Here is a 57671-nt window from a genome sequence, read left to right as displayed (position 1 = left end):
CTGCATACGATTGTCGGGTTTATTTACGAAAGAGGCTTCGGCGGTACCGAGTACGGCGTTGCTTCGGCAGCAGCCTACGTATTGTTTGCGATCATTCTGTTCTTTACAGCACTGAATCTTAGAATTACCAAGATGAAAATATAACTGAAAGGAACATGTCATGAAAACATCGAGCATCTTTTCAAGAAAACCATCACTAATTGAAAGCGTTATCTTCTTGGCTCTGCTTGTCTTGAGCGGGATTATGATTTCTCCATTCCTATGGATGCTCAGCATCGGCCTCGAGCGTACGGCTAATTTGCAGCCACCTTTTCCGCCAACATTTTTTCCGAAGCAGCCCTCTTTTTTCAACTTTGAGCTAGTTATGGAAAATGCGACTCTGTTTTATTCCTATTTGAATTCGGGATTCGTAGCCGTCTGTGCCGTATGCCTTAGTGTATCCAGCTCGCTTCTGGCGGGTTACGCGTTCTCAAAAGGTCAATTTCGCGGCAAAAAAATATTGTTTATGATCGTGCTGGGGACGATGATGATTCCGATGGAAACCAGACTGATTCCCTTATTCACGATGTTCAATAAATTTGGCTTGATTAACACATACGTTCCGTTGATTGCACCAGCGATCCTGTATGGCTTCGGCATTTTGTTATCCAAACAGTATTTTGACCAGCTGCCAGACAGCTTGCGAGAGGCTGCACAGATTGACGGTTCGAGCGAAAAGAGAACTTTTTTCCAAATCTATTTGCCGCTTACTGGACCGATCACTGCGACATTGGCCATTCTGTCCTTTCTCGATAGCTGGAACGCCTTCCTTTGGCCGCTTGTTGTCATTAACGATCATGCACTAAGGACAATTCCGCTATTTCTCGCCAGCTTCTCGTTTGAAAACGGGACGCGTTTGGGCGGTTTAACCATGGCACTTGCGACAGCGAGTATTATACCGATCGTTGTTGTGTTTCTCTTTTTGCAAAAATATATCATCCGAAGCATCGCTTTAAGCGGACTGAAGGGAGAGTGAGCTGGAAGAACTATTGAAGGTAGAAGATGGTTATACAGGGTTCAATCGTTTGACAAAAAAACGTATCCTGAGAGGGTGTCATGTATGGTTAACAAGAGGACGAAAAAAGGTTTGGTGGCAGGTGTACTGCTGTCCGTATTCGCGATGCAGGTATTGGCAGGCTGCAGCAGCAAGACGGAAACGAAGCCCGTTCAGGCTAATGAATCGACAGCTAAGGTGTCGGATAAGAAATGGTCCGGTACACTGAAAGTACAGCTTATCGGGGATTTCAGCATAGAGGACAAAACAAATCCGATTTCCGGTAAAAAAGTCAAGGGTGTATCGGTACTGAAAAAAGAATTTGAACGGCTCTATCCAGGGGCTACGGTGGAATTCATACTGCTGGGCTGGGATGGCTACGTCCAAAAAACGGATGCGATGCTGAATTCGAAAGGTGCGGATGTGTTTCAGGTACCGGGAATCGCCAATCTGGCCAGTCAGGACTTATTAGAGCCTCTGGCGCCTTATATTGAAAAGGACAAATTTGATCTTGGTGTGTTTATCAACAATCAGGTTGAAGGCTGGAAGGCAATGGGTCCTAAAGATACGGAGCTGCAAATTTACGGACTTCCTTTTATCGGAGACACTAGGGTTATCGCCTACGACAAAAAGATGTTCAAGGATTGGGGCGTAGAGGAGCTTTCCAAAAATCCGACTCCTGAGGAAATCTTGGAGAAGGCTAAGAAAATGACAGGAACGAATCCAAAGACCGGGAAACAAAATTATGGTGCTTTTTACGCAGGCGCTGACGCCGCAGATTCGGTTATCAATGCAGCAGAAGCATACGGCGGTTCCTGGGGCAAAGGATTTTTATTCAAAGGCATGGAGGTCAACTTTAATTCTCCACAGATGCTCAAGGGTCTGAAGTGGTTGAGTGATTTGAATGCCTATGCGCCAAAAGGAGCACTGGTCAAACAGGGCGGCGAAAAGTGGGGAACGGCCAACAATGATATTGCCATTCATATTCGTGTACAGCCGATTTTTGTTGATACGATTTATGCCGCAGGGCTGCAGGATCAGTTTGGCGTTGCTCCATTGTTTGTTAATAAAGACAAGAATATGGGTGGAATGTTCGCAGGCAGCCCTTACTCAATCGCCAAAAGCAGCGCAAACAAGGAGCTGGCTTGGGAGTTTCTGAAATTTAGCGTGAGCGATTTCTTCCAGAAATATATGTGGGATGAGCAAAGCTCTCAGTTCCTTCCTGTTACGAAGTCGGCAATGAAGTGGGAACAAATTCAAAAAAATCCACATGCGATGATTGAGCTGGAATCGATGGGTAAGCTATGGGCGCCACGGTATCCGTACCGCTCCGGTCAACCTCGATATATTTTGTCAGAGTCAGTGGAAGAAGGATTGCTTGGGAAATCGACACTTGAAGCCGCATTAGAGAAAGCGCAAAAAGAATCGACAGCCTGGCTTGCAGCACAAAAATAAAGCACGAACAAAGGTGGAATTATGAATCTATTACTTGAAGTTGAGGAGAAACTGGCGATTGCCCAGACTCAGACCCATATCACTTATTCATTTGCCGTTTCCGATTCATGCCGCAAGCTGAACATAGATTTTAACTATTCTCCCAAAACGCTGGACAACGAAGTTTTATCCAAGGAGATCATCGAACATAGCTTGCGGAAATATAATGACGGTAACGATCCGATTATGGAGGAAAGCTGGACTAGATTTCTTCCATTGAAAAATTTAATTACAGTTTCGGTCGACGATCCGTTCGGTTTCAGAGGGGCATGTCACAGGCATGATTCAGAACATCATTTGTTTCTAGCTGTCGGTTCGGCTTCCCCAGGTCTTATGCCGGGACTATTGATTCAAGGGAATTGGTCAGTTACACTAAGCTTACACGCGATCGTCACCGAAGTGTGCAGCTTTGAGCTGCGGGTATGGGAAGGGGAGGATGCTTCATGAGACAATGGTTTCCTTATGAGCTGCACACCCATACGTTTCACAGTGATGGCGAGCATTCACTGCGCGAGCTTGCAAACAGCGCCAAGGAACTTGGTTTGTTCGGAATTGCAATGACCGATCACAACACGATGTCGCCTCTATTGGAGAGGGAGCAGATCCAGTCGGAAACGGAGCTGCAAATCATACGAGGTATGGAGTGGACCACGTTCTTCGGGCATATGCTGGCGATTGGCATCGTTGACTATGTAGATTGGAGAGATCTCGGCGTTAAAGATATTCATAGAGGAATTGAAAGAGTCCATCGTCAAGGCGGAGTCGTCGGCATTGCCCATCCGTTCCGGGTTGGAAGTCCTCTATGCACGGGCTGCTACTGGGAATATGAGATATCGGATTGGAAGGACATCGATTATATTGAGGTCTGGTCCTATACCTTTCCTTCGATTATGAACAGTAACCAAAGAGCTTTCCAGCTGTGGACAGACATGTTGAACCAAGGATATCGGATATCCGGGGTATGTGGACGGGACTGGCATGTATCCTCCAAGAAAGTAACGGAACCGATTGCTGTTACATATTTGGACTTGGCAAACAGCGGAACCTTGGGTCCAGAACAAACGGATTTGGAAAAGGCAGCTGTCGTTGCGCTCAGAAAAGGTTCAATCAGTGTAACGATGGGACCCTTGCTGCAATGTACGGTTCAACTAGACCCGTCAGATTCTGTATACGGTATCGGAGAAGAAGTAAGGGTGGACGGAACTGCAAACACAGCACAGGTGCAGATTGAGGTAGACTTTACCGCAAGGGAAGAGCATTGGCAGCTGGCTGACCAGGAGCTCAGAGTTGTACTTATGAGTAATAAAGGGCAGATTTCCGAGCTTAACGTATCACGGAACGCTCCAACAGCTTCCTGTTGGGTTGAGATTAAGGAGCTCATTTGGCTCCGGGCAGAGCTTCATGGAGCTTTTCATAACTGCATCACGATGATTGCTTTTACGAACCCGATCTATTTTGCACATCATAAATAATGGTTGGAGGGAATGAAGATGGAGGAACCATCGTTTCCAAAAATTGCTGCACATACCGGGTGCGGAAATGCGCCGGACAATACTATGGAGTCCTTTATGGAAGGAATTCAATCGGGTGCGGATATTGTAGAGGTCGATTTGCGTGTTGCAGGAGACGGTACTGTCATTTTACTTCATGACGATTCCCCCTATCTACGTGAATGTACCTATGAGCAGCTGAATCAATATGAAATCAGAACGAAGCTCAGCTCTGTGTATGAAAATTATGAAATTGTAAAGCTGGCGGATATCCTGCAAATTGCCAAGCTGCATGATGTCCAATTAAATTTGGATATTAAGACTGTGGATACGATTGAGCCTGTCATACAACTGGTGAGGGAATACAACATGGTTGATCGAGTTTATATTACAGGCTGCAGTGAGAATATTACTAACCGTTATCATGATATTCAGGTTGTGTTCAACACGCCAAAGAAATTTACTCCTGAAGAGAGTGACAACTATTCGTTATATGCGGTTAAAGTATGCGAGGAGGCCGTGCTCCGTTCTTATTATGGTTTGAATATGGATTATGCAACATGCCGTCAAGAAATCGTGGAGCTTGCTCATGCTTCTGGTCTTGCGGTATGGGTATACACTGTGAACGATTCGGAGGCCATGCAAAGCTTTATCCAGATGGGGGTAGATGCCATTACCACCAGAGAGGTCACCAAGCTGACAGAGCTGCAAAAGCAAGGTGAATCTAAACTATAGAATTGATAGGCTGCTGCCGTAAGTAAGGGTTGTGTTAGAGCGGCTGTGTGCTGTATGAAATATGTATCGTTGAAGTATGAGTTACGTACGGTTGAGGATTCAGTTATATTCAGGACTTATCGGTGATGTCACGCCGAAAGTCCTTTTTACTTTTCTACACGCTTGTTCACGTATGCAAGAAGCCTATAACCGGGTTAGCTGCCTATACAATTGATGTGAGTTTCCCTTGATCGTAACGATGAAGCAAACGGTAAGCCCATTTTTCCGCGCCACTGCACCATTAATTGCTGTACTTCATAAACTAACTTGACTGTATCCCTACACCTTGTAATGATACAAAAACCCAAGCAAGGAGGGGTGACACTTTGAAGGGCAGCGACCACAAAAGTAAGTTTTTGTTAACCAATCGTGAACGCGAAGTTTTCGAACTGTTAGTGCAGGACAAAACAACCAAGGATATCGCGCAGCAGCTGTTTATTAGCGAGAAAACGGTGCGTAATCATATATCCAATGTCATGCAAAAACTAAATGTAAAAGGTCGTTCACAAGCAGTAGTTGAGCTGATCAAGCTTGGGGAAATCACGATTTGATCGGTTTACCGTTTTCGATTCACACTGTCTGATCCTGTAAAGCCTTCTAATGCGCTTTTTCCTTTTGGGGAATAAGCCAGAGAGGGCTCTTTGGTTTTACATGGCCTTCGTGAGAACGACTTTTTATTTGTCTCATGAATGTGTAATGATTGAATGTACCCATTATGGGTCACAGAAAGAGAGACCTTTTTCAATTTATAGTTACCTTATTTTGGTTAATCATCAGATCTGTGAGGCAATGCTTAATTAAGAGGGGTCATGTTCAGAATATGCTCAGAATATGCTCAGAATCAGATGGTATAATATGTAGCAGGATACTGTTTTATTTATTCTTTCTCGACATGTAATTTAAATACGTTAGATTTTGGGAGTTATATATATCCGGTTTTTGTTATATTTCTGCTGAGGGTGTCGAGCCATGTAGTTTATTAAATAAATTTAATGAAATTTTTAGTGTTATGTATCCTTGCCAATATGTGATAAATGTTATAATTAAACAATCAAATATATGTTATTTTGTTGTTATAGATGTAAAAATATGAGAGAAGTAATCAAATACTAATTAATAACAAAGTAAGACTATTAATTAAGGAGAGCTTATGCAGATCAGTATTATTATATTGGCGCAGCAAGAAGAACTGTTAAAGCAATGTTTGTCCAGAATCCGTTTGTATACGGAAGGGTCCTATGAACTAATTGTGATCAACGATGGAGCCTCCGAGGAAATTACCCGGTGGGTGGGGTTGAGCAATGATATTAAGACCATTACGAATGCACAATTTGTTGGGGTAGCCAAGGGCTACAACCAAGGCGCAGCGATAGCAACCGGAGACAGGTTAGTGTTCATCCGTGATCATATGGCCGTTTCGGAGAGATGGTTGGCCAACCTTAATGCTTGCTTGGATAAGTATGGTGATAATGCGATTGCAGGTCCTGTGAGCAATGATATCAGTGGTACGCAAAGAGTATCATTTGATTGTGATAATATGGAGCAATTGAATAATGCCTCCAAAGGTTTGAGTATCATTAAAAAAGGTCGGTACCAAAGTGTAACCAGAATAATAAGCAATCTTTTTATTATAAATAATGAGTGTTTTCGTAAACTGGAGGGATTTGACGAACGATTTTTGCTTGAAAGCTATGAGGACGATGATTTTTGTTATCGAGCGCTTCAAGCAGGCTGCAGCTTGTATGTGACTGAAGATTGTTTTGTCCGTTATGTGGCACCACCCTCTTTATTTCCCGAAATACCCAACTGGTATTTTCTACAGCTGGAACATAACAAAGCAGTTGCAAGGGAGAAATGGGGATTTGACCTTACAGCAGCACTATTAAATTGGAAACAGCCTGTTACGGTTAGCTTATGTATGGTCGTTAAGAATAACGAAGCAACGTTAGAGGAATGCCTGTTAAGTGTTAGTAAATGGGTTGATGAAATTGTTATTGTCGATATCGGATCTACAGACCGTACCAAAGAGATTGCGTTAAAATTTACAGGCTTTGTTGTGGATTATGAAGGGACCCATGATCTGGTCAAAGCGAGAAACTTATGCTTCAGCTTGGCTACTCAGAAATACATACTATGGCTGGAAGCAGAAGATGTTGTACTTCCAAAGGATGCAGAGAAATTTAAATACATGTTGGCTCATATGGGTTGGAATACAGATTCCGTAGCGATGTATGACCATTACAGCTTTGGAGAGAACAGTAATATGGCACCTACCTCACGTACGAATCGTCTGGTTAAGCGTGAGCGAGATTATAAGTGGGTAGGCGCAGTCAATCAATATTTGGATATACAAGGAAACATTGTGCAAGCTGATATTTGCATTACACATAACAAAAAGTAGGGAAATTAAACGGCTGTCCCTCAGCCAGAACCAGTGATCAAGGTCTCACATTAATCCAGTACATTTACTTTTCAATATGGAGGCTGCAATGAAGACGAGTATTATATTGTTGGCTCAACATATTAGCATGGTTAAACAATGTCTTGCAAGCATTCGGCGATCTACCGCTGGCACCTACGAATTAATTGTGATCAATGATGGTGGCTCGGATGAAATTGACAGATTGCTGAGTATGGACAAAAAGGGCATGATAACGCTTACCTCTCAAGAGCGAATCGGTGTTGCTGCGGGTTATAACCTTGGAGCAGCCCAGGCGACAGGCGATTTGCTTGTGTTTCTGCGCGATCATATGACCCTGTCCAAGGGCTGGTTGAAGTCATTGACTAGCTGTTTGAAGCACTGCCCTGATGCAGCAATGGTTGGCCCTGTGAGTAATGGCGTCAGTGGAGCCCAGCATGTATCGATTCCCGTACCTATCAACAGCATCGAGCAGTTAAGTGTTATTGCTCGTGCATTCATTGCGGAGCATGCAGGCCAGACCCAAAGAGTGACACGGCTTCTTAGCCAAATGCTGGCTGTCCGTAAGAGTGCATACGACAAACTAGGCGGCTTTGATGAACGGTTCGGCTTGGAATCATTCGAGGATGATGATTTTTGTTATCGTGCCATGCAGGCTGGTTATGGTTTGTATATAGCCAAGGATTGCTTTGTCCGCTATCTTCAGCCTCCAGATTTGTTTCCGGATGATGCTTACTGGTACGGTAAGCTTCTTCATGCGAATAAAGTGAAAGCAGCTGAAAAATGGGGCTTGGACATTTCACAGGCTTTGCTTAGATGGAAGAATAAGATAACGGTAAGCCTTTGTATGATTGTCAAAAATGAAGAGCAAACTCTTGATCGTTGTTTGTCCAGCGTCAGTGATTTGGTTGATGAAATTATTATAGTGGATACGGGCTCGGATGACCAAACGAAGCAGATCGCACGAAAATACACAGACCGTGTATTTGAATTTGTTTGGGTTAACGATTTTTCCAAAGCACGAAATTATGCCTTCAGCCAAGCTACACAGGAATATATATTATGGCTGGACGCAGATGATGTGATTTTGCCTACGGATGCTGAGAAATTTAAAGAGCTTCTTGCCGGACTTGAATGGACTGTTGATTCCGTTTCCATGAACTATATTCTTGCTCGCGATGAATATGGAAATGTGATGACTAGCCTGCGTAGAAATCGTTTGGTCAAGCGCGAGAAACGTTTTCAATGGATCGGGTTTGTACACGAATATTTACAAGTAGCGGGAAACATACATTATGCAGATATTAATATTACCCATGACAGGCTGCACGGCAACTCCGATCGCAATTTGCATATTTATGAGAACCACGAAGCAACGGGGGAGTTGTTCTCGTCGCGTGATCTGTTCTATTACGGGAATGAGCTTGCTGACCACGGGCTGTGGGAGCGTGCGTTGGAGAAATATGATCAGTTCTTGCAGCGTCCTGACGGCTGGGTGGAGGACCGGATAAGAGCCTGCGGCCGTGCAGCAGATTGTGCAGCAGAGCTGGGGGGCATAAGTGAAGCAAAAGCCAAGGCACTGCAATCGTTTGTATACGCGTTACCGCGTGCGGAAATCTGCTGTCGGCTTGGACATCTTCATATAAAAGAAGAAAAATTTGAAGACGCCATATTTTGGTACAAGCTGGCGACGGAGCTCAAGAAACCGACGGATAGCTTTGCGATTTTGCAGCATTCCAACTGGACTTGGGTGCCACATTTACAGCTTTGTGTTTGCTACGACAGGCTGGGGCAGCGAGAACTGGCTTTCCGGCATAATGAAATTGCGGCTGGATTTGTTCCAAATGAGCCGAGCGTGGTCGGGAACCGTGCCTATTTCAAAGGCTTGGGTTTGGCATAGGAAGATTTCATATTGGAGAGGGGTGATTTGAGTTTTCTCTAATAGCAGTAGGCACCAAGTGGACGGATATTTCGCTGCTACGGCTGGAAAGTTGGTAGAGTTGATGTAAAGAGTAGGACAGTTTAAATGGTCCGGGAAACCTTTATCCCATTTGAACCGATTAATATTTAGAGGCTATTAACTATATTGGAGGATGAGAAATGAGTAATCACAAAGATGTTGAAAAATCAATCCGCAAAGCAATGAAGCAATACAAAAAGGAAAATAGGGACAAAAGCTTAAAACACAAAGTCGTACAGGTTTCGACAGTAGCTCTTGCAGGCAATCTGGTGGCAGGTGCCATTACGGATGTTCAGCTTATTGCAACAGGAATTGCCCATGCAGCAACCGCGGGTACGTCCTTTAATGATGTGGATACAAGTTCATGGTCTTACAAATATATAACGAAGGTTGCAGCTTTGGGATTTACAGTTGGCGATGATATTGGGAAATTCAATCCTGATAGCCCAGTGAGCCATCAAGAGGCTGTGTCAATGGCAATCCGTTTTCTAGGTATTGAGAACCCTTCAGTCCAGGCAGGAAACTTGACACTAACCACAGATGCTTGGGCGCGCGATTGGGTGCTGCTGGCTATCGATAAAGGTTTGATTGTACCTAGCGAAGAGAACGGAACGGCTAATGGATCGTGGGGGGCGGCAACTGCAACGCGCGAGTGGGTCACCAAGCTGCTTGTCCGCACATTAGGGAAACAATTTGATGCAACAGCCCTTTCCACTACCAAATCGATATTCGCAGATGATGCTAACATTTCGCCAGCTGTGCTTGGATATGTAAATGCTGGTGTAAAGTTGAACATTATTAATGGTTTTCCCGATAATACCTTCAAACCGAAGGACACACTTACTCGTGCCCAGGTAGCAACGATCCTAGCAAAGATGGAAATGCTTCTAGGGGACAAAACGGATCGTATCATGAAGGGGAATGTGGTCAGCTTATCCAGCAGCAGCATTAGCCTTGTAAACAAAAGTGGCGTGACCCAGCAGCTTACTCTGGATCCTAAAGCTGTAGTATTTGGCTCAAGTGGACCGGGTTCAACCATTAAGGCAGGGCAGGACGTTACGGTCGTATACAGTGGAACTACCGCTTATTTCGTAGAGGTGACGGAAGTTCCTTCGCCTCCCGGTTCAGTAGCTGTGCCAACGGAACCGGCTAAAAATGGAGAAGCAGGTCTTAAAGGCGACAAAGGCGATAAAGGTGATCCAGGCGAAAAGGGAGAAAAGGGAGAAAAGGGTGATACAGGGGCTTCTGGATCTTCAGGTTCAAGAGGAAGCGATGGAGCTGTTGGACCGACTGGGGCAACGGGAGCAGCTGGTGTTGATTTAGGAGGGATTGTCGCATATGATTCTGCAGCAGCTTCAGGCTATGCCGTAGGACAAACCGTATCATATCAAGGCAGCACGTACATTGTGAAAGCAGTGCCGACAGGTCTGCCCAACGTGGATACGGCAAGCTATACGTTGATAGCTTCGGCTGGCGCACAGGGAGACGCGGGAGCGACAGGAGCAACAGGCGCAACAGGAGCAACAGGAGCGACAGGAGCTGGAGTGACCGGGGCGACAGGAGCAACGGGAGCGGCCGGAGCAATGGGTGCAACAGGCCCAGGAGTGGGCGCAACAGGAGCCACAGGAGTAACGGGAGCTACAGGAGCCACAGGAGCCACAGGAGCCGGAGTGACCGGGGCGACAGGAGCAGTGGGTCCGACGGGCCCCGGAGTAGGTGCAACAGGAGCCACAGGAGCCACAGGAGCCACAGGTGCAGCCGGCGCAATCGGAGCTATAGGAGCAGATGGCGTAACCGGAGCTACAGGAGCAACCGGCGCTGGCGTAACCGGAGCCACAGGCGTGACCGGAGCTACAGGTGCATCCGGCATGACCGGAGCCACAGGTGCATTCGGCGTAACCGGAGCTACAGGAGCAGCGGGAGCTACAGGAGCAACTGGCGTAACTGGCGTAACTGGAGCCACAGGCGCTGGAGTGACTGGAGCTACAGGTGCAACAGGAGCTACAGGAGCCGCAGGAGCGGGAGCGATTATTCCTTACGCGTCTGGAAAGCCAGTATCATTAACAACAACGCTAGGTGGATTGCTTAACCAAAGCAGCCTTCTCGGGTTTGGAGGTTCTGTTAGTGGAGTAACTATTACTGGAGGAACTATTGATCTCACTGGCGGACCAGGAACCGATTTAAACTATTCCTTCTCGGCGCCTCGTACCGGAACTATTACATCCATTTCTGGTTATTTTAGTACTACTGCAGCACAATCTCTTGTGGGATCGACGATAACCATCACTGGACAATTGTTTGTATCAACGACACCAAACAATTCCTTTACTGCCGTGCCAGGCGCTACGGTTACCTTGGCCCCCCCTTTAACAGGTGTTCTAGCCATAGGTACTATTTCTAAGGGAACTACTACTGGATTATCGATCCCTGTAGCACCAGGAAGTCGTTACTTGATGGTGTATTCAGCTACAGTAACTGCAGGACTTGACACTGCACAAAATATTTCTGGATATGTCAGCGGCGGTCTTACTATTCAATAGCCGAAACCATAAAGTGCTGCCGGATGTAGAACATCATGCGGGATGTGCCGTTATTGTCCTATATCCGGCCTATATAGAACGCTGGATGGCCTAAGAAAGATGTCAAAATTATGGGGGATTGTATTATCGATGAAAAAACGCGCAACGCTTTTTGCACTTTTTGTTACATTTAATTTATTCACTCCTGTTTTATTCGTCACTCAAGCGGCAGAAAACACAAGCTTGAACGGGGGAACATCAGCGAATAACGCGGGTGCAGTTAGCTATAATGTATACAATGCTGCTGCAGGCAATAGCGGAGTAGTAAATAATGTTTATGTCCCTTCTTCTCCAGCGCCAACCCCTGTGCCGGTTGCGCCAATTACCCCCGTCGTTACCGTACCAGTAGTACCAGTAGTACCAGTAGTACCGGTCGTACCAATAGTCATTCCACCGGTTATTGATACAGTGCCTCCAAGCTCACCTGTCTTATCCTTAGCAAGCAGTACAGCAGACAGCGCAAGCCTTGCATGGTCCAAGGCAACGGATAACATAGCTGTAACGGAGTATCAACTGTATAAAGGTGCAGATTTGGTAACCAGTGTAACGTATGGAATATTGAATCATACTGTCACAGGGTTGCTTCCGGGAACACCGTATAGTTTCACGGTGAAAGCCAAGGACGCGGCAGGAAACGTATCAGCAGCAAGCAACGAGATAACAGTAAACAGCCTTGCAGCTTCACTATCCTTAAAATCCACAATCTCCATGGGGAATTTCAGTTCCTACCATACATTAGCAACTAAGAAAGATGGGACGGTATGGGCATGGGGGAATAACGAGAAGGGCACCTTGGGCGACAAAGCTACCCAAAATCGTTCGTTACCCAAGCAGGTAGCCGGCTTGACCTCGGTAAGCTCCGTATCCGCTGGGCAGAATCATTCCCTTGCTCTTCTACAAGATGGAACCGTGTGGGCATGGGGCAGCAATGAGGCTGGGCAATTAGGCGATGGAACGACCGAGAAGAAGCCTGTTCCAACAAAAATTTCAGCATTAAGCAATATCGTTTCGATAGAAGCGGGAGAGCAGCATTCCCTGGCTTTAAAAAGTGATGGAACCGTATGGGCATGGGGGAATAATGATTTCGGTCAACTGGGTGACGGGACGACCAAGAAACAGTTGTCACCCTTGCAAGTAGCCAATTTAAGCTCTGTTACATCGATCTCAGCAGGGGCATTCCACAATGTGGCAATTAAAAGCGATGGATCTGTATGGGCCTGGGGGCTTAATGCCTTTGGTCAATTGGGTGATGGAACGAAAGTAAACAAGCTAATGCCCCAGAAAATAACTGGTTTAAGTGGAATTGCAGCTGTATCCCGTGGTCAATACCATGTACTGGCTTTAAAAAATGATGGTACCGTATGGGCATGGGGATATAACGGTGAAGGAGAATTGGGCGATGGAACAACTACAGATCGTTTAATTCCTGTGTTGCTAACAGGCTTAGAGTCAATCACCAAAATAGCAAGTGGTTCCATTCACAGCATGGCTTTAAACAGTGATGGGACCTTGTGGGTGTGGGGCAATAATAAATTTGGACAACTCGGGGATGGAACTCGGGTATCCAAGGTGCTGCCAACTAAAGTTGGTGGGGATAGACAATTCGAATCGATCTCGGCTGGATATCTGAACAGCAGCGCTATAAGCCGTGAAGGCAAATATTTCACATGGGGTTACAATGGTCATGGACAATTGGGCAATGGTACGATCGTTGACACGACCAGTCCTGCTGAAATCAGTTTAGTGCTTCATCCTGAACCAGACACAGCTAAGTAATCTCGCTTTGAATATTGACCTGTAAGCTAAGCTTCGTATGTATGATCAGATAACACAGCAATCGGCTTACTCCAAATAAACTCTTAATCCCTTCAGTGATCTAAGGGATTAGGAGTTTATTTAATACTTAGGAGTAGATCCTTTTATTTATGTCCCCTGTGGGAACAATTGATAGCTAAGTTTATATGTATAGTTAGGCTTAAACCTGTTACATTTAAAAGGTACATTATGAGGCTAGATTTATAATTATTTGAATTGAAACAGATATCGCAAGGGAGAGAAGCCAACTATGCGTCAACAATTCAGAAATGCGAAATTTCTGTGCGTCATGTTCGCAATGCTTTTTATAGTGGAAGCTACGGTCATGTTTCCTAGAAACACCTATGCCAATAATAGTAGCGAATTAGCCATTCAATCATTATCTACCGGATACAGAGAATCGAAAGTAGTTAAACAGGACGGCACCGTGTGGGCATGGGGGGGCAATGAGGATGGCCGATTAGGCGATGGAACAACGGATAACAAGTTGTATCCTATGCAGTTGAAAGGTGTTACAGATACAGTGGAGGTAACGAGCGGTCAGTCCTTCACAGTAGCTCTGCATAAAGATGGTACGGTATGGTCATGGGGCTGGAATATATACGGACAATTGGGAGATGGAACTACGGAAAATAAATCAAGTCCCATACAAGTAAAAGGTCTATCGGATGTAACTGCTATTTCCAGCGGTGCTGCACACACCTTGGCTCTAAAAAGTGATGGTACCGTATGGGCGTGGGGCTGGAACCAATATGGTCAGTTAGGTGTGAATATAACCGACAGTAAGCTGATACCTGTGCAAGTGGAGGGTCTAACGGATGTAACTGCTATTTCGAGTGGTCTTAGTGACGGTGCAGCCGTTAGAAGAGATGGCACTGTATGGGTATGGGGAAATAACCGTTCTGCTGAATCGAGCATTGGTACATTGGGAAGCGAAGAATGGAAATCAGTTCCGGTGCAATTGAGTGGACTGACGAATGTTGTGGCAGTAGCTGAGGGGAAATATACAACAGCTGTCAAAAGGGATGGAACTGTATGGGCGTGGCGTTGGAATCAAAACGGGAAAAATGAGAACAAAACAGCTCCGTTTCAAGTAAAAGGCTTGAAGGATATTATTTCGGTTTCAGGTGGCAGAGGCCATAATCTGGCATTAAACAAGGATGGAACCGTATGGGCTTGGGGAGGCAACTTTACAGGCCAGTTGGGTGACGGGACTACTGATGAAAGAATAGATCCCATTCGGGTTAGCGATCTTACGGATATTATAGCCGTCACTGCCAGCTCCGCGGACCATAATCTTGCTTTAAGAAAAGATGGAACCGTATGGGCATGGGGGGCAAACGAGGCTGGTCAGTTGGGTGATGGGAGCATGGAGAGCCAACGTTATCCTGTTCAGGTCAACTTTGCCGGGGTTGATGGAAAGCCTGCTCTAATCGGAGGAGCGACATTTAATGATGTTACTGGGCACTGGGCAGAAAGCATGATTTCATGGGCATATGATAATAAGGTCGTCGATGGATACCAGGATGGCAGCTTTAAACCAGATAACAACGTATCGGAAGCGGAGTTTCTGGCGATTTTCCTGAAAATGTTTGGTGTTCAAGCTGCTGTTTCCAATAACCATTGGGCTGATGCCTTTTACACGTTTGGTGAAGCCCATCATTTTCCGATTCATGGAATCGGGAATGCTGTAGAATTAAGAAGTGCTTTTATCAATCGTGAGACAGTGGCAGGTATCATCGCAGCAGCAGATGGCACTCATTTGCTAAAGGACGAGGCCATTCAGTATCTATTGGATAAAGGTTATTCAAGCGGTAAAACGTCAGCTACCGTGGTTGGATACAAAGGAAGGGATCTACTTACCCGTGCGGAAGCGATTCAGTTCGTAAAAAATGTCAAGGACAAAGGAATGACATTGAAATGAACAAAGTTTTGATTGGCAGTCCTATCAGGCAGACTCCTGCTATTTTAGAGCAATTTCTGTTATCGCTTACTGGTTTGACAAAAAGCTCAACGACCGTTGACTATATATTTGTTGATGATAATGTCGACCCGTTGTCATCCGTGATGCTTAACGATTTCAGCGAGGCAAATGGACGAAGCGTTATTATACGACCTGCTATACAAACCAATGAGGAGTACAAACGCAGCGAGTTCACACACTACTGGAAAGAAAGTCAGATTTGGAAAGTCGCTGCTATGAAGGACGACATTATAGAACGAGCACGTAATGCCGAATATGATGGTTTGTTTCTAGTCGATTCCGATCTTGTGCTGCATCCGCGAACCTTGGAGCAGCTGATTCAAGCCGATAAACCGATTGTTTCCTGCATTTTCTGGACGAGCTGGCAGCCGGATACGCTTGAAATGCCACAGGTTTGGCTTCAGGACGAATATACCCAATACCGAAAGGATCGTAGAGAAGATGTGGATGGTCAGGAACAATTTCTGCGAATGAAGCGATTTTTTGCTCAACTGCGAATGCCGGGTTTATATGAAGTTGGGGGACTTGGTGCTTGTACATTGATAAATAAACAAGCACTTCAGGCAGGGGTAAGCTTTGCGGAAATTAAAAGCATTTCTTTTTGGGGCGAGGATCGACATTTTTGTATCCGTGCTGATGCTCTGGGCCTAGGGATGTTTGTGGAAACCACTTATCCTGCTTATCATATTTACCGCGATTCGGATTTAGCGGGTGTAGCAGCCTATAAGCAGCTTTGTCTGAAACCGGACCACTCATCGCTTTTTGCTGGTTCAATAAAGGAACTAAACGCTGAGCAGTTGTTTCACAATGCTACATGCATGCATAATTATCATTATGAGGAAGCAGCCCTTGAGTATTATTTGAGCTTTTTAGAAACTGGCGAAGGCGAACAAGAACAGCGTGTGGAGGCTATTGTGTATGCAGCAGACTGCTACAATTTATTGGGAAAGTCGGTGCAGTCGAAAAATCTTCTGGAAACCTATGTCAACCGGATTCCCTCTGCCGAAATATACTGCAAGCTGGCATTTATGATTATGAATTTGGAGCAATGGGAGGAAGCCATTCTTTTATATAAGCAAGCGATCAAATTGGCAAGACCGGCCGACCTGAGTGCATCTCCCGATCCAAGCGCTTGGACATGGCAGCCGCATTTGCAGCTTTGCGTTTGCTACGACCGTCTTGGCCAACATATACGCGCAATGGAGCATAATGAGATTGGATTGTCGTATGATCCCCATCACCCTAGCATGTTGCTGAATAAGCAGTATTTGACTGGGGTCCTTAATCAGTCGTAAGCATCATGATTTATGCATTAGCAGAAGTCACAGTGGCTATAACCATATATAAATAAGAGAAATGGGGAAAAACTTTGATCCATGCTGTAGATTGCATTTCCAGATTTATTACGTATGGGGATGCTAAGGAAACACATATTGTCTATGATTTGCCTGAAGCATGGTGGAGTCGGCATTATGAATATGTTTGGGCGGGTAGGTTCGCGACAAGCTCGGACGTTGTCCTTGATGTTGCCTGCGGTGTTTGTCATCCTTTTAAATTTTATCTCGGTACAATAGCCAAGGAGGTTTATGCCTGCGATAGCGACCCGCGAATCGTATCAAAAAATGAAATTATTCAAGATATTAAAGATTCGATTGGCGAGAAGGTCTACTCAGAATTCGATGATTCATTATTCGATAATGTTCAGTTGGCACTATGCGATATGACCCAGATGCCCTATGCCGACAATAGGTTTGACAAAGTGTACTGCATATCTGTGCTGGAACATGTGGACGAGCTTGTGCAATTAAAAGCTTTATTGGAGTTTTCAAGGGTACTTAAGGATGACGGGCTTATTGTGCTCACTGTGGATTACCCCAATGTACATATGGATAGTCTGATGGAGCTGATGAAGAAAGCCAATCTGAAGTTCTATGGAGACTATGATTTCTCGGTACCTGATAATGCCATTTCGACGACGATGTGGGGACCGGAATTGAAGTGTATCCGATTACTGCTATGTAAAATGGTTTAAAGCTATCCAATAAAACTTGCTTGCAGTGGTTTCAATAGTTTGTTGCTAATATAAAGACATGATTAGGCAGTATTTACAGCTTGACAACACAATATGGAGCCATCAGCAGTTCTTATCCAAATATCTGTAGATGGCTCCTCCTGGCTTCTCAATCTACCCATTCAATCAAATGCGGATTGCTATCGATGATAGATAGATATTGCTCCTTCAGTCCGTAAACTGCATCCGGATCGAGCAGCGTATATCGATTGAATTTTTGCAAACGATCTGCAACATTTGCCCAGCCAAAATGCTTCAGCCGCAAATTGGAAAGTTCATTGGGCTGCTGGTAAATGTTTTCCGGAAATCTCCCGCAATGCTGTGGCGTTTCTTTCCACACATAGGGGAAATCGGGATTGTAGCGGAGCAGGAACGGTCGGTAAAATAGATGCGCTTGCCAGTTGCTATCCTCCCTGTAGGCCGAATTCGTCCAAAAATCATACAACCGGAAGCTGATAACATGGGTGTTCGATTGATCGAGAAGCTGGCGGATCTCTGTGGTGAATCGATCCTCGAACCATTCGTCGGCATCAAGATTAAGAATCCATTGCGGATTGACGCTTAATGTTTCTTCCCATTGCTGCTTGCGCAACGTTATTTCGTTGCTGAACTTCGACACTTCATTTCTGATTAATTTAACGGGTATCCCGTCCAGAGCCTGTAAGCAAATGTCTATGGTATCGTCCGTGCTCCCGTCATCAATAATAACTGCATCGTCGATATACAGGCGATGTCGTTCCAGTGCCTGTTTTAAATAACGTCCGCTTTCGTTTTTTACTATCATTGACAACGTTATTCTGGTTTTCTGCCCAACTTGTGGTTGGTTAGGGATTTGTTGCTCGGCGTCAGTTTGTGCCGGTGTAACTGTATTGGTATTTGAAGAGGTTGGATCCAAGTGATTGGCCAAATACGCTCGGTTTGCCCGTACCCTGTTGTGATCCGGTATAAAAGCAGCTGCAATTTCATTGTATCGGTATGCTAGCTGGTATTGGCCAAGCTGGATATAACAAGCACACAACTGCAAGTAGGGTAGCCAGTTCCAGCATTCCTGCCTTACAATAACTTTAGGCTCCACGGGTTTAGTCAGCTCAGTAGCAATCTTGTACCACCAGGCAGCACTTGTAAAGTCATGTTCTTTCATATAAAGCATGCCAAGTCGACAGCAGTTTTCCGCACGCGGCAGCGCGTAAGAAAATGACTGCAAAACTTTGTTTTTCGCATCATGCATCCGGTTCAGATGGGAGTAGCAATCGGCCAAACGTCCGTAAATGGCAATACGATCCTCAATGCCGCCTTCTTCATGTCCCAGAAAACGCTCATAGTATTCAGCAGCCCGTTCCCATTGCCAATCATCGGCCAATTCATTGGCAAAACGATACAGATCGTGTGGAGTGAGAGCTTCACCCGACTCCACCATATGTTCAAACATAACCAAGCCTGGCGTTTTTATGGCATATTGTGCTTCTGCCAAATCAAATCCCCATTTGTTTAATGCCTTCATTCGGTTCATTACGATCTGCCGCTGATACCAGTCAGGATCCTCGGGAAACAGCTGTGGCGGATAGGTATAATGGACGAAGCAATCATAGGCAATATGCAGGGTGTAGCCTGCTTGAAGGGCACGGTAACACAGGTCATCGTCCTCGTAGGTTTCCAGGGCAAACCGCTCATCGAAGCCGCCCAAGCTGTCGAATGTATCCTTGCGCATCAGCAGAAGAAAACTAAGCAGTCGAGTGGCACGGCGTGCCGAGCTGTAGCCAAAGGATAGTAGATCTTGTGCTGAAGCAGCATCCATCGATAACGTCTCGCGGCTGGGGATAGGAGAATTTTGCAAGCCGCTGACCTTATTGCTAAGCGGTCCTACCATGGCAGCCTTGGGATTGGCTTGCATGCAATCAGTAAGAGCTTCAAGCCAATGCTTAGTAACTGTAACATGATCCCGGATGAAGACGATGCTTTCGCCTCGCGAATGAGAGGCTCCAAGATTGTAGCCGGCTGCAACGCCCAGCAGTTGTGCAGTGGACAGTAAGATCGCATCTGGGGCGTGCTGCTCCAGCCATTCGCTAATTTCCGGTGCGCCTCCATCATTAATGACGATCAACTCATAAGAGTCTGCTGTATGGAGCTGTATACTGGCTAGGCATTGCTTAAACAGCTGGAAATGCTGGGAAAGTAGTACAATGCTGATTGTCGTCATAACTTGTCTCCTATGGGTTAGTCAAATTGAGCACTGCAGTGCATGATGTTAATATAGCTTGACGACTGGAGATATCATCTTTATCATCGCAGTATATGTCATATTTTCGTGAAGAAGAGTCCATATTCCTGCAAGCACGCGGGAGTATTTGTCGGGAGGAGACTTTGTTTGCTGAACTACACAAGAATGGCTGCCTTTCTATTAACTATTACCATTACCTTAAGTATTATAGGATTTACCATTCCGAACGTACTCTCCAACGTGAAGCTGGGTCTCGATTTGAAGGGCGGCTTTGAAGTGTTATATGAAGCATCGTCCTTTGAGGAAAATGGAGCCATTACGCTGGATTCCTTAAGGCAAACGGCAAAAAGTTTGGAAAAACGCATTAATGCTTTAGGTACTACGGAACCGGAAATTTGGACGGAGGGATCCAATCGAATCCGGGTTCGGCTGGCAGGGGTAGCGGATGAGCAGAAGGTCAGAGAAATTCTCAAAAAGCCAGCTCAGCTGACTGTCCGAGGCCCGGACGGTGCGATCGAATTAAACGGCAGCGATTTTCTGGAGGGTGCGTCGAGCATCGTGTACGGGGAATTGCAAAAACCGCTTATACGTGTTGAGGTCAAGGATAAACAGAAGCTGTTAGAGATTTCAACCAGGCTGCTTCATCAAAAGATAACGTTTCAACTGGATGAAACGGTTCTGGTGGAGCCTGTCATACTAGTCGTTCTTACCGAGGGGATTTCAACCTTAACCGGTAATTACACTTACGACCAAGCCAAGGAAATTGTGGATACTATCAATCTTGGCGCGATTCCGCTAAAGCTTACAGAAAAATACGCACAATCTGTCGGAGCTTCATTGGGCCAGCTCTCACTTGAGCAGACTGTAATGGCGGGAGCTTATGCCTCCATTATTATTTTGTTATTTATGCTTGTTCTGTACCGTATCCCAGGATTTATTGCCAGCTTTACGCTAATTACGTATTCATGGCTGCTACTCGGGATCATGAATTGGCTGGGAGCGACGCTGACGTTGCCAGGAATTGCCGCTTTTGTACTCGGCATTGGGATGGCTGTAGATGCTAATGTTATTACCTATGAACGACTTAAGGATGAAATGCGCACGGGACTTAGCTTACTGTCGGCACTGCGCAAAGGCTATAAAAATTCTTTCCGTACGATTATGGATTCACATGTCACAACGATTATTGCCGCTGTTGTCTTATTTTATGTCGGAACAGGCGCGATTAAAGGCTTTGCGCTTACACTCGTGCTTAGTATTGGACTAAGTATCCTGACCAATGTTTACTTCTCTCAATGGCTGCTGAGAATGCTGGCCAAAACAGATGTTTTTAACAATCCGCTGTTTTTTGGGGTTTCGCGAAAACAGGTAGTTGCCATTGACAAGAATGAACCGATGCCACTTGTGCACAGGGCTTTTGACTTTGTTAAACATAGAAAACTGTATTTCTTTATTTCTATTCTAGTTACTGTCATTGGAATTGGCAGCTTGCTGGTGCATGGTTTAAACTACGGCGTAGATTTTAAGGCAGGTACAACCATAGACGTTGCCCTGGGCAAACCAATTGAAAAAAATAAAGCGGAAGAAATCGTTCGGAAAGCCGGATTTGATCCATCTGTTGTTACTGTAGGCGGAGGCCAGCAGGATCGGGTGACCGTGCGGTTTGATCGGGTGCTCAATGCGGATATTGGTGAATCCGACCGCATCCTGTCAGCTTTTGCTGGCGAATATGGAAACGGCATCGGTAAGGAGGAAAACACGGTTGATCCGGGCATCGCCAAGGAGTTGGCCTTTCAGGCTATCGTCGCTGTAGCTGTTGCCAGCATTGGCATTATGCTGTATGTCACCATACGGTTCGAATGGGGCTTTGCTGTCGCAGCTATCATCGCCCTGGTGCACGATGTTTTTTTCGTGATCAGCGTATTTTCCATCCTAAAGTTGGAAGTCAATCTGCCATTTATTGCCGCGATTCTGACGATTGTGGGCTACTCCATTAATGACACCGTCGTTATCTTTGACCGAATACGTGAAAATCTTCGATTTGCCCGAGCAAAAACCTGGGGGGATTTAACAAGCCTTGTGAATCTGAGTATCAATCAAACGCTGGTACGTTCCGTTAATACAGCTGTTACCGTCCTGATTGCTTCAATTGCTTTGTTGGTTTGGGGCAGTGATTCCATTAATCTGTTTTCCTTGGCAATGACGGTAGGTTTGGTTGTCGGAATGTATTCCTCGATTTACATCGCCAGTCAGGTATGGCTGACCCTGAAATTCAAATCGATACAGCGTCTGGAAAGGCGTGCCCTTTATTTGAAAAATAATCCGCCGCCGCCCCCATCCCCATTACCACCTGAAGAGGTATTTGAAAGCTACGAGCATACGTATGAAAAATAAAGAAGAATTATAGGAAAACGTATTTGTGTGTTGCCTATCATTGTATGAAACCGTCTTAGGGATAATTCCTGCTGGCGGTTTTGTTGTTTTTTAGGTAATTAATTTCAACATTTTATCGGTTAAAATTTCTATGATTTTACAAATTTTTCATATATAATTTATATATAACAAAAAAGGGAGTGTGTTCGTTGAAATCCAAACTTCGCATCATTTTACTAGGAACAGCTATTTTATTAACAACGCAAGGCAACGCATTGGCATCTGACCTGCAGCAAGTAAAGGTGGATTTAAATCTAGTCAAGATTAATGTTAATGATATCCTTATAAAAACAAACACGATTCTTTATGAAGGTACTGTATACATATCCATTAGAGACGTAGCATCAACACTCAAATTACCAGCCAATTACCATCAAAAAAACCAAACCGTTTATATTGGGCAGCTTGGAGAAATTTCAAATGCAGATCCTGAAGTTAAAATATGGGATGTAGTTACCCCTGCACTGCCAAGCAATGATCCTATCTCACCACAAAAAGTAGATACTATAAACGTTAATTTAAATGAGGTTAAAGTGAAAGTTAATGGTAAGGCATTGTCTGCTGATACAATTTTCTATAATGGCACTACCTACGTTTCTATGAGAGCTGTAGCTGAATCTCTTGGTCTGCCTGTTGAATATGATCAAAATAGCAGCATTGCCTATATAGGAAATCATAAAGCAGTTGTGCCGACTGCAGCAGAAGTTAAAAGCAAGCTTTATGACGTTCCAGCGGATGGTAAGATGAAGGGATGGCAAGTTCTTAAAGGGCATGAGTATGAAGCCGATATCAAAATATATTTTCAAACAATCGGAAAAGAAGGTTACAGCCTACAGATTGAGGATGTGCGAGAGTATGATCCCAATCAAATTATTGAATGGACGGATACTAAAGGGGTTGTAAAACATAACAAGGTTTCCGACATTTATGAAGTTTTCAAGGATTACAACAGAAACCCCCTATTGCGAAAGTATCTTAAAGATACGTTCGGAGATCTTTATTTGAATTGGTTGAGCGTACGGGCCATACCTGCTGATCAATTGCTCGAACGATATTTGCGTGAAAGTGGACAACTGAATACAGTGAAAAATAATGTAACTTTAACCCCAGACGCAGTTATTCAAATTGAGCCTAAGAAGGAGCCGAAATCTGACGCGGATGCGATCAGAAAAAGAATCAACAGCAGTTTAGTAGATGAAATTGAACCAACTTCAGGCAATAACCCATTTGTTTACGATTGAGACCGTGATGCCCTAAGTTAGAGACTTAAAATAGCTGGTACATTCAGGCCATAACCTTATTTGTATTCCGGGTATGGCTTTTTCCAGTAGGGCTAAAATTCGCCTTGTCGGTCGCGTGGAACGAAGTGTTTAAGTGTCTGTTTTTTTCTTTCATTTGGGGGGATGAAGTTGAACAATAATCAGCCATTAAGAAAAAAAAGACGAGTTCGTTTGACAATTGCATATATCTATTTACTAACTTGGGTTATAGGTACCCTTCTATTTACTACTTTACTTGGGCATCCATTTCTTTTACTTCCTTGGCTAGTAATTTATCCGCCACTTGGAATAATTCCATGGGTTGTTTTACTTATTCCTTCGATCCGGAACATGTATAAAGAGGAGAAATTAGCAGCTATTATGGTTTTGTGCCCGTTATTGTTTGTTATTGGAGTCTTCACATGGATATATTATATTACGAATTCTGCAGCTGGAGCTTGAGTTGATATATTTTAATGAATAAAACTGGGGGAGATTTATGGAAATATCTGACAATCAACCGACAAGAAAGAAACGTAGAATTAGATTGATGATTTCTTATATTTTCCTTACCGTATGGATCACAGGGATTTTATTTTTATACCATAACCCATTCATAATATGGTGGATAATATATTCTGGATTTGCAGCTATATTATTAATAGTTTCTTTATATATACCATCGTTCAAAAAAATGTTTTTGGAAGAAAAGGTGGTCATATATTTCTTGCTTTCGCCCATTATACTTATTATATTAATTGGTATTCTTACTATAGTACTTGGTCAGATAGGTAAAATGCAACATGCTTTCTGAGGTCATATTCTTGTGATTTCCATCTCTATTTCGCTGAACTACGTTCTGTCGATTACTATTGGAGGAGTCGGATCATATAATTTATCGAAACTCAGTCCACAACCACCAAGGCAGCTACCTCAATAGCTGCCTTGTAGTCGTTCTCCAGACCTATGCGTATTCCCCGCATCTCCTTCCATACACCGATCTCACCCACTGGCAAAAGCTTTGTGATTCTTACGACGGTAGACTACACCAGAGAGCACGATACTGATCTCATACAATAAAACAAGTGGAACAAAGACCATAAGATGAGAAATAATTTCTGGAGGTGAGATCAAGCTGGCCGTAATGACCAGAATCAGATAAGCATGCCGACGTAAAGCATTCAGCCGTTTAGGATTCAACACTCCCAGCTTGGTCAGAAACATCACGATGATGGGAAGCTCAAACGCAAGGGAAACAGGCAGAATGATATTAAACATAAAAGAAAAGTATTGATAAACACCGTAGGTTTCAGAGAACCCCAGGTTTTTGGTAATGCTTGTGGTGAAGGCAAGGCTCATCGGAAACACAATAAAATACGAAAAGCTAAGCCCAATAATAAAAGAGATAAATGCAAAAGGTATGTATAAAAATGCCGCATCCTGCTCAACGGGCCTTAAACCCTTTTTGACGAAAGCCCAAATTTGATAAAGGATATAAGGCAATGAAACGACAATGGAGAAGGCCAGTGCTACGCTCATATAAATTTTTGCGCTATCCCACGGAGAGAACACATTCCAGACCATGTCGGAGGCGGGGGGCATGCTTTTTAAAAAATGTAAAATTTGCGGAGCTATGAATAAGCCGGCTATCATCGCTATAACGACTACAGCTAAAACAAGAATGATTCGTTTGCGCAGTTCTCCTACATGTCCGAGGAATGTCATTGCGTTAGGCTCGTTCATCAGATATCTCCCTTTCTTATTCAGCTGTATTTGAGTTTCAACCGGCCTTTTGCAGCCAACTGTCTGATTTCGAAAGTATTAAAGCCTTCCATCATCTTCTGCTGTATTTCCTTAATCCTCTCCACATCCTCGAACGAGTATTTGCGGGTGCGTCCCTGAGTTCGGTCAGGACTAATCAGCTGCCTTTCCTCATAATACCGAATTTGCCGTTCGGAAAGTCCTGTTAATTCACATACCACTCCAATTCCCATCACTTTTTCCTTCACACTAACAACCTCCAAACCATGTAATATTTACGTCACATTAAACATTTGTTTTGCATGAAGTAATAAATGAAAAGGGTTGCATTGGCACTAAACTTACATCATTTCCAACATGATATCAAGTATGAATTCTTTTTTCATGGTAAAAACTACCTAATTTTGATAGTGAGCCAAAAAAACTATGTTAGATTTACTAACATAAATTAATACACATGTTTTAAAATTTGGTATGGTTATTTTCAGATTCAATGATAGCTGAACAGGAGAGTGTTAAGATGGAAAACAAAGGACCAAATGAGATTACACGAAGACAGTTCTTGACTACTGTCGGTAAAATCGGAGGATCAGCTGCCTTATTCAGTGTAATGGGTACCATGGGATTATTTTCTCCCGAAACAATGAAAGCAGCGGAGTACACGCCACCGAGTAGAAACGATTTATCCTTAACGAATCGTAACGGCAAGCGGGTCATCATTCTTGGTGGTGGGATTGCCGGGATGACAGCAGCTTATGAGCTGGAGGAGGCAGGGTACGATTGTACGATTCTTGAAGCGCGTTCTCGCTCTGGGGGGAGAATCTGGTCTGTAAGGAAAGGTACAACGGTTACGGAGATTGGCGGTGTGAAGCAGGTTGCACGTTTTGATAGCGGAGAGCACATGTACCTGAATGCAGGGCCCATGCGTATCCCGCAGTTCCATGTAACGATGGAGTACATACGTAAATTCGGCATTCCCATAGAACCATTTAATAATGTTAACGATCACGGTTATTACTATAGCGAAAATGTTGGTGCATTATCCGGGCAAAAAATTAGAAAGCGTGCAGTAAAAGCAGACGTTAGAGGTTATGTCTCTGAGATGCTGGCCAAAGCAGTCAACCAGAATGCACTTGATTTGCCGTTGAATGCTGAGGAAAAAGAGAAACTGGTTGCGTATTTGAAGCGCGAAGGCGACCTCAATGCGGACCTGTTCTACAAAGGCTCCTCCCGGGGAGGCTATCAATCAGAACCGGGCGGCAAGCTCGATGCCGGAGTCATCCGTGACCCGTTCGATGTGAACGCGATCATTAGCTCGGGCTTTGGCAACTTCTTCTCCAGCGAGTATGGGTATGACCAACAAATGATGATGTTCCATCCGGTTGGCGGCATGGACAAAATCCCGCAAGCATTCGAGAAGCGAGTTGGCCATAATATGGTATTCCACGCTGAGGTTAGTGAAATCCGTCAGGACGATAGCGGAGTCCGGGTTGTTTACAAGAATAGAGACACCGGGGCAATAAAAGAAATCACTGGTGATTTCTGTATTTGCACGATTCCATTGCCAGTGCTTCGCAATATCCCGGCTGACTTCTCACCGGAAATGCAGAAAGCGATCTCCAGTATCAATTATGCCTCTGCAGGTAAGCTGGGCATCCAGTTCAAACGTCGCTTCTGGGAAACGGATGAGCAGCTATATGGGGGTACTACGGTAACCAATACCGATGTGGCCTCGATCTACTATCCTCCAACCGGATACAACGCTCAGAAGGGAATTTTGCTTGCCTACTATGCAAACGGAGCTGCTGCAGACCGATTAGGTGCAATGACTCTTGCGCAGCGTGAGCAATATGCACTAAGCACAGGCGCCAAAATTCACCCGCAATTTTATAAAGAGTTCGAAACCTCGTTCTCCATCCATTGGAAAAATATTAAGTACAACCAGGGTGGATGGGCTGCTTATACGGAAGAGGATCGGAAAACCCATTATCAGACGCTGTGCAAGCCAGACGGCAGGATTTATCTGGCCGGGGAGCACATGAGCTACATTACAGCTTGGATGGCTGGCGGAATTGAGTCGGCGCGTAAAGTTGTCACCGAGCTCCACCAGCGTGTATTGAAGGCTTAATAGCTCATTATCGAACAGAAGAGGAGACCTGTGAACTTATGCTAAAGAAAAATATGAAATCTATGCTGCTGCTTGCTGTTATGTCTGGTGCGATCAGTATCACGGCTTTTGCAGCAGACGAGCCGGACAAGCCGAATAAAATAAATGCGGAGCCGATTTATGAGTCTGAATTTTATGGAAGCGCAACGTCGACAATTTCCAGTGGAGTTTCTGTCCCTGCCGGCGCTGCTTACCTGTATACCAGCGGCACCGTTCCTCCTTTATTAAATAAAGATGGAGCAACCGTATATGAGCGTTATGGCGATACGAAGACACAAGCAATTGGGGTATTCAAAAATTTTGAGAAGCAGCTCGCGGAGAAAGGCTTGACCATGAACGATGTGATTTACCTCCGCGCTTATTTAACGGCTGATAAGAGCAAAGATAACAAATTTGATTACGCGGGCTGGAATGAAGCCTATGCCGAGTATTTCAATAAACCGGACAATCCGGTAAAAACCGCACGCTCAACGGTCGGTGTTGCGAGCCTTGTTAATGATGATTGGTTAATTGAAGTTGAAGCAGTCGCTGTATATCCTAAAAAACATAATCAAAATTAATCTATCCATTATATAGGGAGTGATGTCATATGTTGCAAAATATTGGTATTCCAGGACTTATCATGATTCTTGTTGTCATACTCATTTTATTCGGACCTTCCAAATTGCCGGAGCTGGGTCGGGCTGTCGGTCGTACACTTCATGAATTTAAAGCATCAGCCAGAGAGTTAGTATCCGAAACTAAAGAAGAACCAGAGCCAAAAGCAGAGAAGGATTTGTCGGCTAAGCCGCTTTAATCTAAACGAAACAGGTTGGTACAACATGTCGTTCACAATAAGCCTTCTTATGTGCTATTCCTCTAGAGGAATGAGCCAGAGAGGGCTCTTTGGTTTGTGGTAAGTGTACCAGGTGTTATTTTCTTCTTTCATTGTCATTTATATAGTGTCCTGAATAAAATGAAACAGCTATAGCCTAATGGTACGACAAAAATTATTTAAAGAAGAAAGGACGAAGGAGCATACAATGAAAAAAACTTATAAGCTTTCTGAGATCGCCAATAAACTTGGGAAAACGCGTACTGCTGTTACTGGTTGGTCAAACCAATATCGCGAATATTTTCCGACTGTAGTTATGAATGGTTCCCTCAGATACACAGAAGAAGCACTAAATATTTTCGAGATCATTTCCAAGATGAGGGATGCCAATAAATCAATTAAGCATATAAAAGACCATTTACAGGAAATGCGCCAACAGGCTGTTACCGAAATGAATGAAAGCGAAACGCCTGAAACCTCTGAAACACCTAATATTCATAACCTCGAGATTCCGTTTAGTAAGGAGACGACGGAACTACGGAATGTTGTCGAGATACTTAAACAAAAATTAGAAGCTAACAGACAACCCAAGGATGTTAAAGACCATTTACAGGATATGATTCAAAAGGTTACTATAGCGTCTAAGGAGTACGGCACGCTTTTGTCGCCAATTATAGATAGCTCAAACGTTCAGTTAAGTAAAGAAGTCATTGAGCTGCGTAATATTCTCCAAGTACTCACGGGAAAAATACATGAAGTTTTACAACAAGATGTTACAAATGAAATTACTTCCAAAGTTGAATTACTAAATACAAGATATGGTGGTGTGTCAGAAGAAGTCGCAGAACTTCGCAATGTGATACAGACACTTACAGAAAACGTAACCGAAATTGTTGAACAAGACATCAAAAGTGAATTAATTGCCGTTGCAGAATCTCAGGACACACGATATGACGGTGTATCCGTTAAAGTAACCGTACTAGGTAATGTTATGCAGACACTTACCACACGGTATGAGAGCGTATCTGATGAAGTCACAGAACTGCGCAGTGACATAAAGACACTCACAAAAAATGTAACGGACATTGTACAGCAGGATATCAAAAGTGAATTAATAACCACAGCAGAATCGCTGAACAAACGGTATGACGGTATGTCTGAAGAAGTTACAGAACTGCGCAGCGAGATAAAGACACTTGCAGAAAATGTAACGGAAATTGTAGAGCAGGATATCAAAAATGAATTATTGGCCACAGCAGAATCGCTGAACACACGGTATGACGGTATGTCTGAAGAAGTGACGGATTTGCGCAGCGAGATACAGACACTTACAGAAAAAGTAACGGATATTGTTGAGCAAGACATCAAAAGTGAATTAATAGCCACGGCAGAATCGCTGAACGCACATTATGACGGTATGTCTGAAGAAGTTACAGAACTACGCAGTGAGCTACAGACACTCACAGAAAACGTAACCGAAATTGTAGAGCAAGACATCAAAAGTGAATTAATAGCCACGGCAGAATCGTTGAACGCACGTTATGACGGTATGTTTGAAGAAGTTACAGAACTGCGCAGTGAGCTACAGACACTTACAGAAAGTGTAACCGAAATTGTAGAGCAAGACATCAAGAGTGAATTAATAGCCACGGTAGAATCAGTGAACACACGGTTTGGTGATATGTCAGAAGAAGTTACGGAACTGCGCAGCGAGATGCAGACACTAACAGAAAAAGTAACGGATATTGTAGAGCAAGACATCAAAAGTGAATTAATAGCCACGGTAGAAACAGTAAACACACGGTTTGATGATATGTCTGAAGAAGTTACGGAACTGCGTAGCGAGCTACAAACACTCACAGAAAAAGTAACGGATATTGAAGAGCGAGACATTAAAAGTGAATTAATAGCCACGGTAGAATCAGTGAACACACGGTTTGATGGTATGTCTGAAGAAGTTACGGAACTGCGCAGCGAGCTACAAACACTCACAGAAAATGTAACCGAAATTGTAGAGCAGGATATCAAAAATGAATTAATAGCCACAGCAGAATCAGTGAACACACGGTTTGATGATATGTCTGAAGAAGTTACGGAACTGCGCAGCGTGATAAAGACATTCGCAGAAAATGTAACCGAAATGGTAGAGCAGGACATCAAAAATGAATTATTGACCACAGCAGAATCGCTGAACGCACGTTATGATGGTATGTCTGAAGAAGTTACAGAGCTGCGCAGTGCGGTGCAGACACTCACAGAAAAAGTAACGGATATTGAAGAGCAAGACATCAAAAGAGAAGAAATGCGTAACAAACAATATGACGAAATTTATCAAATGATGATTTCACAGCAAGAACTGGTAGCCAGAATTGCAAAACTATTAGGATTTCCTCCACAATATACTTCATAAACCATATATCTTAACTCAGGATTATCTGTTTTATCGAGGTGGGGAGAACCATCATCTAATTCATTAATGAATATGTGTATGTATTTGTGAGTACTAACAGAAAAAAGATTGGACAATTATCCAATCTTTTTTTGCATACGGACGTGCATGATACCAGCGTCTTCAAAGGGTTGCTCCGAAACCGTGCTATATCCAAGCTGGGAATAAAACGACTCGGCATGACATTGACTGTCCAATATACACCATGTATACCCTGCCAATTTCGCATGCTTTTCCAGTCCTTGAAGCAATACCTTGCCGAGTCCCTTACCACGAAATTCGGATAATACAGCAACACGTTGGATTTTGGCCGTCTGTTGGTTATAGGCTATCCAACGTCCAGTTCCTGCCGGGACTCCGTTATACGTCAATAATATATGGTCACAAGCATCTGGTGATGCATCGTACTCATCGTTTTCCAGCTCCTGTGGAACCTTCTGTTCCTCGACAAAAACTTGATTTCGAATCTCAAGACACTGGGCTAATTGTGCAACTGAATCTACCTTTGTGATTTCCACCAATAATGCCTCCTAATACGGCCTCGGCGCAGCCAGACTATCTGTTATTGTATCATTGGTGCTGGGCATAATCTACGGAAAAAGCTGGATCGCTGCACTATAGATTTTCAATATCAGATGGATAAGGAACGCCTCCAAACCAGTTGCGAAAGCAGAAGAAATTATGATCTAGCACCACAAACATAACACATAAGCAACTCATTTAACAGAAAAGTAGCGACAAAACCTCACATGAAAACGTCGTAATTTATATTTTAAATCAATTAATACTATTTTTATCCTTTTTAATGTTAAATAAAATTACATAAATATAACGTAAAACATACTAAAAACCTATTGACAAAATGTAACCGTTCACATTATAATCCAGTTAAGATACTTTGTTAATCATTTTAACTAATTAAGGAGGTGAACTATTCAATTGATTGGTCGCGGTCAAACGGGTAACACCAAGTTGGTTAAACAAATCAATCGCGAAGGCATACTTCATCAGTTAAAAGAAGGAACACGGATGTCGCGGGCTGACTTAGCCAAGCTGACGGAGTTAAGTCGACCTTGTGTTTCAGCATTGGTTGATGAAATGATTCAAGAAAAATTAATTCGTGAAGTTGGGGTCGGGGAGTCTAAAGGCGGCAGGAAGCCAATTTTGTTGGAATACAATTTCCAGGCTTACGGTGTAGTAGGTGCTGTATTTGAAGGAAGTATCCTCCATTTAGCGATTGCCGATTTAAAAGGGGAATTGTTATTTCAATACACAGCACGCTTATCTCAACCCAAGGATGGGGAAGGAGCCATTCAAAGTGTTGAGAGAGGACTTGCGACCGTACTGGCCCAAAGTGGATTTGATAAAAGCAGGCTGCTGGGTATCGGTTTGGGTTTGCCGGGGATTACAAAGCGTAGAGAAGGCACGGTTAGCTATTCACCAAGCACAGGGTGGATGGGCTTGCCTGTACAGAAGGAAATCGAAGATAGGCTGGGTTTGCCCGTTATTATAGATAACGATGTTAACTTAATGACCATGGGCGAGTTCCATAAAGGTGTAGGTAAAGGTGCTTCCGATCTGGTTTATATGTATGTGGGTACGGGTATCGGTGCCGGAATCGTCATTGATGGTCAATTATTTCGCGGTACCCGAGAAGCAAGCGGGGAAATTGGCTTTATGCTAATTGGTCCTGTTGGCAATCGGTGTCATGAGGAATATGGGGTATTTGAGAACAACTATTCAGTACCTGCTATTCGTGAGAAGGCCAGAACCATTCTCCCTTCTATTGAAGAAGGCACAAGTATTATCAAGCAGATTGTGGATCAAGCGAATACGGGAGTCGTTGAGGCGGGATTGCTTCTAGATGACATTTATAAACATTGGGCCTATGGAATTGCCAATATAGCAAGTGTGATGGATCCAGAACTATTGATACTTAGTGGGGAAATGATACATATCGGTGAAAATGGCGTACAGAGGATTCAACAAATGTTAACCGATTGGGTGCCTTATGTTCCACGGCTTGAACTAGCTTCTTTAGGCGATCAAGCCGGGATCATAGGGGCGATCCACAGTGTATTGGAAGCTTTCCCATCCACACTTAAATCCAGAGGGTAAAATTAAAGAGGAGGAATTAAAACATGAAGAAATCCACAAAAAAAAGCTCGACATGGTTGACAGGACTGGTACTTAGCATCTCGATGCTGGCGGTATCAGCTTGTAGTACGACAGCACCAGCCAGTACGACGAAACCGGCAGATCCGGTTAAGCCGGCGGCAGAAGCACCAAAACCTGCACAGAAGCAAAAGCTTGTCATTTATACGGCCAGAGATAAGAATGTGGTTGATGAAATTATGCCTAAATTTAAGGAAAAGAACCCGGAAGTTGAAGTAGAGGTTCTTACGATGGGCGCCCAGCAGGTGTTGGAGCGTGTACGTGGGGAAAAAGCGAACCCGCAAGCCGATTTTTGGTGGGGTGGTACGCAATCAGGACTTATGACAGCAGCGAATGAAGGTCTTTTGGAATCAGTAAAACCAAGCTTTGCCGATAAAGTACCTGCTTTGTACAAAGATGCGCAGGACCGTTGGTATGGTGAAATGCTGCTGCCGGAAGTTATCATGTACAATTCCAAAGCGTTGAAGAAGGAAGATGCGCCTAAGGATTGGGATGATTTATTGGATGCGAAATATAAAAATAAAATCATTATCCGCGGTGTATTGGCTTCCGGTACGATGAGAACGATCTATTCCGCGATGATTTACCGTCAAGACGCTGCAGATCCGAAAAAAGGCTACGATTGGCTGAAGAAGCTTGATGCCAACACGAAGGAGTACGCGCAAGATCCAACGAACCTGTATCTGAAGTTAGCTCGTGAAGAAGGTACGTTATCCCTATGGAATTTACAGGATATCATGATCCAGAAAGAACTGCAGAAACAACCATTTGACTTTATTTATCCAACAAGCGGCGCTCCTATTCTGGTAGATGGCGTGGGTGTAGTCAAAGGCGCAAAGAACATGGATGCTGCCAAAAAGTTTTATGAATTCCTCTTTGATTCCAAGCTGAGAGTGGAATTAGCGGAGAAATTGTACCAAATTCCAACCCGTACGGATATTAGCAAAGATTCTCTTCCTGCTTGGTTGAAAGGAATCGAATTGAAGCCACTGACACTGGATTGGACTGTAATGGCGAATAAAGAAAAAGATTGGATGCAGTACTGGGATGAAAGCATCAAAGGAAAAGGCTCGAAATAATTTCATCCGGGCGGAGGTGCTTCTCCGTCCGGAATTCCATCGAAGGGGGAACCGAGTTTGATTGATGTAACTTTGGATCATGTAAGCAAACAGTTCGGAAATGTAAAGGGAGTTGCTGACGTCCATATTGAGATTAAACCAGGAGAGTTTTTTACTTTTTTGGGGCCGAGCGGGTGCGGGAAAACAACGACACTGCGCATGATAGCCGGATTTTATTTTCCGAGTGCCGGACGTATACTTTTTGGCAATCAGGATGTAACGAACCTGCCTCCCAATAAACGAAATACCGGGATGGTTTTTCAGAACTATGCGTTATTTCCCCATATGACCGTTTTTGAGAATATTGCTTTTGGTCTCCAGGTAAGGAAAACTTCCAAATCGGAAATTGTTCAAAGAGTGGAGCGCGCACAAAAACAAGTCCATTTGGACGGGTACGGAAATCGTCGCATCGATCAATTGTCAGGCGGACAGCAGCAGCGGGTCGCTTTGGCAAGAGCGCTTGTCATTGAGCCGCAAATTTTGCTGCTGGATGAACCGTTATCGAATTTAGACGCCAAGTTAAGAGAAGAGACCAGATTGGAAATCAAGAGACTTCAACTGGAGCTCGGTATAACTACGATCTACGTTACTCACGATCAGGCCGAGGCAATGTCCATGTCTGACCGGATTATGGTTATGCAGGGAGGCGTCGTTCAACAAATAGGAACTCCTGAACAAATATACAATCGTCCTGTGAACCGCTTCGTCGCTTCGTTTATTGGTGAATCCAATCTATGGGAGGGAACGGTAGAACGTATAGAGGGCGATGAGGTCGTAGTACGTTTTGCGCCGGATTTAATATTACGTGGTTTGGTTCACCATTCATCGCCAGCATGCAAGCTTGAGGTAGGTGCCAGCATCACGGCATCCATACGCCCGGAATCGGTTCTTGAAGTGCGTTCCGAGGAACTGCAGCAGGAAAATGTGGTTAAGGGAAATGTGACGATTTCTGAATTCACGGGCATAAGTGTAAATTATATGACTCAAATCGGTACGATGCAATTGAAAGCGATGTTTGTTAATCAAGGACATCGGATTCGCCAACGTGGAGAAGAGATCGCTTTTTTCATTCCGAAAGAAAGTATCTATTTTGTAGGATAGATGGGAGGCGAATGATGAAACCAACACTGAAATCACCGTCACCCAAGCCTGTTCTCTCTTGGACAGCTATAACCACATCACGGCATTTTGTGTATGTTCTGGTTGCTCCTTTGTTTCTAGTGCTTTTAGCTTATGTGGTGTATCCTTTGTTCCAAACGTTTCTCCAAAGTATACAGCTGGAAGATCAGTTTTCGTTAAAGAACTACATTAAATTTTTTAGTTTAGAGCATACCTCCAATCTCGAAGCCTTGTGGACTAGTATCTATATATCCGTTTTAAGTGTAATCACGTGTGCGATCGTAGGTGTCGCCATGGCTTTCTTACTGGAACGTTACGAATTTCCGGGGAGGAAAATCCTCGCAGTACTGGTGATGGTTCCGATGGCACTGCCGCCTTTGGTCGGTGTCTTGTCCTTTACTTTTCTGTACGGGGAAAGCGGCATTATCCCTCGGTCGTTAAAGCTGTTATTTGATCTGGATCAGGTTCCTTTTTCCTTAAAAGGCATTTGGGGCGTGCTCATGGTACATACCTTTACGATGTACACTTATTTTTATATGACGGCTTCGTCCGCGATCAAAGGGCTTGATCCTTCATTAGAGGAAGCTGCATCCAGTCTTGGGGCTGGCCGGATATATGTATGGCGGCGAATCATTCTGCCCATGCTGACACCTGCTTTAATAGCTTCGTCTTTGCTTGTATTCATGGTTGCGATGGCTTCTTATACGGCTCCGCTTATTTTTGGAATCGAGCGAACGATGACGATGCAAATTTACTTGTCCAGAACGAATGGGAATTTAGATATGGCAGCTTCACAATCGACCATTCTATCCGTAGTTTCCATCGTGTTCCTGATGATCATGCGTTGGTATCAAGGCTTGCGCAATTATCAGAACTTGAGCAAAGGGGTAAGTGTTCACCGAACAGAAGTGAAGAGCGCTGTAGGCAAATACGTAGCGATGATTCTTTCGTTCCTTGGCGTTATTGTGTTACTTCTGCCCATTCTTGTGTTGGTTCTCATATCCTTCTCCACAGACGGAACCTGGACCACACAAATTCTTCCTCCTGAGTATACATGGAAGCACTATGTGCAGCTGTTTACGGATAGTAAGACCTGGCGCCCGATTGCCAACAGCTTTAAGATGAGCTCGATCGCAACGATCGGAAATATCATCTTTGGTGTGGCAGCTGCTTATGCCATGGTCCGCATGAAGTTCAAGGGGAAATCGTTGCTGGATGTGCTCATTATGCTTCCTTGGGCTTTGCCTGGAACGGTGGTCGGTGTGAACTTGATCACGGCGTTTAGCGAGCCCACGATATTCAGCTTTAATCAGGTATTAATCGGCAGCTTCTGGATGCTTCCGCTTGCTTATTTCGTTCGTCATTTACCGTTAGTGTTCCGCTCCACATCAGCCACCTTAATGCAGATGGATGGCTCTATAGAAGAGGCGGCCCGCAATTTAGGCGCTTCATGGTGGTATAGCTTCCGCCGAGTTGTATTTCCGATGGCTCTAAGTGGAATTCTTGCCGGAGCGCTGCTGGCGTTTGTGCAAGGAATTGGTGAATTTGTCGCTTCAATTCTTTTATTTACTGGTAAAACGACTCCGATTTCAGTTGAAATTTTTCAGCGAATGTATTCCTTTGAATTTGGTACTGCTTGTGCGTACGGTGTACTGCAAATCATCCTCATCATCATTGTTCTCTTCATTTCAAGGAAAATCGCAGGAGATAAGGCAGGTACAGCCTTGTAATGTTGGTCATATCGTGGGAACACTGAAGAGTTTGCGTCAGCAAACTTTCTGCGTAAGCCTGGGCTAAAGTGTTCGCTACCACGTGATGATATAGCGGAGGAAATGACGATTTCCTGCGTTGAAGAAAATTGGATGACACAAGGAGGAGTAAGATTGAGAAAACGGAAGTCTGTCTCAAAATGGTTTGCGACTATCACGAGTGTGGCGATGGCTGGAAGTCTACTGCTCTCATTTGCAGCGACTCAGCCTGCACACGCAGACCGGGGAATAGCCGATCTATGGAAATCAATCAAACCGCTTACGACCATTGCAAGTGCCATGAATACGGGCGCCCATCCGGACGACGAGCATAGCGCTACGCTTGCGTACCTCACTCTGGGAAAAGGAGTGAACACGTCCAGCATTATTGCGAATCGAGGGGAAGGCGGGCAAAACGAAATTGGCAGCGAGTTAGGTAATGCCCTGGGTATTATTAGATCCCGTGAATTGCAAGAAGCTTCCAAAGTCACCAATGTTACTCTCGGGATGCTGAGTGAAGGCATCAACGACGCGATTTTTGACTTCGGTTTTTCCAAAAGTCCAGATGAGACTTTAGAAAAATGGGGAGATTCCGTGGTGTATGAAAGATTGATTCGCAAAATACGTGAATTGCGCCCGGATGTCATCATCCCATCATTTTTAAATGAGAACTCAACGCATGGACATCATAGAGCAATCAATGTGATTACGGTTCGAGCTTTTAAAGATGCTGCAAACCCGGATATATACCCAGAGCACCTGAAAAAAGGATTGCAGCCATGGCAGGTAAAGAAAATGTATTTGCCCGCTAATTCCAAGGATTATAGCGTAATTGTGCCTATAGGCGATTATGATGAAATCTATGGGGCTTCTTATTTACAGCTTGGGGAAGAGTCGCGGTTCATGCACAAAAGCCAAGGCATGGGCAAGAACTATGATGAAGGTCCTGTGAAACCGGATTTATTCAGTAATTACTACAAGCTGGAAGCAGCTACTGTTAAGTCCAAGGATAAAGAAGACAACTTCTTCGATGGGATTGCTTATTCCTTTGAGGATTTGGCCAAAGAAATTGAATCCGTGGATAAGGACAAAAAAGTGACCAAGGGTTTGCGCGTGCTTCAACAAGATGCGGATAAGGTGATTGCAGCCTATCCAACCTTTGCCAAGGTTGTTCGCGAAGTGCATGAAATGAAAGCAGATGTTCAAAATGTTTTAAATGATGTAAATGCATCTGACCTGAACAAAGCAACCAAAGAGGACTTATTATATCGACTTCATGTTAAAGAAGGACAATTGAATAAAGCCAGTATGGAAGCAGCATCTGTAGTTGCCAAGGTGACGCCAGCTACAGGTGAGCTGGTAGCGGGCCAAACGACTAAAGTCGTGGTTTCTGCCTTTAATGGCGGTTCCGTGGAATTGACTAAAATCCGCTTAGGTTTGAATGTTCCTGAAGGCTGGACAGCGACACCAGCGGGAGCAGATAGCTTTGATCGTATTAGCTACAACCAGACGGTTTCGACTACATTTGATGTGACTATACCTAAAAACGCAGCAGAGTTTAAGCCGTATGACGCTTCTATTCTTAATGCCGATGTAGCCTATCAAGCGTTTGATACGGTGAGTAAGTTAAAAGTGACTCCGCAGAATGCAGTTGCTATTTTACCTCCGTATTCAATGTCACTCAGTCCAAGCGCGACGGTATTAAATACATTGAAGACGGAAGAACCGATTCCGGTGAAAGTAACGGTACGCAATTATACACCAGGTGCATCCAAGACAGCTATTTCATTAAATGTACCGGAAGGATGGACGGTTGAGCCAGCAGTAGAAGAAGTAAACTTTGCATCCAAGGGCGAAACCAAATCGGTTGCCTTTTCGGTTAAAGCCTCTTCTCATGTAGAAACAGGCAAATACTCGATAATGGCAGTCGCTAAGAGTGGGGATGTTGAAAGCACACGAGGCGCTCAAGTGATCGAATATCCACATATCGGCAAAACATACCTGATTCAGCCTGCGGAGCTCAAAATCGAGGCTTTCGATCTGGCAGTTCCTCAAAACCTGAAAGTGGGTTATGTATCCAGTGGATTTGACAATATTGATCAGTATTTGCGTCAATTGGGTGTTGATGTCGTGAAGCTGGAAGCGAAGGATATTCAATTTGGGGACTTATCCCAATACAATACGATCGTTCTTGGCATTCGTGCATACGCATTCCGTCCGGAATTAATTCCAAGCAATCAGCGGTTATTGGATTATGCGAAAAACGGGGGGAACCTTGTTGTTCAATACCATAAGCCGGAAGACAAATGGAAGCCGGAACTCGCACCTTATCCGATCAAGATCGGGGAGCCGCTTATACAATGGCGAGTCACTGATGAGAGTTCTAAAGTGACGATGCTGGCGCCGGATCATTCGATGTTTAATTATCCGAACAAAATTGAGGCAGCAGATTGGAACAATTGGATTCAAGATCGTTCCGCCTACAATCCTTCAGAATGGGGCAAGGAGTATACCGAGTTGATTTCTAACGGAGATCCGGGAGAAAAGGAATTTACGGGCACCTTCTTAACTGCACCATACGGAAAAGGCATATACACATACAGCACGTTGGTTTGGTATCGCGAAATTCCATCGCTGGTTCCAGGCTCGATCCGAATGTTCGTCAATATGATTAGCCAAAAGCAATAATCAAGTTTTCATTTGGAGGGCCTGCTGCAGGTCCCTCCAAATGTACCAAGATGCGGAGGTTTAAGGGGAATATGAATGTAATAAACGTTCACGGGCGAGAGATCAGTCGGGTAATGGAAGGGGTACAATTTGCGGTGGTTCCTTTAGGATCTGTGGAATATCATGGTCCGCACTCCCCACTCGGAACCGATATTATTTTGGCAAAGGGTTTTGGGGAGCGGATTGATCCTGCGCTGGGGCCTTTAATCTATCCGACGATCCCCTTCACTTCTTGTCCCGGGAAAACCCAACACTATTCAGGTACGGTATCTGTTCGTCCATCTGTCTTCATAGACTATTTATCAGACATCGTAGAAGGAATTTGTCAGTTGGGCATACGCAATATCGTTTTGTTAAATGCTCATGATGCCAATATGGGACCTTCCCGAACGGTTGCAGAGTCAGTTACAGGTAAATATAGAGATGCAAGCTTTCTCTTAATCAACTGGTGGCAGATGGCAACTATTCAATTTACGGAGCAAATGGGTATTTTTCAAGGAACCGCGGGGAGGGGGCATGGTGGTCCCTACGAAATGTCTGCCGTCAAAGCCTTTTGTCCTGAATTGGTTTCCGTACAGGAATCGGATTTGGAATTAGATTCATGCCCTCCTTTATCCTCCTTACCTTATGTATTAGTGGAAGGAACGCCACAAGGCTGGGATGGCTATACAGGGAGAATTCAGCAAACATCCCTGGAGGCTGGCCAATTCATTGTGGATGAAGCAGCCCAAAATATGAATAAGCTTATCAAAAAATGGTTGGAAATGAGAAATGGAACAAACGGAGAGGAAGATCAGCATGGGATATCGTGAAAAATTAATGAATACGGAAGGAACCTCCTTTCCTGGGAAGACGTATACAGAAGTCGTATTGGAGCCAGCATTTAACGAGGCCAAGGAGCATTTATTAGGCCCCATGATGGCAATCAATAAAGCACATTTAATTATGCTCCAGGAGCAAGGATTGATCACTGAAGACGACTCGCAGCAAATAGCCAAAGCTATCCAAAAGGTTGATTTGGAGGCTCTGCGGACCTCCAGCTATACGGGCGAATTCGAGGATCTATTCTTCCAAGTGGAGGATCAACTGCTGCAGCTAGCAGGTGATGTTGCTGGCAATCTGCATCTTGCCAAAAGTCGCAATGATATGGGCATCTCCATTTACCGGATGGTCCTGAGAGAGAAATTACTGATCACTCTTTCCTCTGCCCTTCATTTAAAGGAACATCTGCTTTTGTTTGCTCAGGATCATGTGGAAACGATCATGATTGGTTATACCCATACGCAGCAAGCGCAGCCTACGACACTCGCTCATTACATCATGGCGGTAGTCGATTCATTGAACCGAGACATTCGCCGTATGATGGCGGCCTATGCCAATTGTAATCGGAGCAGCATGGGAGCAGCAGCATTGACCACATCCGGTTTTGCTGTTAGCCGGGACAAGATGATGGAATTATTGGCCTTTGATGAGCTTATCGAAAACTCGTATGATGCGATTAGCGGAGCTGATTATTTAGGTGAAGTTGCAACGACCATTCAACTGGCGGCGATCAATTTGGGGCGGGTCGTACAGGATCTTTTATTATGGTGTACCCAAGAGTTTGCTGTGTTAAAGGTAGCGGCTCCTTATGTCCAAATCAGCTCGATCATGCCGCAAAAGCGGAACCCGGTTTCATTGGAACATATGCGTGCTTTATTATCCAGCTGCGTGGGAAATACGAACACGGTCTTGACGATGATTCATAATACACCATTCGGTGATATTGTAGATACAGAAGACGATATGCAGCCTTATGCATGGAAAAGTATGGATATTATGGATAAAATGTATCGTTTATTGGCGGCTGTGATCGGAACGATGGAAGTAAACAAAGAGGTACTTCTCAAGCGTACACAAAAAAGCTTTGCAACTGTCACAGAACTGGCTGACACCTTGGTCAGAACGGATGGTTTATCTTTTAGAAAAGCTCATCATATTGTCAGTGGCGTTGTGAAAAAGGCACTATCTGACGGGCTGGCAGCTAATGAGATTACATTGCCTTTGGTTAACGAAATCGCTCAGCAGGTGATCGGGCGCGATGTGTCATTACAAGTGGATACGTTACGCAAGGCATTGGACCCTATCCATTTTGTGGAAATCCGTTCTTTACCGGGTGGCCCAAGTCCAAAGGAAATGAAGCGAATGATCGAAGAGCGGAAAACCCAGCAATCGTCTCATCTTCAATGGCTGCAAGAAACCCGGGGGAACAATGAGCGTGCCCTTCAACATCTGGACCAAGTGATTCATGGGTGGAGTGAAGCCTGATGGGGAAATTGATAATTCCTCTACTTGCCATTGATGGGGGAGGAACGAAGTGTCTTGTCGTATTCATGGATGCAATGGGCAATACGTTGGGACAGGGAAAGGCAGGTTCTTGTAATTATCAAGGGATTGGCAGGGACGCTGTCGTGCTGGAATTAATCAGCGGCATACAGGAAGCAATAGTGGATTTAAGAAAAGGCGCTGGAGCTTCCGTGAATGATTCGGAAATCGAAATCGAATGTGCAGTGTTTGGATTGGCAGGGCTGGATACGGCCTATGACAGGCAAATTATTATGGGCATGGTGCAAGAAGTTCTGAAGCACCTGCATATTCAGGTTAAGCATTTAGTCGTAGAAAATGATGGATTTGCGGCATTGTTAGGGGCGACAGCGGGACAACCGGGAATACTTGTCATCGCTGGTACTGGATCGATTGTGTTCGGTATCAATGAACGCGGTGAAACCTCGAGAGCCGGCGGATGGGGTCATCGGGTGGGAGATGAAGGCAGCGGCTATTGGATAGGTAAACAAGCGGTCAAAGCTATTCTTAAAGCTCATGACGGAAGAGGGGAGGCGACAAGACTCGGAGAATGGATTTTCCCTCATTTGGGCATGAGCGATGCAGAGGACTTATTTAACTGGGTGTACAGCTCGGATTATTCAGTAGAAAAATTAGGAGAACTGTCCCGTTTGGTAAGCCTGGCCTCGTCCGCGGGTGATCAGGAAGCTGTGAATATTTTGACTGATGCCGGTCATGAATTATTTCTCGGAGTCCGTGCAGTCATTAAGCAATTGCAATTAATGGATAAACCGTTTACGATGATCTTACAGGGTGGCGTCTTGCAAAACGAAAACCTCGTTGGTGATATTTTAATCCACAAGCTTAAAGAATTTGCTCCGTTGGCTCAGCTGGATACGGCAAAGAAAGACCCTATTTACGGTGTTATGGCGATGGGATTATCTTATCTGAAGTCCACATTCCATCAATCAGAAACATAGGCAAGGAGTTGAAGGAATTGAAGAACCATTCGCAACAAAAATTGCTGTTTATATTTCCTCATCCAGATGATGAATCTTTTGCGGCTGGAGGTACCATAGCCAAGGTTCATCACCTTGGACATGAGGTTACCTTGCTATGCGCCACATCGGGATGTAAGGGCAAATCAGGGGAGTTCCAATTTGCCACTCGAGAGCAGTTGGCCCTACACCGCGAAGAAGAATTGCAAAAGGCTTGTTCGATTCTGGGAGTTACCCAATTAATTTTATATCGTTATCCCGATGGAAGTTTAATCGAACAGGATATGGATCAGCTGGTTGATCGAATCCGCACAACGATCATAGAGCTGGAACCCGACGTCATCGTGACGTTCCCGCCGGATGGTGTCACTGGACATGCAGATCACATTACGATTTCACTGGCAACGGAGAAAGCCGTCATTTTAGCAGAACAGCAGTATCCTGCTTCCAAGCTTCCGAGACTTTTGTATACATCAATACCGCACTATTATGATCATTGTCAGGACTCGGGACCGTCAAACAAGTGCCTCATAACGAGTAAAGTCGATATTAGCGACTATCGCATCCACAAGGGTCAGGCGCTACAAGCTCACAAAAGTCAGGTGTATTCGGTAAATCGTGCTTATCCCGGTGTTATGGAGTCTGACTTTACAGTTATCGGTAATTATGAATATTACACATTGGTTCGTGACAATGGGCAAGCTATAGATCCGCCAGTAAAGTCTGTAAATGAATTGCCGACGATTGATTTAGTATAAAGCAAGGTGAGACGGCTTGAGGAAACCTGATTCGTCAGCTTCATCACATACTTATCTTGACTTTATGAATGGTATAATAGTAGAAAAGACATTTTTTCATAACAACTCAGGACAAATAAGCCGTTTGTTAGCAATAGCTAACAGAACGGCTGTTTCTAGATGGCATTCACTGCTGGTTATTCTTAGTCTCTCACTGTAGTTTCAACCCGAATTTATCCGAGTACCAAAACGGGGTTCTTTCCAGCAGTCCACTGAGCGGCTTTAAGCCATGGGCTGTGATAGCCCGAGCTGCAGCACATTCTGGGTCGGCTGCGCTATCTGCGCCCGTACTTCGCCTCACTCCCCGGACTCGACAAGCCCCTGGCTTGCCTGTTCGCGGTACTCCTTCGGCAATATGCCGCTGTAGCGCATGAACAGGCGGGACAGGGCATCTGTGTTGCATCCTACCAATTCGGCTACCTCCTTAATCCGCATATCCGGATTTTCCCGAATCATCTGACGCGCCTTGCCGTAGCGGTATTCGCTGATATAATCCTTGAAGTTGCAGCCGGTGGCACTTTTGAACAGCGTCGAGACGTAGTTGCGCGACAGGTTCAAGTAATCCGCCAGATCGAACAGCGTAATTTCGTGCATGTAATGCTCGTGCACGTAAGCGAGCATCTTATCAGCGAGACCGCTGTTCGACTTTTCCTGCTCCGAGGCGAACCGGGAGGCAAGCACGTCGAAGAGATGCTGAGCCTGCTGCTTCAACTCCTCATAGGTGCGGCAGGAGCGGAACGAGAGCTCGACCGCGGGAAGCTGCTCATGCGTCAGCTCCAGTCCGGCCGCGCCCGAGCCGTCGAGCAACCGGTTCAGCGTTCCTTCGAACATGAGGGCTACCGAGGAGACGGCGGCATTCCGTTCGACCCGGTTCGTCTCGATAATTTCATTGACAGCCGACTGCCAGGCGCCGGTTTTACCGTGGATGACGGAATTAATCAGGTTTTGCTCGACCTGTAACGGAAAATATACGGTGCTTTTCATCGGCGTCCGAGCTTCCTCCCAATGGACCACCTTGCTGTTGGACCCGGCGTATTCCCGGGCTTCCACCATTTTCATGCTTTTGCGGTAAGCGGCGGGCAAATTTTTTAGCCCTTCGCACGGGGGAGGGATGAAGGCGCTAATATCCAGGCCGTATTCCGGCTCGACGCTGATGATCGTATTTTTCAGCCCCTCGGTCATGCTCTCCGTCCAATCCGCTTGCAGCAGCAAAACCTGGGTTTCAAAGCTCATCTCCACCACACGGAAAAAGGAGCAGGCCGCAAAATGCTGCTGCAAGGCATTGGCCAGCCGCTGTCTGGCCTCACCGGTGACGCCGTGATGGAAGCCTCCGGCAAACGGAGCGGTGGGTGCGTACCGCAGCAGGACGAGCACCAGAAGTCCTTCCGCCGGAAGCTCGGGAAATGGCCCCAGCGCCTCCCCAGCCTGTTCGGGGGGAATAACGCCGGTCAGCAGATCGTGAAGGACGCTGCTTTCCTGGGCGGCTTTGTGCTGCGCCAGTGCTTGGGCCATTTCCTCGACATCCGTATGCAGATTGACGATTGTGTCGCGGATATGCGCCATTTCGTCTCCGGCGGTAAATTGGCCGGTTGTCATCAGCACCCCGCGAATCGGCTGATACATCCTTGCGGTAATCAGTCCCATGATGCCGAGACTGGCGGCCAGCGCGGCCAGACCTACGCCGAACATCCAGAGCAGCGCGGGAGTGAAAATACGCTGAGGCTCGGCCAAATAAACGTAGCGGAAGCCCGAAACCGAGGACGAGGCGTGGCGAATGTCCAATCCCGCGTAGTTGGTGCCGTTTTGCAGCCGCGTCGTCAACTGCTCTACATTCAGCTTGCCTGCGGCGGCAGCGAGACGGTTATTGTAATAAACGGCCAATGTGCCATCTGAGAGGGCATTCATATGAAACAGCTGCTGCGTTGTGTAAGAGTTGAATATGTACAGCGGCTGCGGAAGCCCTACCCATTGGCAGAAGGCGAGCACATACAGGCGTTCTCCCCCGTCGTCCTGGACATTCAAAATTTGGAGCGTGTCGCTTTTATTTTCATTGAATTGCTCGATAGTGCGGGTCAGGAGCTCTTCGGGAATATGGAAGCTGGCGCGGAAGAAGTCCAGATTTCCGGTGCTATTGTTCATGATGACATAATCGTCGTCGTAACGAGTAACGGCTGTTCCCTGCTTCAGCGTGGGGACGGTGCCTGAGAGAAGACTGACAAACCGGGCAAACCGCAACCGTTCATAGCCGTTTAAGCTGCCTATCAAATACGCTCTCGTGTAGTCCGACAAATTCATCATGACCCCGGTCTCCTGAAGCGAGCGCAGGCGCAAATCGGTATATTCGCTTGCCTGTCGGGCCGTCTGTTCCAAATTCACGGAGAACTGCTTCCTCGACGGAATCCAGTACAGGCTGACGAAAATTGCCTCCAGCAATAACGTAAAGACCAGCGCGACACTGGCAAAAGCGAAAAACATTTTCCGGTAATAGCGCATACCGGTCCCCCCTTCATCGCCTTCGGCAAAAAACCTTTCCTTCCGCTTCGGCTTTGCCTACCGACAGGTAAGCGTTTACAATGGCAGCTTAGCGCTTATATCTCTATGCTTCTAAATACTACATCTAAACATCCAAAAAATGAACTCCCATCACCTTAAAATGTTCCAATTTCCAAAATTGTAACAAATTCGGCCGCCGATCGGAAGTTTTTCGGCCTATCCAACAAAGAAAGGGTTTTCAGTCCGCAACCCAAGTGCTACAGTTCAAGTGTGAAGTTCACCGGTGAACGACATAACAAGCGAGAAGAAGCGTGACTTCCGGGATAGGCATGGAGAAGCATGGCGCGATAATAGGAGGATCAAATGTCCCCGTTGCTTCCATTGGGAGCCCGATTCTACTCCAACTGCCCTGCCGATACGACAGCACGCGCTTCAGGCTCGAAAGGAGGAACAATGTTGAAGCTGGCCGCCAAATCCCGTTCGCTTCCGCAAGCAGGTCCGCAGAGCCGTGCGGCGGAATGGCTGGTGTGCCTGCACAGAGACAGGCTGCTGTATCTGATGCTGGCTCCGTTTGTCATCTATTATATTATATTTTATTACCTGCCCTTCGGCGGCTTGCGTATGGCCTTTATGGACTATAAGCCGTTTCTCGGGTATGCGAGGAGCCCGTGGGTCGGGTTCGAGAAATTCCAGGAGTTTTTTACCGGCCCTTATTTCTGGCGAATTATCCGCAACACGCTGACGATCAGCCTGATGAATTTGGCCTTTGGGTTTCCGATTCCGATCGTGCTGGCGATTTTGTTCAATGAGGTTCGCAGCAAAATGTTCCGTACGGCAGTACAGACGATCTCGTACATGCCACACTTTATTTCCACGGTCGTCATTGCCGGACTGGTAGTTAACTTTTTGTCGCCATCGATTGGGATTGTGAACATCTTACTGCAAAAGCTTGGTTTTGAAAGCGCATACTTCTTGACAAAACCGGAATTTTTTAAGCCGATTTACGTGCTTCAGGGTATTTGGGCCAATGCCGGTTTTGCTTCCATTATATATTTTTCCTCTCTGATGTCCATCGATTCGTCACTTTACGAAGCTGCGACTATTGACGGGGCTGGGCGCTGGAAGCAAATCAAGCATGTGACACTGCCCGGGCTGCTGCCAACGATCGGGATTATGCTGCTCCTGCAAATCGGACATTTCATGCAGATCGGCTATGAGATGATTATTTTGCTGTACCAGCCGATTACTTATGAAACCGCCGACGTGATCGGCACCTTCGTCTACCGGGTAGGCATTCAAAATTCGGATTATTCGATGTCGACAGCCGTCGGATTGTTTAACGGTTTCGTCTCGCTGGTTCTCGTCCTGAGCGCCAACAGGCTGTCCAAAAAAATAAGCGACGTATCCATTATGTAACGCTTCGCTACCGGGAGGAACAAAAAGGTGAGTCGAACAACCGGCGAAAAAATATTCGGCGCGTTCAATACGTTGCTTATGCTGCTGCTCGTGTTTGTGACCCTGTATCCGCTATATTACGTCATCATTTCCGCGTTCTCCGAGCCGATGGCGGTGGCGACCGGAGCGGTGACGCTGCTGCCCGTGGGCTTCGAGTTGGCCTCGTTCTATAAGGTGATCGGGATGGAGAACATCTGGACCGCCTACGGCAACACGATTTTTTACGCTGTATTTGGCACGCTGGTCAGCATGGTGCTGACGATTCTTGGCGCTTATCCGTTGTCCAAGCGGCGGATGAAGGGTAGGAAGGTCATTACGTTTTTTGTGCTGGCGACGATGTGGTTCAGCGCGGGCATGATACCCGTTTACCAAAATTTTCAAAACTTGCATTTGCTGGACTCGCGTCTCGGCATCCTGCTCTGCTTTGCCGTCGACACATTCAATGTCATTTTATTGCGCACGTTTTTTGAAAATGTGCCGGATTCCATGGAGGAATCCGCGAAGATGGACGGCGCAAGCGACTGGGTCATTCTGACCCGCATCTATTTGCCGCTGTCCGTCTCGGCACTGGCTACCATTACGATGTATTACTTTGTCGCCCGCTGGAACGCCTACTTCTGGTCGATGCTGCTGCTGAAGGACCAGAGCCTGGTCCCGCTGCAGGTGCTGCTCAAAAAGCTCATCGTCGAGGTGTCCTACAACGTGAACGAGGCGATCGATTTCAGCGCCAACGTCATGACCGAGCAGACCATCGTTTATGCGACGATCGTCATTGCGGTGATTCCAATGCTCGTGCTGTATCCGTTCATTCAGCGATTTTTTGTCAAAGGCATTATGGTGGGTGCGATTAAGGGTTGATAACTGTTTCATTCAACACATTTTGGGAGGTCTGGTTACAGATGAGAAAAAAATATGCGGTGCTGACGCTGCTCATGACCATAGTTCCGGCGCTGCTCGCCGGCTGTCAAAGCGACGGGGAGCAGGGGCCGGCTACGTCGACACAGGAATCAAGCGCGGGATCGGGCTACAATGGCAAGGATCAGCTCAAAATTACCGACAAGCCCATCACGGTGACGCTGTTCTACGCCTTCGGCGGGAACGGTGCGCCCAAGGGCGACATGCCCGCCTGGAGGGAAACGGCCAAAATCACGAATGTGGCGATGAAGAACGTCGCCAACGAATCGATTACCGAAGAGAAGCAGGCGTTTAATACTATGCTTTCCTCCGGAGATTTGCCGGATCTGATCCATGGGCAGCGTGATACGATCAACCCGATCATCAGCCAAGGGGCGTTGATCCCGCTTGACGATTTGATTGCAAAGCAGGCGCCCAACATCCAGAAGTTTTTAGCCGATTACCCGGAGGCCCGCCGCGCGGGCGCGGGACCGGACGGCAAGCTGTATACGCTCACCGGCACGCTGGGCGGAGAGCCGGGCAAAGCGCTGCCTTCGATGGGCTTCTTTATCCGGCAGGATTGGCTCAATAAGCTCGGACTGAAAGCGCCGACGACGCTGGACGAATACAAGAAGGCGCTGTACGCGTTCCGCCAGCAGGACCCGAACGGCAACGGGAAGCAGGACGAGGTTCCTTATTTCTACCGGGATAAAGGCATTAGGCCGCTGCTCCAGCTATGGGGTGCGAACCACGAATGGTACGTCGGCAAGGACGACAAGGTGCATCACGGCAAGGCCGAGCCGGAATACAGGGCTGCGCTGAAGGAACTGTCCCAATGGTATAAGGACGGCATTATCGATCCGGAAATTTTCACCCGCGGCTCTCAGGCGCGCCAATTTTTGCTCGGTAACAATTTGGGCGGCGCGACGATTGACTGGTTTGGCTCCACAGCGGCGGTGAACGATGCGGTGAAGGCTCAGGTGCCGGCGATCAATTTTGTGGCGATGGCGCCGCCCGCGGACGTCACGGGCAAGGTGAAATTCAATCATACCCGCGAGCCGATCCATTCGTACGCGTGGGGCATTTCCGCGCAGGCGAAGGACCCTGTCACCGTTATCCGGTATATGGACTTTTTCTTTAGCCCGACAGGAGAACGGCTGATGAACTTCGGTCTGGAGGGCACGCATTACGAGCTGGTGAACAACGAGCCCGTTCCGAAGCCTGTGGCCTTGTCCCACTCCGGTGGATTTCCGAACTTTCTGCGGAGCATTGGGGCAGGTTACGAAATCGGCCGCCGTGGCTCGCTGGCGGGCGAGCTGAATTCGATGAACGACATCGGCAAGAACGGCTTTACGATGTACCAAAAAAGCAACTGGCTGGCGAAGCCGTTCCCCGTGCTCACCTTTACCGCCGAGGAGAAAAAGACGATCGACAACGCGATGGTCAACCTAACACCGTTCCTCGACGAATATGAGCAGAAAGGACTGATGGGCGCTCAGGACGTCGATGCTACGTGGGATAAGCATCTGGAGGAAATGAACAAGATGAACCTGCAAAAGGTGCTCGACGCGTATAACAGTGCTTATGCGCGGTATAAGGCGGAAAGCAAATAATTCAGGCATCGCTAATCGGAGGAGAAGAGTATGCAATTATCGATTTGCCTCGTCGGCTGTGGCCACATCGCGGAGTCCGTCCACGGCCCCGCTTACCGCAGGCTGGCCCAGGCCTATCCCGGCCTGCGGCTCGCCGCCTGCTGCGACAAGGAGGAGGGCAAGGCGGCCTACTTTGCCGCCAAGTTCGGCTTCGGCAGGCATTATACCGACCTGATGGCCATGCTGGAGGCGGAGAGGCCGGATGTCGTCTGCCTCCTCGTGCCCGGCCATCTGACCGCCCGACTGGCCGTTGCCATTCTGGAGCAGGGGTACCCGCTGCTGGTGGAGAAGCCGCCTGGTCTGAACCGCGAGGAGACGGAGGCGATTGTCCGAGCGGCGGAGCGCAGCGGGGCCGCGAACCGGGTGGCGTTCAATCGCAGGTATATGCCAGTGATGATGGAACTGAAGCAGCTGCTGGAGCAAGCGCACCGGCCGGAGGACATCCACTCGATCCGGTACGATATGTATCGTCACAATCGGCGGGACGAGGATTTTGCCGAAACGGCCATTCACGGCATCGATGCCGTGCAGTTTATCGCCGGTTCGGACTATGAGCATGTTGTGTTTGCTTATCAGGAGCTACCCGAGCTCGGACCCGGCGTAGCGAATGTGTTTTTGCACGCCCGCATGTTTTCGGGCGCGTCGGCGCGGCTCAGCTTTTGTCCGGCGGAGGGCCTTATTATGGAGCGGGCGTCGGTCAGCCTGCTGAACAAGACCTATTTTGTCGAGCTGCCGGTCTGGCACTCCGTCGACTGGCCGGGCCGGATCAGGCGGTTTACAGGCGGCAGGGAGGAGCAGGAAATTCGCGGCGACGCGCTTGGCCCGGCCGATGACATGTCGGTGACCAACGGCTTCTATCAGGAGAACGAATCGTTCCTGCTGGCGCTGGCGACCGGAAGAAAGCCCGAAGGGGAGGTGGTGTCCGCGCTGCAATCCGTGGAGATTGCGGACTGCATTCGCAAGCGGCGCAGCGAATACCGGAGGCAGGGGTAGAGTCCGGCCTCCAGCCCGCTCTGCAGCCGTGAAGGAAAATAAACGATTTTAAGGAGGATTTGCTGATGAACAAGCGTGCAAGACGCATGCTAGCGGCGCTGCTTTGCTGCTGCCTGCTCGTTCAATGTGGTATTTTCGCTTTCCTGCCGACACCGTCAGCGCACGCCGACGAAGGAAGCTACGCATTGAATACGACGATCGAGCTGGAAAATACGGCGTTTGCGTCCAATTTTACGGTGAAGGAAAATGTATACGCTTCCGGAGGTAAATATATTTCGGATACGGTGTCGAGCGGTAACTTGACCGATCCCGACGGCAAGACACCGGAGATTTCGCTGCCCTTTACGATCAGCGCTGCAGGCGTCTATTACGTATGGCTTCGGGCCAATGCCGCGGGCAGCGGCTCGGACACGTTCCATATCGGCTTCAACAACGAAACGTTAAACAGCAGCCCGTACGGCACCGGCTTCCCGATTCGCGAGGACGGCAGCTTTGTCTGGGTTCGGGTCAAAACGGCTTCGCTCAGCGTGGGCACGAATACGCTGAAGCTGTACCACCGCGAGAAGGGGCTCAAAATGGACGCAATTTATGTGACGTCCAACGTGCTGTATGACCCCGGCGCTACCGCGCCGCCGCCAACGTACGCCCTGGATACGAAAATCGAGCTGGAGGATACGCCGTTTCAAGGAAACTTCACGGTGAATGAGAGTGTATACGCTTCCGGCGGCAAATATATATCGGACACACTGTCGAGCGGTAATTTGACCGATCCCGACGGCAAAACGCCGGAGATTGTGCTGCCCTTCACGATAAGCACGGCTGGCGTCTATTACGTGTGGCTTCGGGCCAACGCCGCGGGCAGCGGCTCGGACACGTTCTATATCGGCTTCAACAACGAAACGTTAAACAGCAGCCCGTTCGGCACCGGCTTTCCGATTCGCGAGGACGGAAGCTTTATCTGGGTTCGGGTCAAAACGGCGGCACTCAGCGTGGGCACGAATACGCTGAAGCTGTACCACCGCGAGAAGGGGCTCAAAATGGACGCAATTTATGTGACATCCAACGTGCTGTACGACCCAGGCGCCACCGCGCCACTGCCAACGTACGCGCTGGATACGAAAATCGAGCTGGAGGATACGCCGTTTCAAGGAAACTTCACGATGAAAGAAAGTGTATATGCTTCCGGCGGCAAATATATTTCGGATACGGTGTCGAGCGGCAATCTGACCGATCCCGATAGCAAAATGCCGGAAATCGTGCTGCCGTTCAAGATGAGCGCTGCGGGTACGTACTACGTTTGGCTCCGGGGTAATGCGGAGAGGGACTCCGCCGATTCGTTCTATATCGGCTTCAACGACGAGGCGCTGAACAGCGCGCTCTACGGCACCAGCTTCCCGGTCCGCGAGGACGGCGGCTTTATCTGGGTGCGAGTCAAAACGACGGCGCTCGGCGCAGGCACGAATGCGCTGAAGTTGTACCACCGCGAGGGCGCTTTGAAGATGGACGCGCTCTACGTCACCGCGGATGTGCTTTATAACCCCGGCGGCGACGAGTACGTCGAGCCAGCTTACCCGATGCCGACGCAATTTGCGCCGCCGGCGGGGCATCCGCGGATTTATTTCAGAAGCTCGGACATTCCAGGCATACTCGCGAACAGCGTCAAGCCGCAAAATGTGAACGCGCTGGTCAAGCACCAGACGAATTTGCTTTCGACCGTGGACGGCAGCCTGCCCGCTACCTCGGCAAGCACCAACTTTAGCGCCGCGACGCTCAGCGTCATCGAGAGCCGCGCGTTCGAATACGCGATGCGTGGCGATTCGCAGGTGGGTCTGAGCGCGATCACCGCGATGCGCAATTTTATGACGACGGTCAAGTTCACCTCAGGCGATTATAACGGACAGGGGCAGACCGTATTTGTCGCCGCGGAGGTGTACGACTGGTGCTATCCGCTGCTGACGCGCGAGGATCAGACGCTGTTCGCCAATTTCGTGACGTCTGCGGCGTCGCTCATGGAGATCGGCTGGCCGCCGATCAATCAGGGGGCCGTCGTTGGTCATGGGGTGGAAGGCCAACTCATGCGCGATCTCGCTGCTGCGGGCATTGCGATGTATGATGAGCGACCCGATATTTTTCAGAATACGGTCGGACGTTTTTTTGCGGAATATATTGAGCCGAAATTATTTATGTACCCGGCGCACATGCACAATCAGGGCGAGCATTATATGCAGTACCGCTTTCAGTGGGAAATATTGGCGACCTGGCTTTACGACCGGGCCGGGCATCCCGAGGTTTTTGGCCCCGATCAGCAATATGCGCTGTACTGGCCGCTCTACGCCAGACGTCCCGATGGCCAATTGCTGCGCGATGGAGACGGCAGCCGTAACAACAACGCGGTCGGCGTGTACGACGCTTCGTTCTATCGCTCGATGCTGCTGACCGGCAATTACTTCGGCGATCCGTATTTGAAAGAGGAAGGGATGCGCGAGCTGCCATATTTAAAGCTGCCGTCTCCGACAAGCAATCAGTCGCTTAATCCGGTTGAATTTCTTGTTTTTAACGATCCGGATTTGGGCGGACGCCCGGTCAGCGAGCTGCCTCTGACGATGTATTATCCATCACCGAAGGGCGGCATGATCGCCCGCACCGGCTGGCAGGACGGCGTGGACGCACCCGCGGTCGTAGCGGAAATGGAGGTGAACGAATGGTGGTTTGCCAACCATCAGCATCTGGATGCGGGGTCCTTCCAAATTTATTATAAAGGCGCGCTCGCGACCGATTCCGGCTACTATCAGGCTGCGCTGAAGACGGTGTCCAGCCAGACCAATAATGGCAGCACGGGATACGGAAGCCCGCACGACCTGGATTACAATAAGCGTTCGATTGCGCACAACACCATACTCGTCTACGATCCGAACGAAACGTTCGTTCGTTCGGGCAACAACCGCGCCAATGACGGCGGGCAACGCATTCCGAACAACGGCAAGGAACCGAAGACGCTGGAGGAACTGCAAAACACGGCGAACGGTTACCGAACGGCCGGGATTATGGGGCATGAATACGGTGAGGACCCGATAAAGCCGAACTATTCTTACCTGAAGGGCGATTTGACCCAGGCGTACTCGAATAAAATATCCGATTACGAACGAAGCTTCATGTTCCTGAATTTGCAGGACGACGCACATCCGGCGGCGATGGTGGTGTTCGACCGCGTCGTGTCCGTGAACCCGAATTTTAAGAAAACGTGGCTGCTGCACGGTCTGGAGGAGCCTGAAATTAACGGCAACCGGACAGTGTTCAAAAACGAGCGGTACGATTACAACGGCAAGCTGACGGTCGATACGATGCTGCCTCAGGCGGGCGACGCCCAAATTCAGAAGATCGGCGGCCCGGGCCAGGAGTTTATGGTGGACGGCGTCAACTACGACGCGCTGACGGTTGCCGGCGGCAACAACGAAGGGGGCGGCTGGCGAATGGAGCTTTCCCCACAAACGGCCAAAGCTGAGGATTATTTCCTGAACGTGCTTCAGGTGGGCGACGCCAGCCCGGACACGGCGTCGCTGCCGGTATCCCTGATTGAGACGGCGAACGTCGCAGGGGCCGTCGTCGCGGACCGCGTCGTCGTCTTCGGCAAAGCGAAGGGCCGAACCTCCGCCGATGTGGCTTTCTCCTTTAGCGGCAGTGGCTCGTACGAAATGACCGTGGCTGATCTGGCCGCAGGCACCTGGACGATCCAGCGGAACGGGATTAACAGTGGCGAAGCGATCGTGACGGAAGCCGGAGGCGTTGCCGTGTTCCGTGGGGAGGCGGGCGCTTACACGCTGACCTACAAAAATGCCAACGCCGTCCGTCCGGTTATCCCGGTTGAGCCGCCTGTGAACGACGAGATGTACATCCGCGTAAACAATCGGTTCGTCTATTCGGAGACCGGGGCAAGGCTTCAGAACGGGAAGCTGCTGCTTCCTGCTCAGCCTGTTCTGAGCAAGCTTGGCGTGGATTGGGCCTGGGACGACCAGACCGATACGATGACAGCGGAAAAAGACGGGCACACGCTGAGCATTGCTAACGGCGCTTCGACAGCGTACTGGGACAATGCGCCCGTCGCGATGACCGTCGCTGCGTCGGTGTATGGCGAGACACTGCTCGTTCCGGCGACGGTGCTGTCGGATACGTATTTTGCAGCGATCTCCAGGGATACGTTCGCGAACGTAATTTACGTGCAGCCGGGGACGCCTCCGGCGCCCGCCAAGGATTATATTCCGATTACAGTAAGCACAAGCAGCGGCTATTTCGAGGATACTACGCCGGATAGAAGCATCGATGGCAACGTGGAGACGTTATGGTCGGTGGAAGGCACGAATCACTGGGTCATTTACGATCTCGGGTCGGTCAAGACCGTATCCGACATGGAGATTATGTTCAATAAGGGCAACGAGCGAAAAGCGTATTTTGGTATCGATGTATCCGAGGATGGCGAGAATTGGACGCCCGTCATTCAGAATGGCGAGGGCAGCGGCCTAGCCGCCTTCGTCTACGAAACGTTCAGCTTCCCAACGAATACGAAGGCCCGCTATATTCGCTATAACGCGAAGGGCAATTCCAACAGCAACTGGAACGCTATTATCGAAATCAAATTCGCAAGGCCTGCGCAGGCTGGGCAGTAAAGCAAACGGTGAGCCCATTAAGGGACGCATCGGCGGTAGCCAGCCCGGACAGCTAAGAATCGCTGTATATTATATTGAAATGGCAGACAAGGAATGTGAAAGCAGAGGGAACCCGGGGCGCATGCTAAGCAGCTGTACCCCGGATCGGATGCCCTCTTCTCGTATCAGTCGTCATCGAAGGGCGCCATCGACAGTCCGGCAGCGAATATCGCGGCTAAAAAAGGGACTATCACAGGATATGCCTGGGTAAGAGCATCTCGTAAAGCATACAAATGAACCTTCAAAACCACGTTATTTAGTGGAATTGAAGATTCATATTGTTTGGGAGCAAACCCCTCGCGAGTAGCTGTTCGTTAATCTATAAATTGCACGAATTGCAGCATGTGCTTCAATATCGTCGCGCTTTGATAAAGTTCTTGTTATTTTGTTATCAAGTTCTTGTATTGCGAACTGTATTCAGAAGGACTACTGGTTTATACATTCGGTTCTAAAAAAGTCGCCCCCGCAGCGGAGACGACTTTTTTTGTATGTTTCTATTGTTCAATTAAATTGTGCAGAGGGACCGTACATTCCTTCTCAGGCTCGTCAAGCGTATAGATTCTAGCCATTTCCGTCTGTTCATCAACGTTTTGAATATAGATCTGAACCCCTGATAGGTCACGTTAACCATGGTGGGCGAAGCGATAATTTCTTGTGCTCTTTGAATGTTCATGTAATAGCCTCCACATTTTTGAGTGACAACATTATAGTATTGCACCAAAATCTAAAGCTATTCTAAGAGAAGCTACAGCTGCTGCTGGAGGGGGATTTTTTTGGATTTTGACCATCCCAAGCACACCAGAAGTCCTTCAACCTTGTTATGTGATTACAATTCCAAAATAGGTTTGCAATGCCTTGGCATACTCTTCTTGTGTTTGTGGTATGTATATTTGAACACCGTTTTCAGAAAAACTGCGAAATTCTGATCCAGCTAGTGTATGACGGCCAGCTGCTGTACGCATGGCGGCTTTTGCCTCCTTGGTGAAGGGAGAATCAGGGGCATTCTCGCACCAGTAAGATGCCATCAGGTAATCCTTGGGCAGCTGGGGTTCTTCAGTGAACGTATAGATACGTCTCCATTGATCGCCTTTTTGTTCGCACAGCTCCCAGCCATAATACGCATCACGTTGCAGCTGATAACACTCATAACCTTGCTGATGCTCCAAATTTTCTGTCATTTGGATCAGTCGGCAGGGAACGGCTCCACCAACTCCTACATCGCATAGATAGCGACTTTCCGCAACATCTACTTGAAGGACATGGTGTCTGCGTTTGGGCGGCTCATTCGGTTCATCACGCCAGAAACGGGCAAAGTAATCGGTCACGGAATAGCCAAGCTCGCGTAATAGCCATCCAAACAGTGCATTAAGCTCAAAACAGTAGCCGCCGCGATGGCGAACTACGATCTTGTCATACAGATCAGGAATCGCAAGTGAAAGGGGGAGATGGTTCACAATATCCAAATTTTCATAAGGCACCGTATGAAGATGACACTCCTGTAGCTGGGATAGCATAGTCAGACTTGTATCCATCGGGCCGTTGTACCCAATTCGATCTAGATAAGCCAATACCTCAGATGATAGAGCATTAGATTGTTTGTGCACCTCTATCGACTCCTTCTATAGTGGATGGAAGATTACAGCGGATTTTGCATATATAGTAACATGCCGCCAGATGATATACTATATAGAATGAACTCGTGTTTTAAACAACCGACCAATTCGGGTAATGATGTAGAAAAGACCGAAAAGGAAGGGATC

General features: G+C 46.8%; 41 protein-coding genes and 1 pseudogene (1 of these 42 running past the window's edge). 34 read left to right on the top strand and 8 right to left on the bottom strand.

Annotated features, from left to right (window positions below):
* The 14 genes from BK127_RS34555 to BK127_RS34485 all read left to right on the top strand — a co-directional run.
* Positions 1 to 144 carry the final stretch of a carbohydrate ABC transporter permease gene (locus BK127_RS34555; RefSeq protein WP_076236863.1) on the top strand. The gene continues 738 nt to the left of window position 1, outside the view, so 144 of the gene's 882 nt are visible here — the last part of the coding sequence; its start codon lies beyond the left edge, outside the window; it ends in the stop codon at positions 142 to 144.
* Positions 145 to 160: 16 nt separating this feature from the next.
* Entirely contained in the window at positions 161 to 1015 is an 855-nt protein-coding gene (locus BK127_RS34550; RefSeq protein ID WP_076236860.1) for a carbohydrate ABC transporter permease, read from the top strand.
* Positions 1016 to 1099: 84 nt separating this feature from the next.
* Entirely contained in the window at positions 1100 to 2488 is a 1389-nt protein-coding gene (locus BK127_RS34545; RefSeq protein ID WP_076236857.1) for an extracellular solute-binding protein, read from the top strand.
* 21 nt (positions 2489 to 2509) lie between these two features.
* Entirely contained in the window at positions 2510 to 2974 is a 465-nt protein-coding gene (locus BK127_RS34540; protein WP_076236855.1) for a hypothetical protein, read from the top strand.
* Positions 2971 to 3999 carry a CehA/McbA family metallohydrolase gene (locus BK127_RS34535; RefSeq protein ID WP_076236852.1) on the top strand — a complete coding sequence of 343 codons (1029 nt, stop codon included), beginning with the start codon at positions 2971 to 2973 and terminating at the stop codon, positions 3997 to 3999. Before BK127_RS34540 ends, BK127_RS34535 begins: the two co-directional genes overlap by 4 nt.
* Positions 4000 to 4017: 18 nt before the next feature.
* Positions 4018 to 4752, top strand: a complete 735-nt coding sequence (locus tag BK127_RS34530; protein ID WP_076236849.1) for a glycerophosphodiester phosphodiesterase — start codon at positions 4018 to 4020, stop codon at positions 4750 to 4752.
* A 365-nt stretch (positions 4753 to 5117) separates the two neighbouring features.
* A complete protein-coding gene (locus BK127_RS34525) occupies positions 5118 to 5342 on the top strand; it encodes a helix-turn-helix domain-containing protein (protein ID WP_076236846.1) in 225 nt (74 codons plus the stop codon).
* 599 nt (positions 5343 to 5941) lie between these two features.
* On the top strand, positions 5942 to 7192 hold the full coding sequence (locus BK127_RS34520; protein ID WP_076236843.1) for a glycosyltransferase family 2 protein: 1251 nt from the start codon (positions 5942 to 5944) through the stop codon (positions 7190 to 7192).
* Positions 7193 to 7280: 88 nt separating this feature from the next.
* The gene (locus BK127_RS42745; protein ID WP_179097712.1) at positions 7281 to 9110 is read left to right on the top strand and encodes a glycosyltransferase; all 1830 of its coding nucleotides are present in this window, start codon (positions 7281 to 7283) and stop codon (positions 9108 to 9110) included.
* Between the two features lie 200 nt (positions 9111 to 9310).
* Positions 9311 to 11710: an exosporium glycoprotein BclB-related protein gene (locus tag BK127_RS45605; protein WP_076236840.1), complete on the top strand. Its 2400-nt coding sequence runs from the start codon at positions 9311 to 9313 to the stop codon at positions 11708 to 11710.
* Between the two features lie 129 nt (positions 11711 to 11839).
* Complete coding sequence (locus BK127_RS34500; RefSeq protein WP_179097711.1) at positions 11840 to 13525, top strand: RCC1 domain-containing protein; 1686 nt, start codon at positions 11840 to 11842, stop codon at positions 13523 to 13525.
* Positions 13526 to 13889: 364 nt separating this feature from the next.
* Positions 13890 to 15488, top strand: a complete 1599-nt coding sequence (locus BK127_RS34495) for an S-layer homology domain-containing protein (protein WP_179097710.1) — start codon at positions 13890 to 13892, stop codon at positions 15486 to 15488.
* Positions 15485 to 16843 carry a tetratricopeptide repeat protein gene (locus tag BK127_RS44145; protein ID WP_076236831.1) on the top strand — a complete coding sequence of 453 codons (1359 nt, stop codon included), beginning with the start codon at positions 15485 to 15487 and terminating at the stop codon, positions 16841 to 16843. The genes BK127_RS34495 and BK127_RS44145 overlap by 4 nt, the downstream gene beginning before the upstream one ends.
* Before the next feature lie 74 nt (positions 16844 to 16917).
* Positions 16918 to 17580 carry a class I SAM-dependent methyltransferase gene (locus BK127_RS34485; protein WP_083689821.1) on the top strand — a complete coding sequence of 221 codons (663 nt, stop codon included), beginning with the start codon at positions 16918 to 16920 and terminating at the stop codon, positions 17578 to 17580.
* Between the two features lie 148 nt (positions 17581 to 17728).
* Here the strand turns inward: BK127_RS34485 and BK127_RS42735 are convergent, their stop codons facing one another.
* Complete coding sequence (locus BK127_RS42735) at positions 17729 to 19816, bottom strand: glycosyltransferase (protein ID WP_083689820.1); 2088 nt, start codon at positions 19814 to 19816, stop codon at positions 17729 to 17731.
* A 168-nt stretch (positions 19817 to 19984) separates the two neighbouring features.
* Here BK127_RS42735 and BK127_RS34470 point away from each other — a divergent pair, with 168 nt between their 5' ends.
* Positions 19985 to 22231, top strand: a complete 2247-nt coding sequence (locus BK127_RS34470) for a protein translocase subunit SecDF (protein WP_076236828.1) — start codon at positions 19985 to 19987, stop codon at positions 22229 to 22231.
* Between the two features lie 188 nt (positions 22232 to 22419).
* Complete coding sequence (locus BK127_RS34465; RefSeq protein ID WP_076236826.1) at positions 22420 to 23511, top strand: stalk domain-containing protein; 1092 nt, start codon at positions 22420 to 22422, stop codon at positions 23509 to 23511.
* A 1020-nt stretch (positions 23512 to 24531) separates the two neighbouring features.
* Here BK127_RS34465 and tatC read toward each other — a convergent pair.
* Positions 24532 to 25272 carry a twin-arginine translocase subunit TatC gene (tatC, locus tag BK127_RS34450; protein ID WP_076236818.1) on the bottom strand — a complete coding sequence of 247 codons (741 nt, stop codon included), beginning with the start codon at positions 25270 to 25272 and terminating at the stop codon, positions 24532 to 24534.
* A 20-nt stretch (positions 25273 to 25292) separates the two neighbouring features.
* A complete protein-coding gene (locus BK127_RS34445) occupies positions 25293 to 25538 on the bottom strand; it encodes a MerR family transcriptional regulator (protein ID WP_076236816.1) in 246 nt (81 codons plus the stop codon).
* 272 nt (positions 25539 to 25810) lie between these two features.
* Here BK127_RS34445 and BK127_RS34440 point away from each other — a divergent pair, with 272 nt between their 5' ends.
* From BK127_RS34440 to BK127_RS34425, 4 genes are all read left to right on the top strand, one after another.
* Positions 25811 to 27418, top strand: a complete 1608-nt coding sequence (locus tag BK127_RS34440; RefSeq protein ID WP_076236813.1) for a flavin monoamine oxidase family protein — start codon at positions 25811 to 25813, stop codon at positions 27416 to 27418.
* Between the two features lie 38 nt (positions 27419 to 27456).
* Positions 27457 to 28017, top strand: a complete 561-nt coding sequence (locus tag BK127_RS34435; protein ID WP_076236810.1) for a RidA family protein — start codon at positions 27457 to 27459, stop codon at positions 28015 to 28017.
* A gap of 29 nt (positions 28018 to 28046) precedes the next feature.
* A complete protein-coding gene (locus tag BK127_RS34430; protein ID WP_076236807.1) occupies positions 28047 to 28253 on the top strand; it encodes a twin-arginine translocase TatA/TatE family subunit in 207 nt (68 codons plus the stop codon).
* 226 nt (positions 28254 to 28479) lie between these two features.
* Positions 28480 to 30681 (top strand): MerR family transcriptional regulator, encoded by a 2202-nt coding sequence (locus BK127_RS34425; protein ID WP_076236804.1) that lies wholly within the window; start codon positions 28480 to 28482, stop codon positions 30679 to 30681.
* Positions 30682 to 30797: 116 nt separating this feature from the next.
* Here BK127_RS34425 and BK127_RS34420 read toward each other — a convergent pair whose 3' ends face one another.
* Positions 30798 to 31238, bottom strand: coding sequence for a GNAT family N-acetyltransferase (locus tag BK127_RS34420; RefSeq protein WP_083689818.1), 441 nt, complete (start codon positions 31236 to 31238; stop codon positions 30798 to 30800).
* A gap of 421 nt (positions 31239 to 31659) precedes the next feature.
* Here BK127_RS34420 and BK127_RS34415 point away from each other — a divergent pair, with 421 nt between their 5' ends.
* The 9 genes from BK127_RS34415 to BK127_RS34375 all read left to right on the top strand — a co-directional run bounded on the left by BK127_RS34415 (position 31660) and on the right by BK127_RS34375 (position 43685).
* The gene (locus BK127_RS34415; RefSeq protein WP_076236799.1) at positions 31660 to 32838 is read left to right on the top strand and encodes an ROK family transcriptional regulator; all 1179 of its coding nucleotides are present in this window, start codon (positions 31660 to 31662) and stop codon (positions 32836 to 32838) included.
* A gap of 23 nt (positions 32839 to 32861) precedes the next feature.
* The gene (locus BK127_RS34410; protein WP_076236796.1) at positions 32862 to 33974 is read left to right on the top strand and encodes an extracellular solute-binding protein; all 1113 of its coding nucleotides are present in this window, start codon (positions 32862 to 32864) and stop codon (positions 33972 to 33974) included.
* A 57-nt stretch (positions 33975 to 34031) separates the two neighbouring features.
* Complete coding sequence (locus BK127_RS34405) at positions 34032 to 35114, top strand: ABC transporter ATP-binding protein (RefSeq protein ID WP_076236793.1); 1083 nt, start codon at positions 34032 to 34034, stop codon at positions 35112 to 35114.
* A gap of 14 nt (positions 35115 to 35128) precedes the next feature.
* On the top strand, positions 35129 to 36862 hold the full coding sequence (locus BK127_RS34400) for an ABC transporter permease (RefSeq protein WP_076236790.1): 1734 nt from the start codon (positions 35129 to 35131) through the stop codon (positions 36860 to 36862).
* A gap of 153 nt (positions 36863 to 37015) precedes the next feature.
* Positions 37016 to 39568: an NEW3 domain-containing protein gene (locus BK127_RS34395; protein WP_372237401.1), complete on the top strand. Its 2553-nt coding sequence runs from the start codon at positions 37016 to 37018 to the stop codon at positions 39566 to 39568.
* A 71-nt stretch (positions 39569 to 39639) separates the two neighbouring features.
* Positions 39640 to 40419: a creatininase family protein gene (locus BK127_RS34390; protein ID WP_076236788.1), complete on the top strand. Its 780-nt coding sequence runs from the start codon at positions 39640 to 39642 to the stop codon at positions 40417 to 40419.
* Complete coding sequence (gene argH / locus BK127_RS34385; RefSeq protein ID WP_076236785.1) at positions 40406 to 41914, top strand: argininosuccinate lyase; 1509 nt, start codon at positions 40406 to 40408, stop codon at positions 41912 to 41914. The genes BK127_RS34390 and argH overlap by 14 nt, the downstream gene beginning before the upstream one ends.
* Positions 41914 to 42909 (top strand): N-acetylglucosamine kinase, encoded by a 996-nt coding sequence (locus BK127_RS34380; protein WP_076236783.1) that lies wholly within the window; start codon positions 41914 to 41916, stop codon positions 42907 to 42909. The genes argH and BK127_RS34380 overlap by 1 nt, the downstream gene beginning before the upstream one ends.
* A gap of 17 nt (positions 42910 to 42926) precedes the next feature.
* Positions 42927 to 43685 carry a PIG-L deacetylase family protein gene (locus tag BK127_RS34375; RefSeq protein WP_076236780.1) on the top strand — a complete coding sequence of 253 codons (759 nt, stop codon included), beginning with the start codon at positions 42927 to 42929 and terminating at the stop codon, positions 43683 to 43685.
* Between the two features lie 190 nt (positions 43686 to 43875).
* Here BK127_RS34375 and BK127_RS44140 read toward each other — a convergent pair whose 3' ends face one another.
* Positions 43876 to 44025 (bottom strand): hypothetical protein, encoded by a 150-nt coding sequence (locus BK127_RS44140; RefSeq protein ID WP_179097709.1) that lies wholly within the window; start codon positions 44023 to 44025, stop codon positions 43876 to 43878.
* The gene (locus BK127_RS34370) at positions 44022 to 46217 is read right to left on the bottom strand and encodes a helix-turn-helix domain-containing protein (protein ID WP_076236778.1); all 2196 of its coding nucleotides are present in this window, start codon (positions 46215 to 46217) and stop codon (positions 44022 to 44024) included. Before BK127_RS34370 ends, BK127_RS44140 begins: the two co-directional genes overlap by 4 nt.
* A gap of 363 nt (positions 46218 to 46580) precedes the next feature.
* On the opposite strand from BK127_RS34370, the gene BK127_RS34365 reads away from it, so the two are divergent.
* The 5 genes from BK127_RS34365 (at position 46581) to hepB (ending at position 55872) form a co-directional block, all read left to right on the top strand.
* Complete coding sequence (locus BK127_RS34365; RefSeq protein WP_256711579.1) at positions 46581 to 47633, top strand: ABC transporter permease; 1053 nt, start codon at positions 46581 to 46583, stop codon at positions 47631 to 47633.
* A 27-nt stretch (positions 47634 to 47660) separates the two neighbouring features.
* Complete coding sequence (locus BK127_RS34360) at positions 47661 to 48530, top strand: carbohydrate ABC transporter permease (RefSeq protein WP_076236776.1); 870 nt, start codon at positions 47661 to 47663, stop codon at positions 48528 to 48530.
* Positions 48531 to 48571: 41 nt separating this feature from the next.
* Positions 48572 to 50179 carry an extracellular solute-binding protein gene (locus BK127_RS34355; RefSeq protein ID WP_076236774.1) on the top strand — a complete coding sequence of 536 codons (1608 nt, stop codon included), beginning with the start codon at positions 48572 to 48574 and terminating at the stop codon, positions 50177 to 50179.
* Between the two features lie 30 nt (positions 50180 to 50209).
* Positions 50210 to 51211, top strand: coding sequence for a Gfo/Idh/MocA family protein (locus BK127_RS34350; protein WP_076236772.1), 1002 nt, complete (start codon positions 50210 to 50212; stop codon positions 51209 to 51211).
* Positions 51212 to 51276: 65 nt separating this feature from the next.
* Positions 51277 to 55872, top strand: a complete 4596-nt coding sequence (gene hepB, locus BK127_RS34345) for a heparin/heparin-sulfate lyase HepB (RefSeq protein ID WP_076236770.1) — start codon at positions 51277 to 51279, stop codon at positions 55870 to 55872.
* Positions 55873 to 56405: 533 nt separating this feature from the next.
* On the opposite strand, the pseudogene BK127_RS34340 reads toward hepB, so the two are convergent.
* Positions 56406 to 56584: pseudogene (locus BK127_RS34340) on the bottom strand (H-type small acid-soluble spore protein).
* Positions 56585 to 56729: 145 nt separating this feature from the next.
* Positions 56730 to 57515, bottom strand: coding sequence for an arylamine N-acetyltransferase family protein (locus BK127_RS34335; RefSeq protein WP_076236768.1), 786 nt, complete (start codon positions 57513 to 57515; stop codon positions 56730 to 56732).
* Between the last annotated feature and the right edge of the window lie 156 nt (positions 57516 to 57671).

Source organism: Paenibacillus sp. FSL H7-0331, from assembly GCF_001956045.1.
Note: the sequence above shows the minus strand (reverse complement) of the source record. Positions and strands in the feature narration are given on the sequence as shown.

What these genes read in the sequence shown, in the direction of transcription:
- BK127_RS34520 (WP_076236843.1), top strand. Translation starts at nt 5,942, where the DNA reads ATGCAGATCAGTATTATTATATTGGCGCAGCAAGAAGAACTGTTAAAG.
- BK127_RS34380 (WP_076236783.1), top strand. Translation starts at nt 41,914, where the DNA reads ATGGGGAAATTGATAATTCCTCTACTTGCCATTGATGGGGGAGGAACG.
- tatC (WP_076236818.1), bottom strand. Translation starts at nt 25,272, where the DNA reads ATGAACGAGCCTAACGCAATGACATTCCTCGGACATGTAGGAGAACTG.
- BK127_RS34530 (WP_076236849.1), top strand. Translation starts at nt 4,018, where the DNA reads ATGGAGGAACCATCGTTTCCAAAAATTGCTGCACATACCGGGTGCGGA.
- BK127_RS44145 (WP_076236831.1), top strand. Translation starts at nt 15,485, where the DNA reads ATGAACAAAGTTTTGATTGGCAGTCCTATCAGGCAGACTCCTGCTATT.
- BK127_RS34500 (WP_179097711.1), top strand. Translation starts at nt 11,840, where the DNA reads ATGAAAAAACGCGCAACGCTTTTTGCACTTTTTGTTACATTTAATTTA.
- BK127_RS34550 (WP_076236860.1), top strand. Translation starts at nt 161, where the DNA reads ATGAAAACATCGAGCATCTTTTCAAGAAAACCATCACTAATTGAAAGC.
- BK127_RS34430 (WP_076236807.1), top strand. Translation starts at nt 28,047, where the DNA reads ATGTTGCAAAATATTGGTATTCCAGGACTTATCATGATTCTTGTTGTC.
- BK127_RS34440 (WP_076236813.1), top strand. Translation starts at nt 25,811, where the DNA reads ATGGAAAACAAAGGACCAAATGAGATTACACGAAGACAGTTCTTGACT.
- BK127_RS34495 (WP_179097710.1), top strand. Translation starts at nt 13,890, where the DNA reads ATGTTTCCTAGAAACACCTATGCCAATAATAGTAGCGAATTAGCCATT.
- BK127_RS34390 (WP_076236788.1), top strand. Translation starts at nt 39,640, where the DNA reads ATGAATGTAATAAACGTTCACGGGCGAGAGATCAGTCGGGTAATGGAA.
- BK127_RS34400 (WP_076236790.1), top strand. Translation starts at nt 35,129, where the DNA reads ATGAAACCAACACTGAAATCACCGTCACCCAAGCCTGTTCTCTCTTGG.
- hepB (WP_076236770.1), top strand. Translation starts at nt 51,277, where the DNA reads ATGAACAAGCGTGCAAGACGCATGCTAGCGGCGCTGCTTTGCTGCTGC.
- BK127_RS45605 (WP_076236840.1), top strand. Translation starts at nt 9,311, where the DNA reads ATGAGTAATCACAAAGATGTTGAAAAATCAATCCGCAAAGCAATGAAG.
- BK127_RS34545 (WP_076236857.1), top strand. Translation starts at nt 1,100, where the DNA reads ATGGTTAACAAGAGGACGAAAAAAGGTTTGGTGGCAGGTGTACTGCTG.
- BK127_RS34435 (WP_076236810.1), top strand. Translation starts at nt 27,457, where the DNA reads ATGCTAAAGAAAAATATGAAATCTATGCTGCTGCTTGCTGTTATGTCT.
- BK127_RS42735 (WP_083689820.1), bottom strand. Translation starts at nt 19,816, where the DNA reads ATGACGACAATCAGCATTGTACTACTTTCCCAGCATTTCCAGCTGTTT.
- BK127_RS34410 (WP_076236796.1), top strand. Translation starts at nt 32,862, where the DNA reads ATGAAGAAATCCACAAAAAAAAGCTCGACATGGTTGACAGGACTGGTA.
- BK127_RS34535 (WP_076236852.1), top strand. Translation starts at nt 2,971, where the DNA reads ATGAGACAATGGTTTCCTTATGAGCTGCACACCCATACGTTTCACAGT.
- BK127_RS34355 (WP_076236774.1), top strand. Translation starts at nt 48,572, where the DNA reads ATGAGAAAAAAATATGCGGTGCTGACGCTGCTCATGACCATAGTTCCG.
- BK127_RS34370 (WP_076236778.1), bottom strand. Translation starts at nt 46,217, where the DNA reads ATGCGCTATTACCGGAAAATGTTTTTCGCTTTTGCCAGTGTCGCGCTG.
- BK127_RS42745 (WP_179097712.1), top strand. Translation starts at nt 7,281, where the DNA reads ATGAAGACGAGTATTATATTGTTGGCTCAACATATTAGCATGGTTAAA.
- BK127_RS34540 (WP_076236855.1), top strand. Translation starts at nt 2,510, where the DNA reads ATGAATCTATTACTTGAAGTTGAGGAGAAACTGGCGATTGCCCAGACT.
- argH (WP_076236785.1), top strand. Translation starts at nt 40,406, where the DNA reads ATGGGATATCGTGAAAAATTAATGAATACGGAAGGAACCTCCTTTCCT.
- BK127_RS34350 (WP_076236772.1), top strand. Translation starts at nt 50,210, where the DNA reads ATGCAATTATCGATTTGCCTCGTCGGCTGTGGCCACATCGCGGAGTCC.
- BK127_RS34425 (WP_076236804.1), top strand. Translation starts at nt 28,480, where the DNA reads ATGAAAAAAACTTATAAGCTTTCTGAGATCGCCAATAAACTTGGGAAA.
- BK127_RS34365 (WP_256711579.1), top strand. Translation starts at nt 46,581, where the DNA reads ATGTCCCCGTTGCTTCCATTGGGAGCCCGATTCTACTCCAACTGCCCT.